This is a genomic window from Cnuella takakiae, assembly GCF_001953305.1.
GTDB lineage: Bacteria > Bacteroidota > Bacteroidia > Chitinophagales > Chitinophagaceae > Flavisolibacter > Flavisolibacter takakiae.
Genome location: NZ_MTFE01000010.1, coordinates 874,512 through 923,671 on the forward strand (window position 1 = coordinate 874,512; position 49,160 = coordinate 923,671).

52 protein-coding genes, 1 tRNA gene and 1 pseudogene are annotated in these 49,160 nt (G+C 49.1%); 26 read left to right on the forward strand and 28 right to left on the reverse strand.

The window, feature by feature from the left end; genetic code table 11:
• The coding region (locus BUE76_RS04145) for a choice-of-anchor tandem repeat GloVer-containing protein (RefSeq protein WP_216820621.1) at nt 1-2,614 on the reverse strand (2,614 nt) is incomplete at its 3' end.
• Nucleotides 2,615-2,924: 310 nt separating this feature from the next.
• Between BUE76_RS04145 and crtD the strand changes: the two genes are divergently transcribed.
• Entirely contained in the window at nt 2,925-4,391 is a 1,467-nt protein-coding gene (crtD, locus tag BUE76_RS04150) for a 1-hydroxycarotenoid 3,4-desaturase CrtD (protein ID WP_073045163.1), read from the forward strand.
• The gene (locus BUE76_RS04155) at nt 4,391-5,029 is read left to right on the forward strand and encodes a carotenoid biosynthesis protein (RefSeq protein WP_073044907.1); all 639 of its coding nucleotides are present in this window, start codon (nt 4,391-4,393) and stop codon (nt 5,027-5,029) included. Before crtD ends, BUE76_RS04155 begins: the two co-directional genes overlap by 1 nt.
• Before the next feature lie 145 nt (nt 5,030-5,174).
• On the opposite strand, the gene BUE76_RS04160 is transcribed toward BUE76_RS04155, so the two are convergent.
• Nucleotides 5,175-5,756: an NUDIX domain-containing protein gene (locus tag BUE76_RS04160; RefSeq protein ID WP_073044908.1), complete on the reverse strand. Its 582-nt coding sequence runs from the start codon at nt 5,754-5,756 to the stop codon at nt 5,175-5,177.
• Nucleotides 5,757-5,926: 170 nt separating this feature from the next.
• Entirely contained in the window at nt 5,927-6,055 is a 129-nt protein-coding gene (locus BUE76_RS25260) for a hypothetical protein (RefSeq protein WP_262485773.1), read from the reverse strand.
• A 193-nt stretch (nt 6,056-6,248) separates the two neighbouring features.
• On the opposite strand from BUE76_RS25260, the gene BUE76_RS04165 reads away from it, so the two are divergent.
• The 4 genes from BUE76_RS04165 (at nt 6,249) to BUE76_RS04180 (ending at nt 8,758) form a co-directional block, all read left to right on the forward strand.
• The gene (locus tag BUE76_RS04165; RefSeq protein ID WP_073044910.1) at nt 6,249-6,881 is read left to right on the forward strand and encodes a DUF4136 domain-containing protein; all 633 of its coding nucleotides are present in this window, start codon (nt 6,249-6,251) and stop codon (nt 6,879-6,881) included.
• 43 nt (nt 6,882-6,924) lie between these two features.
• The gene (locus tag BUE76_RS04170; RefSeq protein ID WP_073044912.1) at nt 6,925-7,623 is read left to right on the forward strand and encodes an outer membrane protein; all 699 of its coding nucleotides are present in this window, start codon (nt 6,925-6,927) and stop codon (nt 7,621-7,623) included.
• A gap of 161 nt (nt 7,624-7,784) precedes the next feature.
• Complete coding sequence (locus BUE76_RS25265) at nt 7,785-8,180, forward strand: RNA recognition motif domain-containing protein (protein WP_073044914.1); 396 nt, start codon at nt 7,785-7,787, stop codon at nt 8,178-8,180.
• Nucleotides 8,181-8,272: 92 nt separating this feature from the next.
• Nucleotides 8,273-8,758 (forward strand): GyrI-like domain-containing protein, encoded by a 486-nt coding sequence (locus BUE76_RS04180; protein WP_073045165.1) that lies wholly within the window; start codon nt 8,273-8,275, stop codon nt 8,756-8,758.
• Between the two features lie 312 nt (nt 8,759-9,070).
• Here BUE76_RS04180 and BUE76_RS04185 read toward each other — a convergent pair whose 3' ends face one another.
• Nucleotides 9,071-9,289 carry a hypothetical protein gene (locus BUE76_RS04185; protein ID WP_073044917.1) on the reverse strand — a complete coding sequence of 73 codons (219 nt, stop codon included), beginning with the start codon at nt 9,287-9,289 and terminating at the stop codon, nt 9,071-9,073.
• An 80-nt stretch (nt 9,290-9,369) separates the two neighbouring features.
• Entirely contained in the window at nt 9,370-9,564 is a 195-nt protein-coding gene (locus BUE76_RS04190) for a hypothetical protein (RefSeq protein WP_073044919.1), read from the reverse strand.
• A gap of 198 nt (nt 9,565-9,762) precedes the next feature.
• On the opposite strand from BUE76_RS04190, the gene BUE76_RS04195 reads away from it, so the two are divergent.
• The 3 genes from BUE76_RS04195 (at nt 9,763) to BUE76_RS04205 (ending at nt 11,913) form a co-directional block, all read left to right on the forward strand.
• Nucleotides 9,763-10,158, forward strand: coding sequence for an Hsp20/alpha crystallin family protein (locus BUE76_RS04195; RefSeq protein WP_073044921.1), 396 nt, complete (start codon nt 9,763-9,765; stop codon nt 10,156-10,158).
• A gap of 124 nt (nt 10,159-10,282) precedes the next feature.
• Entirely contained in the window at nt 10,283-10,945 is a 663-nt protein-coding gene (locus tag BUE76_RS04200; protein ID WP_073044923.1) for a DUF4197 domain-containing protein, read from the forward strand.
• A gap of 437 nt (nt 10,946-11,382) precedes the next feature.
• The gene (locus BUE76_RS04205) at nt 11,383-11,913 is read left to right on the forward strand and encodes a YMGG-like glycine zipper-containing protein (RefSeq protein WP_073044925.1); all 531 of its coding nucleotides are present in this window, start codon (nt 11,383-11,385) and stop codon (nt 11,911-11,913) included.
• A 72-nt stretch (nt 11,914-11,985) separates the two neighbouring features.
• Here the strand turns inward: BUE76_RS04205 and BUE76_RS04210 are convergent, their stop codons facing one another.
• On the reverse strand, nt 11,986-12,939 hold the full coding sequence (locus BUE76_RS04210; RefSeq protein ID WP_073044926.1) for a c-type cytochrome: 954 nt from the start codon (nt 12,937-12,939) through the stop codon (nt 11,986-11,988).
• Between the two features lie 348 nt (nt 12,940-13,287).
• Here BUE76_RS04210 and BUE76_RS04215 point away from each other — a divergent pair, with 348 nt between their 5' ends.
• The 4 genes from BUE76_RS04215 (at nt 13,288) to BUE76_RS04230 (ending at nt 16,138) form a co-directional block, all read left to right on the forward strand.
• On the forward strand, nt 13,288-14,028 hold the full coding sequence (locus BUE76_RS04215; protein ID WP_216820622.1) for a DUF2589 domain-containing protein: 741 nt from the start codon (nt 13,288-13,290) through the stop codon (nt 14,026-14,028).
• A gap of 106 nt (nt 14,029-14,134) precedes the next feature.
• Nucleotides 14,135-14,911 carry a ZPR1-type zinc finger protein gene (locus BUE76_RS04220; protein WP_143157360.1) on the forward strand — a complete coding sequence of 259 codons (777 nt, stop codon included), beginning with the start codon at nt 14,135-14,137 and terminating at the stop codon, nt 14,909-14,911.
• Nucleotides 14,912-14,917: 6 nt separating this feature from the next.
• A complete protein-coding gene (locus BUE76_RS04225; protein ID WP_073044930.1) occupies nt 14,918-15,502 on the forward strand; it encodes a hypothetical protein in 585 nt (194 codons plus the stop codon).
• A gap of 132 nt (nt 15,503-15,634) precedes the next feature.
• A complete protein-coding gene (locus BUE76_RS04230) occupies nt 15,635-16,138 on the forward strand; it encodes an SRPBCC family protein (protein ID WP_073044931.1) in 504 nt (167 codons plus the stop codon).
• Between the two features lie 112 nt (nt 16,139-16,250).
• On the opposite strand, the gene BUE76_RS04235 is transcribed toward BUE76_RS04230, so the two are convergent.
• On the reverse strand, nt 16,251-16,913 hold the full coding sequence (locus BUE76_RS04235) for a tetratricopeptide repeat protein (RefSeq protein ID WP_073044933.1): 663 nt from the start codon (nt 16,911-16,913) through the stop codon (nt 16,251-16,253).
• A gap of 149 nt (nt 16,914-17,062) precedes the next feature.
• Here BUE76_RS04235 and BUE76_RS04240 point away from each other — a divergent pair.
• From BUE76_RS04240 to BUE76_RS04250, 3 genes are all read left to right on the forward strand, one after another.
• Nucleotides 17,063-17,134, forward strand: a tRNA-Arg gene (locus BUE76_RS04240).
• 124 nt (nt 17,135-17,258) lie between these two features.
• The gene (locus BUE76_RS04245) at nt 17,259-18,344 is read left to right on the forward strand and encodes a nucleoid-associated protein (RefSeq protein WP_073044935.1); all 1,086 of its coding nucleotides are present in this window, start codon (nt 17,259-17,261) and stop codon (nt 18,342-18,344) included.
• Entirely contained in the window at nt 18,337-19,317 is a 981-nt protein-coding gene (locus BUE76_RS04250; protein ID WP_073044937.1) for a RelA/SpoT domain-containing protein, read from the forward strand. The genes BUE76_RS04245 and BUE76_RS04250 overlap by 8 nt, the downstream gene beginning before the upstream one ends.
• Here the strand turns inward: BUE76_RS04250 and BUE76_RS04255 are convergent.
• Together BUE76_RS04255 and BUE76_RS24115 are read right to left on the reverse strand one after the other, a co-directional pair.
• The gene (locus BUE76_RS04255) at nt 19,314-19,796 is read right to left on the reverse strand and encodes an SLATT domain-containing protein (RefSeq protein ID WP_073044939.1); all 483 of its coding nucleotides are present in this window, start codon (nt 19,794-19,796) and stop codon (nt 19,314-19,316) included. The two genes, BUE76_RS04250 and BUE76_RS04255, sit on opposite strands and share 4 nt — an antisense overlap.
• Before the next feature lie 88 nt (nt 19,797-19,884).
• Complete coding sequence (locus BUE76_RS24115) at nt 19,885-20,100, reverse strand: hypothetical protein (protein WP_143157361.1); 216 nt, start codon at nt 20,098-20,100, stop codon at nt 19,885-19,887.
• 105 nt (nt 20,101-20,205) lie between these two features.
• On the opposite strand from BUE76_RS24115, the gene BUE76_RS04260 reads away from it, so the two are divergent.
• Nucleotides 20,206-20,883 (forward strand): hypothetical protein, encoded by a 678-nt coding sequence (locus BUE76_RS04260; protein WP_073044941.1) that lies wholly within the window; start codon nt 20,206-20,208, stop codon nt 20,881-20,883.
• Between the two features lie 20 nt (nt 20,884-20,903).
• Here the strand turns inward: BUE76_RS04260 and BUE76_RS04265 are convergent, their stop codons facing one another.
• Both BUE76_RS04265 and BUE76_RS04270 read right to left on the reverse strand, forming a co-directional pair.
• The gene (locus tag BUE76_RS04265; protein WP_073044943.1) at nt 20,904-21,212 is read right to left on the reverse strand and encodes a hypothetical protein; all 309 of its coding nucleotides are present in this window, start codon (nt 21,210-21,212) and stop codon (nt 20,904-20,906) included.
• Between the two features lie 132 nt (nt 21,213-21,344).
• Nucleotides 21,345-21,869: a hypothetical protein gene (locus BUE76_RS04270; RefSeq protein ID WP_073044945.1), complete on the reverse strand. Its 525-nt coding sequence runs from the start codon at nt 21,867-21,869 to the stop codon at nt 21,345-21,347.
• A 174-nt stretch (nt 21,870-22,043) separates the two neighbouring features.
• Here BUE76_RS04270 and BUE76_RS04275 point away from each other — a divergent pair, with 174 nt between their 5' ends.
• The 4 genes from BUE76_RS04275 (at nt 22,044) to BUE76_RS04290 (ending at nt 23,668) form a co-directional block, all read left to right on the forward strand.
• A complete protein-coding gene (locus BUE76_RS04275) occupies nt 22,044-22,295 on the forward strand; it encodes a hypothetical protein (protein ID WP_073044946.1) in 252 nt (83 codons plus the stop codon).
• A gap of 18 nt (nt 22,296-22,313) precedes the next feature.
• Nucleotides 22,314-22,697: a hypothetical protein gene (locus BUE76_RS04280; protein ID WP_143157362.1), complete on the forward strand. Its 384-nt coding sequence runs from the start codon at nt 22,314-22,316 to the stop codon at nt 22,695-22,697.
• Between the two features lie 396 nt (nt 22,698-23,093).
• Entirely contained in the window at nt 23,094-23,357 is a 264-nt protein-coding gene (locus BUE76_RS04285; protein WP_073044950.1) for a hypothetical protein, read from the forward strand.
• Between the two features lie 17 nt (nt 23,358-23,374).
• Entirely contained in the window at nt 23,375-23,668 is a 294-nt protein-coding gene (locus BUE76_RS04290) for a helix-turn-helix domain-containing protein (protein ID WP_073044952.1), read from the forward strand.
• Between the two features lie 83 nt (nt 23,669-23,751).
• Here BUE76_RS04290 and BUE76_RS04295 read toward each other — a convergent pair whose 3' ends face one another.
• From BUE76_RS04295 to BUE76_RS25440, 6 genes and pseudogenes are all read right to left on the reverse strand, one after another.
• The gene (locus tag BUE76_RS04295; protein ID WP_073044954.1) at nt 23,752-25,761 is read right to left on the reverse strand and encodes a hypothetical protein; all 2,010 of its coding nucleotides are present in this window, start codon (nt 25,759-25,761) and stop codon (nt 23,752-23,754) included.
• 34 nt (nt 25,762-25,795) lie between these two features.
• Nucleotides 25,796-26,470, reverse strand: a complete 675-nt coding sequence (locus tag BUE76_RS04300) for a hypothetical protein (protein WP_143157363.1) — start codon at nt 26,468-26,470, stop codon at nt 25,796-25,798.
• 49 nt (nt 26,471-26,519) lie between these two features.
• Nucleotides 26,520-26,930: a hypothetical protein gene (locus BUE76_RS04305; RefSeq protein WP_073044957.1), complete on the reverse strand. Its 411-nt coding sequence runs from the start codon at nt 26,928-26,930 to the stop codon at nt 26,520-26,522.
• Nucleotides 26,931-27,282: 352 nt separating this feature from the next.
• The gene (locus BUE76_RS04315; RefSeq protein ID WP_073044961.1) at nt 27,283-27,963 is read right to left on the reverse strand and encodes a hypothetical protein; all 681 of its coding nucleotides are present in this window, start codon (nt 27,961-27,963) and stop codon (nt 27,283-27,285) included.
• Complete coding sequence (locus BUE76_RS04320; protein ID WP_245798384.1) at nt 27,963-28,289, reverse strand: hypothetical protein; 327 nt, start codon at nt 28,287-28,289, stop codon at nt 27,963-27,965. The genes BUE76_RS04315 and BUE76_RS04320 overlap by 1 nt, the downstream gene beginning before the upstream one ends.
• 31 nt (nt 28,290-28,320) lie before the next feature.
• Nucleotides 28,321-28,461, reverse strand: a pseudogene (locus BUE76_RS25440) (ribbon-helix-helix domain-containing protein); the annotation flags it as partial.
• A 408-nt stretch (nt 28,462-28,869) separates the two neighbouring features.
• On the opposite strand from BUE76_RS25440, the gene BUE76_RS04325 reads away from it, so the two are divergent.
• Nucleotides 28,870-29,082 carry a hypothetical protein gene (locus BUE76_RS04325; RefSeq protein ID WP_073044964.1) on the forward strand — a complete coding sequence of 71 codons (213 nt, stop codon included), beginning with the start codon at nt 28,870-28,872 and terminating at the stop codon, nt 29,080-29,082.
• A 35-nt stretch (nt 29,083-29,117) separates the two neighbouring features.
• Complete coding sequence (locus BUE76_RS04330; protein ID WP_143157364.1) at nt 29,118-29,750, forward strand: hypothetical protein; 633 nt, start codon at nt 29,118-29,120, stop codon at nt 29,748-29,750.
• A 33-nt stretch (nt 29,751-29,783) separates the two neighbouring features.
• Here BUE76_RS04330 and BUE76_RS04335 read toward each other — a convergent pair whose 3' ends face one another.
• From BUE76_RS04335 to BUE76_RS04375, 8 genes are all read right to left on the reverse strand, one after another.
• Nucleotides 29,784-30,431 carry a P-loop NTPase family protein gene (locus BUE76_RS04335; protein ID WP_073044968.1) on the reverse strand — a complete coding sequence of 216 codons (648 nt, stop codon included), beginning with the start codon at nt 30,429-30,431 and terminating at the stop codon, nt 29,784-29,786.
• On the reverse strand, nt 30,409-31,176 hold the full coding sequence (locus BUE76_RS24120; RefSeq protein ID WP_143157365.1) for a hypothetical protein: 768 nt from the start codon (nt 31,174-31,176) through the stop codon (nt 30,409-30,411). Before BUE76_RS24120 ends, BUE76_RS04335 begins: the two co-directional genes overlap by 23 nt.
• Nucleotides 31,177-31,362: 186 nt before the next feature.
• Entirely contained in the window at nt 31,363-31,563 is a 201-nt protein-coding gene (locus BUE76_RS04345) for a MerR family transcriptional regulator (RefSeq protein WP_073044972.1), read from the reverse strand.
• Between the two features lie 77 nt (nt 31,564-31,640).
• Nucleotides 31,641-31,934: a helix-turn-helix domain-containing protein gene (locus BUE76_RS04350; protein ID WP_073044974.1), complete on the reverse strand. Its 294-nt coding sequence runs from the start codon at nt 31,932-31,934 to the stop codon at nt 31,641-31,643.
• A gap of 78 nt (nt 31,935-32,012) precedes the next feature.
• Nucleotides 32,013-32,816: a hypothetical protein gene (locus BUE76_RS04355; RefSeq protein ID WP_073044975.1), complete on the reverse strand. Its 804-nt coding sequence runs from the start codon at nt 32,814-32,816 to the stop codon at nt 32,013-32,015.
• A gap of 35 nt (nt 32,817-32,851) precedes the next feature.
• A complete protein-coding gene (locus BUE76_RS04360; protein WP_073044977.1) occupies nt 32,852-34,135 on the reverse strand; it encodes a site-specific integrase in 1,284 nt (427 codons plus the stop codon).
• A gap of 565 nt (nt 34,136-34,700) precedes the next feature.
• Nucleotides 34,701-37,826 (reverse strand): PAS domain-containing sensor histidine kinase, encoded by a 3,126-nt coding sequence (locus BUE76_RS04370; protein ID WP_143157366.1) that lies wholly within the window; start codon nt 37,824-37,826, stop codon nt 34,701-34,703.
• Between the two features lie 176 nt (nt 37,827-38,002).
• The gene (locus BUE76_RS04375; protein ID WP_073044982.1) at nt 38,003-39,166 is read right to left on the reverse strand and encodes a hypothetical protein; all 1,164 of its coding nucleotides are present in this window, start codon (nt 39,164-39,166) and stop codon (nt 38,003-38,005) included.
• A gap of 302 nt (nt 39,167-39,468) precedes the next feature.
• On the opposite strand from BUE76_RS04375, the gene BUE76_RS04380 reads away from it, so the two are divergent.
• Nucleotides 39,469-40,383, forward strand: coding sequence for a pirin family protein (locus tag BUE76_RS04380; protein ID WP_073044984.1), 915 nt, complete (start codon nt 39,469-39,471; stop codon nt 40,381-40,383).
• Between the two features lie 178 nt (nt 40,384-40,561).
• On the opposite strand, the gene BUE76_RS04385 is transcribed toward BUE76_RS04380, so the two are convergent.
• The 3 genes from BUE76_RS04385 to BUE76_RS04395 all read right to left on the reverse strand — a co-directional run bounded on the left by BUE76_RS04385 (nt 40,562) and on the right by BUE76_RS04395 (nt 45,798).
• Nucleotides 40,562-43,447 carry a DEAD/DEAH box helicase gene (locus tag BUE76_RS04385; RefSeq protein ID WP_143157367.1) on the reverse strand — a complete coding sequence of 962 codons (2,886 nt, stop codon included), beginning with the start codon at nt 43,445-43,447 and terminating at the stop codon, nt 40,562-40,564.
• A gap of 174 nt (nt 43,448-43,621) precedes the next feature.
• A complete protein-coding gene (locus BUE76_RS04390) occupies nt 43,622-44,770 on the reverse strand; it encodes an MFS transporter (RefSeq protein WP_073044986.1) in 1,149 nt (382 codons plus the stop codon).
• Nucleotides 44,771-45,084: 314 nt separating this feature from the next.
• A complete protein-coding gene (locus BUE76_RS04395; protein WP_073044988.1) occupies nt 45,085-45,798 on the reverse strand; it encodes a hypothetical protein in 714 nt (237 codons plus the stop codon).
• A gap of 178 nt (nt 45,799-45,976) precedes the next feature.
• On the opposite strand from BUE76_RS04395, the gene BUE76_RS04400 reads away from it, so the two are divergent.
• Together BUE76_RS04400 and BUE76_RS04405 are read left to right on the forward strand one after the other, a co-directional pair.
• Complete coding sequence (locus BUE76_RS04400) at nt 45,977-46,495, forward strand: DUF6799 domain-containing protein (protein ID WP_073044990.1); 519 nt, start codon at nt 45,977-45,979, stop codon at nt 46,493-46,495.
• Between the two features lie 184 nt (nt 46,496-46,679).
• Nucleotides 46,680-49,130 (forward strand): S9 family peptidase, encoded by a 2,451-nt coding sequence (locus tag BUE76_RS04405; protein ID WP_073044992.1) that lies wholly within the window; start codon nt 46,680-46,682, stop codon nt 49,128-49,130.
• Nucleotides 49,131-49,160: the final 30 nt, after the last annotated feature.

Genomic DNA, 49,160 nt, shown 5'->3' on the forward strand with positions numbered 1-49,160 from the left:
GGAGGGTAAAGGTTCTGGTTTGACCTGCATCCACATCGGTGGCGGTGGCCGTGAATTTCAGCAGGGTGCCTTTTACCACCGTTTTACTGCCAATGGCTGCTAGTACGGGAGCGTCATTTACCAGTGTAACGGTGATCTTTACCCATGCCGGGGCCGAGGCCACGCAGCCCAGGTTGGCGGTAAAAGCAAAAGAATCCACCCCGTTGAAATTGGCCTTTGGCGTGTAAGTGCGGCTGGCGCCGGTACCGCTGCTGATGGTGCCGTTCCTGGGTTGGGTTATAATGGTATAGTTGAGGTTGGTAGCACCCGAGCCGGTCAGCGTAATGGCCTTGGCCACATCTTCGGGGGTTGTGAGCCCGGTCTGGCTGTTGGCGGTGGTTACCACTTTGGGGGTAATGATCAGCCCGCCCATAGGCATGCCGCCGTCTGTGGCGATATTGAAGTGGCGGAGCACAGTAAAGGTGGTGCCTTCAATGCGGAAGATGGTGCCGGCCTTATAGGTGCCGCCGGTGCTGGTGGTGCCATAAAAGGCGCCATCGCTGCCCTGTACCAGGCTGCCCTTGGGGGTGCCCCCATCGGTTGCCGGGGTCAGGTAACGAAGCCGGGTAAAGGTGCCTGCAGCCGAAATCCTGAAGATAACACCGCCGGCGCTGGGTCCTCCATCGCGCATGGTGCCGTAAAAGTTGCCATCCGTTCCCTGTACCAGTTCGCCGGCGGGTGATCCGCCATCGGTACTATAAGTCAGGGCTTTAATCACTACAAACTCCCCGGTAGGTGTAATCTTGAAAAAGCGGGTATTGCTGGACGTCATGCCATACAGGGCGCCATCGGTTCCCTTGGTAAGTCCCATCAATAGCTTGTTACCATCGGTAGTCGTTACCAGGTGGCGGAGCACGGTAAAGCCGGTGCCTCCGGCGGTAAGCCTGAAGATGGTGCCATTGCCGTTGGTGCCACCGCTGTATGCCACACCATACAGCAGGCCATCGTTGCCCTGCACCAGGCGGCCCTGCGGGTTGGTGCCATCGGTTGCCGACATGTGCCGCAACACTGTAAAGGTGCCGGTGGGTGTGATCCTGAAAATAGTACCAAACCCATTGGTGCCGCCATTTTCGGTCATGCCATAAAGGTTACCATCGGTGGCCCGAAGCAGGCCGCCAACGGGGCTTTCGCCATCGGTGGGCCGGTTGAGGGAGCGCAGCACAGTAGTAACACCGCCACAGGTTTTGTAAATAGTGCCATTGTTATAAGTGCCTCCTGCTCGGGTGATCCCAAAATAAGCACTGTCCTTTCCAATGGCTACATTGCCTGCAGGCGCATTGCCGGTATTGGACCCGTTGAGGTGTGCCAGCACGGAGTAGCTGCCGCCGGTGGTAAGCCTGAAGATGGTGCCTTTAAGGTTTTTGCCGCCGGCGTAGGTCATGCCGTACAGGGCGCCATCGGGTGCCTGTATCAGGCTGCCGCAAGCCTGCCCGCCATCAGTAGCTTCGGTAAACCGCCTGATTACCGTGAGGGTACCGCTGCTGTTCATTTTAAATGCCGTACCCGAATAGCCGGAGCCTCCGCCCAGGTAGGTAAGCCCGTAAAAATTGCCATCACTGCCCTGCTTCAAGCTGCCCAGGGGGTTGCCGCCTTCAGTTGCCGGGGCCATCTGGTGGAGCAGCACGAAGCCGGTACCATCCATTTTAATCTTAAAGATCACCCCGTTGTAGGCAATGCCTTTGGGTGCCATGCCATACAGGTAACCGTCCTTTGCCTGTATCAGGTCGCCGGTAGGATAAGCGGCATCGGTAGCAGGGGTAAGGTGTTTTAGTACCTTATAGGTGCCCGTAGTGGTGATGCGGAAGATTACGCCATACCCATAGGTGCCGCCATACTGGGTCATGCCATACAGCGCCCCGTCAGTAGCCTGCACCAGGCTGCCTTCCGACTGGGCGCCATCTGTGGCGCTGCTCAGCATCTTCAATACCGAGTACTGGCCGTCAGGTGTCATTTTGAAAATGGTGCCCCCATTAAAGGTGCCCCCATGCGTATGGATGCCGTAAAAGTTGCCATCGGTGCCCTGAACCAGGTTTCCGCGGGGGCGGCCGCCATCGGCATTGATATTGAAATGGCGGATGACGGAGAACGTGCCCGAAGGGGTCAGCCTGAAGACGGACCCACCCTGGTAGTCGCCACCAGAGCTCAGCAGTCCGTAAAAGTTGCCATCCTTTGCCTGGATAATGCCTCCCTTAGGATGCCCGCCTTCTTCTTCAATGTTGAAATGCCTGAGGATGGTGATGCCGCCGGTGGTGGCTATGCGGAACAGGGTGCCGTTGCCATAAGTGCCACCGGATTCGGTCATGCCATAAAGGAAACCATCCGTGCCCCGCACCAGGTCGCCCTCGGGGCTGGAGCCCCAGTCGGCGAAGTTGCGTGCAACCTGGAAAGCCTTTGTATCGATTTTGATGGTAAAAAGGGTACCCTTGCCCTCTACACCACCATTGGTGGTGACGCCCATCAGTACATTCTGTGCATGAAGGGCCGGCAGGGTGAAGAAGGTAATGAGGGTAAGAAAGACAAACTTCAGGAGGGGGGTGGTCGTAATGGGTTTGGTCGGGTCGAGTTGCAGGTACATACAGTTTCGGTTTGGTTAGGATGAGCGCTGGAAACCAATGGCTAACAGCTGGGCAAATGTGGCGATATCTTATTCCTGAGTAGCAGGCCTATTGTATGGATTGTAAGAAATACTGTATCAAACGTGAAAAACGGAAATCCCGGCGGTGGATGCTTTTGGCTGGTGTTGCCCATGTGTGGGGCCGCTCTGTTGTTGCAGCTTATATTTGAGTGATTTATTATTGGTTAAACAGGCAGGTTTTGAACAACGTGCAGTTGTATTTGTTGGTTTGCATTCGGATGAAAACTATATATCAGCTAAACCGGGGTTTATGAAGAGCGCCAGCGCTATTGTTATCGGTTCGGGTATTGCGGGGCTGGCGGCGGCTGTAAGGCTGCAGGTGAAAGGATACCGGGTTACGGTATTTGAAGCCAATGCCTATCCCGGCGGAAAACTCTCGCAGTTTGAACAGGATGGATTTTTGTTTGATGCCGGCCCTTCGCTGTTTACCATGCCCCGGCTGGTAGACGAACTGTTCCTGCTGGCGGGAAAGAACCCAAAGGATTATTTCCGGTACAAAAGGCTGGACACGCTTTGCCACTATTTTTTTGCCGACGGCACCCGGCTCAACGCCGCCGCCGATGAAGAGCAGTTTGCCGATGCTGCTGCCCTTGCTACCGGTGTGGATAAAACGAAAGTGCTGCGCCACCTGCGCAAGAGCCGCTACATCTACAATACCACCGCCGACCTGTTCATCAGCCGTTCCCTGCACAAGGCCTCCAGCTACCTGCGCTGGGACACTTTTGTTTCCTTCCTGAAGCTGCCTTTTCTCAACGTAATGGACACCATGAACGGGACCAACGAAAAGGGGTTGGGCAACGACAAGATGGTACAGCTGTTCAACCGCTTTGCCACCTACAACGGCTCCGATCCTTACCAGGCGCCGGGCATCCTCAACATCATTCCGCACCTGGAGCACCACCTGGGCGCCTACTATCCCGAAGGGGGTATGTACAGCATCACCGATAGCGTGTACCGGCTGGCGCAGGAACTGGGGGTGCAGTTTCGTTTCGAAACACCAGTGACGCAAATTCATATCCGCAACAACAGGGTGACCGGTGTGGAAGCCGGCGGGCAAACCCATGCCGCCGACGTGGTGGCCTGCAATATGGACGTGGTGCTGGCTTACCGCAAACTGATGCCCACGCAACCGCAGCCCGAAACCATCCTGAAGCAGGAGCGTAGCAGCAGTGCCCTGATCTTTTATTGGGGCATTGGCCACAGTTTTCCGCAGCTGGGCCTGCACAATATTTTTTTCAGCAAGGATTACCGCGCCGAGTTTGCCGCCATCTTCCAGCAAAACACGGTTTGCGATGATCCTACGGTGTACATCAACATCACATCAAAAGAAGACCCGTCGCATGCGCCGGAAGGTTGCGAAAACTGGTTTGTGATGGTGAATGTGCCTGCCGATAAAGGACAGGACTGGGATGCGCTGATTGCCCGGGTGCGGCAACAGGTGATTCAGAAATTATCGGAGCAACTGTGTGTGGACCTTGCACCACTTATCCGCACCGAAGACCTGCTGGATCCAAGGAGCATAGCGGCCAAAACACAATCCTTCCAGGGAGCACTGTATGGCACCAGCAGCAATAAAAGGATGGCTGCTTTTTTCCGGCATCCCAATTTCTCCAGCCATGCCAAAGGACTGTACTTCTGCGGAGGCAGTGTACACCCGGGTGGTGGCATTCCGTTGGCGCTTTCTTCTGCTAAAATTGTTGACAGCCTGATTGACTGATGAAGCTTACCCACTACCGTTTTTATATCGCCGCTTTTGTGCTGTTGTTGTTTTACGTGTTCGGGTTTCGCGGCATGTGCAACCCCGCAGAGCGCGACTGGTTTGTATCCAAAACGCCACTCAACCTGGTACTCACTACCGGGTTGTTTTTGTGGGCCAACAAGGATTACCGGCCCCGCTTCCTGGTGGTGTGCGCGCTTATATGGGTGCTGTGCTTTTTCGTGGAGGTGGCTGGCGTAACTACAAGGGTCATCTTTGGCAACTACGATTATGGCCGATCACTGGGTGTGCAGTGGCTACAAGTGCCTTTGCTCATTGGCGCCAACTGGCTGGTGCTGGTGCTGAGTACGGCAGGTATGGTGCAGCATTTGCGTATGCCCGTTTGGGCCAGGTGGGCATTGGCTGCGGCCCTGATGGTGGCGCTTGACTGGGTCATTGAACCCATTGCCATGCAGCTGGATTTCTGGCAGTGGGAAAACGGCATTGTTCCCTTACAAAATTATATCGCCTGGTATGTGGTGGCCTTTGCCATGCAGGCGCTCTTGCATCTTGCAAAGCCAAGGCTTGAAACTACCTTGTGTATCTTCATTTACCTGATACAATTATTGTTTTTTGCAGGGCTGCATTGGGGGCTGTAGGGGATGAGTGGTGAGTCAATCTGTTAAGGTACGAAGGGGACTTGTGATTGCAGGAGTCGTCATGCCATCAGACACAAGGTATGTTGTGCAATCAGGCTTAAGTTGCCGGCTTTTGTTGCAACACCATTTGAATGACGCAAATGTTTCAGGCCTGCAACAATCCTTTCATGGCTGCATACTGCAAGAGCAGGATCGTTTTTGCATCCTGGATTTTTCCCTGCTCCACTTGCTGCAAAGCTTCTTTAAAAGGCAGTTCCACGATCTCGATATCCTCGCCTTCCTCTTCCAGTCCGCCACCGGATTCCTTTTTTTGTTCGGGGCGGTACTCGGCCACGAAATAATGAACCAACTCGGTAAATGCGCCGGGCGAACTGTAGGCTGCAAAAAGTTTTTCTACCCCTTTTACTTCGTAACCCGTTTCTTCCAGTATCTCGCGCAGCATGGTATCGGCAGGGTCCTCGCCATCTTCCAGTAAACCTGCAGGTACTTCCAGCAGCAGGCCGCCTTCGTTGCCATTTACATGGGTAGCAATACGCACCTGTCGGGTAAATAATACCACCTGCTGCTCGGGGTTGTACAACAGGCAGGTAGCCGCATTGGGGCGCTGTACTACCTCGCGGGTCTGCTCATTGCGCTTGCCTCCTTTTTCGATAGCATAGGTTACCTTCTTCAGGGTTGTGCGCTCATCGTAAACCACTTCTGTTTTGCTGATACTTACCTTGGACATGTATTGCATTGTTTGTGCAATGCACACAAAATGCGGGCCGGGAGGAAGGAGTGGTGAGTAGTGAATTGTGATGGTAAATCGTCAATGAAAACTTATAAGGTAAGCGGTAAAGTAATTTGTATGCAAGCTTTCAGGTAACTCCTGCCGCTTCACTACTCACCATGCACCATTCAAAAGTTACATCCTCCCTGTCCCAGCAGCCAGTACAGCAGAACGAAAATCAGGATCGTACTCAGGCAGCCCCCGCCCAGTTTCTTGGCGCCGTAACCGGCGATCAGTGCTCTTAACCAATTTGGCATAGTCGTTTTTTGGGGTTATGCTTAAAATACATGTGCCAGCCTTCTTTGCCCGGGCAACAACCTTTTTCCACATGTACTTTCCTTCCGGGTTAAATCCCTGCTTCTTTCGGGTGCTATTAAACTTTTCCTAAACCGGCACGTTCATTGAAACATCTTAGGTACATCCGTAGTTATTATATCAAAAGCCTTTTCCATGAAACCCATACGTATATTATTTGCCCTTATGGCTTCTGTTTTCCTGGTGCAGGGATGTAAGAAAGATCCCATCAAAAACCTGGATACGGAAGAGCGTCGCATTTACATCACCAACCAGGATGAGACAGCCAATTTTGCCAGTTACAATACATTTAGCATTGCCGAAAATGTGGTGGTGGTAGACGGCAACAACAGCCAGCAACAGCTTACCCCCGCCGACCAGGCTTACCTGGATGCCTTCAGGGCAGCTATGGAAAGCAGGGGCTATACCCAGGTGAGTAAAACGGCATCGCCCGACCTGGGTGTGCAGGTGAGTCGCATCATCCGCACCAGTACCGGCATCATGTCGGTGCCCGACTATTTTGGTTACTGGGATCCTTTTTACTGGGGTTCGGGCTTCGGCTCCGGCTTTGGTGGGTGGGGTGCACCTCCCTTCTGGTCTACCACCACCTACCAGGTGCGTGAGGGCATGCTGGCTTTCGACATCATCGACCTGAAGAACGCCACCACAAACAATAACCTCAAGGTTATCTGGAACGGTATGATCCGTGGTGCCGGTTTGGGCAATGCCAGCTCGGCGCCGAGCCAGGTAAGCCAATTGTTCGAACAGTCGGCTTACCTGCGCAAGTAAGGAGGTCGTTTAATTGTTTACCCACAAAATATTTTCCTGCAACATGAAGACTTTAAAAGCTATAGGCGCCTTGCTGCTGCTGGCCGCAATGGTTCCGGCAGCCGCCCAGGAGCGCACCACCATGGGAGTGCAGTACCAGTACGGATTGCCCATGGGTGGTTTTAAGAATTCGCTGATCAAGGATGGCAGCCCCCGTGGCGCCAGCATCGATATCCAGTATGCCATCAATCCCCAGTGGCGGATCGGCGGCGCACTGGGCTACCAAGATTTTTACCAAAAAAATCCCCGGCAGACTTATAAAATGAGTGATGGCTCCGATATATCGGCAGTAGTGACCAACAGCGTGCAAAGCACGGCCCTGATGGCAAAAGGAAGCTTCCTGCCCCTGGGTGCCGACAGCAGCAGGCTGCAGCCCTATATTACCTTAGGTGTTGGTGCCAATATGGTACAGTATAGCCAGTTGCTGGGCGAGTTTGGCAGCAGCGATGATGTGTGGATTCGCATGGCGGCACAGGGTGGCGCCGGTATTCAGTATGCGCTAGGCGCCAAAGGCCAAACAGCCCTAACCCTGGGTGCGGTATACAATTATATGCCGTTGAACCAGGCGGGTATCAAAAACATAAATAACCTTGCGGTGCAGGCCGGTGTGCGTTTTATTTTGCGCAACAATGGCCGGGGCGGTCGCAGCAATGGTGATGTGTGGCAGCAACGCCGGCCTAATCATTATGACAGGGGGTGGTAGGGCAGGTTTTGGGTTTTTTGTTTCGGGTTATTGGTAGGTTTTATGCTTCATGGATCATGCTCCACAACTAAAAACCAAAAAAGAAAAACCCGGAATGCTTTCTCAACCTTGTTTTTTCACCGACCCGATTTGGTTTGTATTTTTGTTCCTTAACTTTCAGTATGAAACTTTTTGTAGCCGGCCTACCGTATGATCTGTTTGACGACGAGTTGGTAGAAATATTCGAAAAATTTGGTCCGATTGCGTCGGCTAAAGTAGCCATGGATAAAGAAACAGGTAAAAGCCGTGGCTTTGCCTTTGTGGAAATGGTAAACGACCAGGATGGTCGTGATGCCATCGAACACCTCAATGATATTTCCCTGGGTAAAAAGCCCCTGGTAGTAAAGCAGGCCGATGAGCGTCAGGGGCCTGGTGGCGGCAGCGGTGGTGGTGGTTACCGTGGCGGCCAGGGCGGCGGCGGTGGATACCGCGGCGGCAGTGGTGGTGGCGGTGGCTACAACGGTGGTGGCAGCGGCGGTGGTTACAACCGTGGCCCGCGTGACCGCAACCGTTATTGATTGCTACTTACGGTTATCAAAATGCATTCATTTCCAAACAGATATTCAGGGGCTCCTTTCACGGAGCCCTTTTTTGTATCTTCCACAGTTCCATGAAGTTCCGTATCGAGAACTTTCCCGGCCTGCTGCTCGCCGGCCACCATACTGTTAGCTCCTTTGCACAAGACGATACCCCAGCGCTCTGGCGGGGTTTTATGCCGCTGCGCAACAGCATTGCCGCCCGCATAGGTACCGATCTGTACAATGTGCAACTTTATCCCTGCCTGCCCAACAGCGATGCATTTGACGCCGATACGCTTTTTACCCGCTGGGCTGCCGTGGCGGTAAGCAGGGGCGGGAACCTGCCCGAAAGCATGTCGGTGCTGGAAATGCCGGCTGGGATCTATGCCGTCTTCCTGCACCGCGGCGGGCCTGCAACGGCGGCGCAAAGTTTCGCTTTTATCTACGGCCAGTGGCTGCCCTCCAGCGGCTATATTCTGGACGACCGGCCTCATTTTGAAGTGCTGGGTGCCCGTTACAATAATAGCCATCCCGACTCTGAGGAAGAAATATGGGTGCCTGTGCGCCGCAGGGGTTGAGGGCGATTCGTGGATGGGTAAAAAGACCATGGACGATGGACCATAGGCAATAAACAATTGACCACGGACCATAGACGACTGACGACAGTTTGCCAACCGTAATTGCGGCTTGGGAGTAGCCGTTGGCTGTCGTCTGTCGTCTGTCGTCGTCTATCCATTGTGCCTACCCCGCTCCATCAGGCACTTGCTTCGCCTGGTACAGTGCCCTGACACCATCGGTGTTGCTACCTGTGGTCCCTGTCTCCATGGTTCAATTCCAGGCAATAAAAAAGCAGTACTTGTGGTACTGCTTCAAAAATTTTATCAACCGCATTATTCTTCCTCAGCGGGCAGCGGATTGCGGCGGGTAGGGATGATGGTTTTTTCATCATCGCTGAGGTATACCCAAAAGTCGTAGAGTTCGTAAATATCGCCGGGAACTTTGATGCCCTGCTCGGTATTGCGTTCGTAGGAGCCCAGCAGGTTGCCGTTGTATTTCAGCTCGTCCAGCTTCTGCTCAAAGCTCAATTGTTTGAATTGATCGATATCCATATCCCAGTTTTTCGTGGCACCAAAAGTAGGGAAAACCCTTCAGGATGGCGAGCTGCAAAGCACCGGCCGCCCATTTTTCTTTACAGGGCAACGGTTTGGGAAGTTTGGCGGCGCAGCAGTTCTTTTCTGGCCTGCCGCCACCTGTACCAGAAATACAGGGTCAGTGCAGGATGTACAAATACAAAGAGTATGACATTGATCTGCTTGTAAGTTGTGCCGGTAATATCGGCCAGTAGATAGAGGAAGGCAACGCAAAGGTCAAACAGGTAGTTCATGCAGTTGGTAGTTTGGTTGCAAAAAAAACGGTCTATTGCCGGGCTTATTGTGTCTTTGCAGCAGGTGCAACTGTTTCTGTCAGCCTGTATAAGGTGTACTGTTGCGCCTGTTGCTGTCATTATGCAGGTAAAAAGAGGATGGCGTGGTTGTTCGGGAGCGATAGGGGTGAACCTATTGTTCATTTTAAAACAACAATCATGTACTACCAACAGTCATGTGCCGCAAAAGGCAAACCAGGAAACATGGGGCGTCCCATGTTGATCCGTTCCAAAGAAAGGGCAGCGGTGAACATCTACCGCACCGACAACAGTTACGAGCTGCTTGTATTTGCGCCGGGCCGCATCAAGGAGCATTTTCACATCAATGTAGCGGGCCGCGAGCTCAGGGTGTCGTACACGCCTCCGGAAGGCTTTCCACGCCCCGAGTGGGTGTTGCGTGAGTACAGCCGTGGTGGTTTTGTGCGCAGCTTCACCCTCGATGGCTCCATCCATGTAGAAGGCATCACTGCCCGCTACGAAGATGGCGTGCTGTATGTGAGCCTGCCCTTTGCTGCCGAACAGCAGGGCACCGGTCGTGCTATCGCTATCGCTTAAAACAGGGTTTTTGTCTTTGCAAGGTGCCGGCTGCTGCCGGCACCTTTTTTATTTCTTTTAACTACCAACCATATAACCCTGTGCAATTTGGTGGGTCTGAACTGCATACACAAACGAAAACCACATGAAGAAGATTACCCTGCCCATGCTTTTTGCTTTTACCATTTTGCTGGCCTGGTCCTGTGCTGGCCTAAAAGGCTTGCTGAGCCAGGGCGATGCCGCTGCTGCCCTCAGGCAAATGCTTTCCATTGGCGTGCGGGATGGGCTTACCCAGCAGTTTACCAAAGATGCGGTGATGACGGCCCTCTTTCCCGAGCCTGCGCGCAAGGCTATCCGCACCGTTGAAACCCTGGGCCTGAGCCCCGAGCTGGAGCGGGTTACCAATACGCTGGGTACCGTGGCGCAAAATGCTGAAACCACTTCCATCCCCGTGTTTGAAAATGCCATCAGCCGCATCCAGTTTACCGATGCCCTGCAGCTGGTAAAGGCCGGCGGCACTTCTGCTACCGACTACCTGCGCAGTCAGGCCGGTGATAGCCTGCGAAGAGCCCTCAAACCCATCATGCAGGCTGCCATCGACGAACATAAGCTTACCGACGACTGGGCCAAGGTTTCCAAACCCATACAATCGGTGAGCGGCAACCGCCTTAACCTGGACCTGGCCACCCTGATGGCCGGAATGGTAAGCGAATCCATGTTCCGCCAGATTGCGGAAAAAGAAACGGCTATCCGCACCAATGCCTCAGCCCGAACCACGCCCTTGTTGCGGCAGGCCTTTGGCAGATAGAGGAATTTCGGATGTGGGATTTCGGATTTCGGCGGGTTTGTGTGCAATGGTGTATTATCTATTGTAAAGGCTCCCGAAATCTGAAACCACCACAGTCAAAAGAAACACCCCACTGTTCACCTACCTAGGGTGCTGCTTTCCAAAAGAATGGTATTCCGGTAAAAGACTATTGGTATCCACATTTTCCCGTATCCTAACAAACATGTTTTGGCCAGGTAAAAGCTTACTAATCTAAGCAACTGCCGAAATCCGAAATTCCACATCCAAAATCCCGTTTCCCTTTGGCACGATCCCTGCATTTTATCACCTGTTCGTACAAAAAGATTGTTAACAAGGCGTTGGTTTCCAGCCTTTAACAACCTTTCACAAACAGTGGTACAGGGTTGGCAAAGAGGGTAGGAAATCAAAAATTAATCGCCTATTTAAAAACATCTACTATGAAAAAGATTCTGTCTGTAGTAACCATTGCCGCTTTTATGGCTTCCTGCACCAGCTCACCCAACAACAGTGCGGTGACTGCTGTTCCGCAAACCGCTCCAGTTGTTGACACCACAGGTTTGGCCCAGTTCCAGGCGTTTAAGCGCCAGCAGGAGCTGATGCGCATCAACGAGCAAAACATTCCTGAAGAAGTGGCGCCTGCTGCTGTTGCTGCTGCCCCTGCAGCCGCCGCAGTTGCCAAGGCTCCTGCCCGCCGCAGCACTTCAAGCGGTGCCAGCCGTACCCGCAGCACCAGCCCTGCCTACGAAGAGGGTAGCATGAGCTCCACTTCGGGCAATACCGCTAAAGCCAAAAAAGGCTGGAGCAAGGCCGCTAAGGGTACTGCCATCGGTGCCGGTTCGGGTGCCGTACTGGGTGCCGTGATCAATAAGAAGAACCGCGCAGTGGGCGGTGTGATCGGTGGTGTAGCCGGTGGTGCCATTGGTTATGGCATCGGCCGTAGCCAGGATAAAAAAGATGGCCGCTACTAAAAAAATGTGTGTGTTGTAAAAAGGTCTTGCCCCCGGGCAAGACCTTTTTTTATGCCTGTAATGATCTCCAGGTTATGCCTTTCCTTTCACCGCCACTTTTTCGGTAGGTGCCGGCTTGATGGATTTCAGGTAGTTGAAAATAGCTTTGAGTTCGTCATCGCTCATGTTCTTATAACTTTCCCAGGGCATGTGGCTATGCTTGATTACGCGGCCCATGCGGAACCGTTTGATAAAGTCTGCTTCCGTCCAGTGCCACAACCTGCCGCTGGGATGCTGGGTGAGGTTGGGTGTAACCAGGGTAGGGAAACCGGCTTCTTCAAACACCACACCGCCAGCCAGTGGGGCACCAACAGGTTTGCCCATATCATCGCGACGGGTATGGCAACCGCTGCAGTTGGCCACCGAGCTAACGATATACTGGCCGTAGGCGGCGCTGGTGTCTTTTTGCACCGATGCAGGCGGCTTTGCCTGCGGCCCTTCCGGCTTGAGCAGGAAAGCTTTTACAATAGTGCCCATCAGGCTGTAGCTGTGTTCCGGAACGGCATTCCGCACCGGCTGCAGCGTACGCAGGTAAGATACAATGGCCGTAAGGTCTTCATCGCTCAGGTTTTGAAAAGGCATAAAAGGAATAGCCGATTCGCCGTTTCTTTTAACGCCATAACGGAGGGTGCGGGCAATTTCGCCATCGGTAAACCTGCCCAGGCCGGTTTCGGGGTCGGGGGTGAGGTTGGGCGTATAAAACCTGCCCAGCGGGAACTCGAACTTAAAGCCGCCACTCAGGGGCGCATCGCCCGCAGCAGCGGTAAGACTTCCCTTGGATTTGGCCGTACTATGACAATCGGCGCAGTGTGCCGGGCCCTGCACCAGGTGCTTGCCCCGGGCAATTACAGCACTGTCTTTGGAGGCTTTGATGTTGGGATAAGGGGCGTTGTAGGTGCGGTGAAACATCAGCGTGGTAACCAGCGCTACCAGCACTACCAGTGTGAGTACCGTTATGCCGGTCCACTTGAAAATTTTCTTGATCATAAAGCAGTATGGTTAAGGCACACGAAGCTATATCCGCTACAAGCCTTATCCATGTGCAACCTGTATGAACCGGTTAAAACGGCGATGAATTGCAGGATTGCCGCATCGGGGCAGGAATGCAATTTTTATAGTCGTTGCTTTCACGGGTGTTCCTGTGCAATACACCTGTATATATGTTGGAAACACTATTGTGTTTGCGGTAAATAGCTTTTATTTTTCACTCTTTATTCATCCTTTCATTTGCTGATCTGCCTTTTGAAAGCTCCTGCGGAATACCAGGGTTATAGCGCCTGTTGATGTTTGGACAAGCGTACAGTCTGCATTTTTTCACCCATTAATACAATCCATATGGCAACTTCAAAAACAGCAGCTAAAGTGCGCAGCAAGTCCGCACAAACGGTCAACAATGGAAAGCCCGCAGCCGATGTAGCCGTGGCCAACATGCAGAAAGAGGCACTCAGTACAACAAATGAAATGGTATCGGCAGTGATGGAATCGGCAAGAAGGGGCATGGCGGCGGCAGGTCCCAGCCTTGTTAGTGGCGCAGCGCCCAGCTTCACCGCCGAACTAAATAATATCGACTTCCGCACCATGATTGGCGGCCCGCTGCAGGCAGCCATCGATGCACAGGTAGCATCGGCACTGGCTACCGTAAACTTTATCGATAAGGTAGGCTTCATCCAGGAAGAGGGTGATGAGAGCAGCCGCAAGCTGGCCATGGTGGACTTCTCACACAAGCGTACTGTAAAAGGAGCCGATGGCACCGACGAAGAAAAGAACATAGAGTTGAAAATTCCGCTGCTTGCCATGCTGCCCATTCCAAGCCTCCGCATCGAGCAGGTAGTGATAGATTTCAACGTAAAGCTCAACTCGGTGGAAACGGCATCTACTTCCAGCAGTCTTGGTATCAACGCCGAAGCCAAAGCCGGCTGGGGACCAGTAAGCTTCAAGGTATCGGCTTCCTACCAGCGCAAAACCGCTACCGGGCTTGAGGTGAAAAAAGAATATGCACTCAATGTAAACGTGAAGGCAGTGCAGGACGAAATGCCTCCCGGTCTGGAAAGAGTATTGAATATGCTTTCTGCATAAACAGCATATAAGTCATAAGCAACCTGCCGCAGCGTCCTGTTGCAGGTTGCCTGCTTTTCGCTGCCCGCAAGGGCATTTGATTTTATTGTACACCGAATCATTCAACATGGCAGAAGTTACTTTATCCGACTATGTAGGCTACATCTTTGCCGAGATTGTGCGGGCCCGTGAACTGGCAGACCGCGAATCGAAGCGCATCGCAGAAATTTATGAAAAGGACGAAGTGTTGCGCCGCTTTTCCGTCCCCCGGTTTAAGATCCCGGAAATGGACCTGACCATACCCGTGCTGGTATCGGGCGCCAAGTTTTCCAATACGGTAAGCTTGGTACTGGAGCGGGATGCTTTCCGGGAACTACTGCAGGCCAAGATCAACTTTGTTATCCGCACCATCCTGATCCGGAAAAGGCCCGTGGTTTTTGGCGGAATATTTAAACCCATCGATTTGAATATTCCCATCAAAAGGGTCGCTGCTGCCCGTGCCGCCGACAACGGCAAAGACCCGGTGGATGAATTTTACGATCAGCTTGTCGCCAACCCCGATCCGCTGCATCCGGAAAGCATCATCCAGGATAAATGGTACGAAGTATTTGCCCTGAGGCTACAGGATGCCAAACTGCAGGAGGACTACAACAAGCTTTTTCCAAACAACGACCTGTACAACCAAACCCTTGCTGAAATTACCGAGCAGGTAAAGGCCAGTACCGTTATTGCTGCCTCTCGTATCCAAAACTTATTGGTGAACCCCGAAACCAACGTGGTGAAGAACGGCAGTTCCGATTCCTCTGTTTTTGTGGTAAAAGCCAAGATCACCGAGGAAGGGCTTTTTGTACATACCGTAAAAGAGGGCAACGGCGAAGAGAAAAAAGTTGTTGAATTTGAATAATCCCATATGCAGCGTTTTTACCACCACGAAGTGCAGCAATACGAAGGCCTGTTGCAGTTGCTCAACGGCCTTTTTGAAAAGTACAATACCCGCGATCCGGACGTGCTGCCTGCTTTGCAGGCATGGCTCGACAAGGCTATTGCAACCTACCGCGGTATGGGCAAGTCGGGCCTGGAGAACATGGCCCTGAGTTGGAAAGCCGACCTGGTAACAGCCCTGCGCAACATAAATCCCGCCACGCTGGAAAGGGTTACACAGCACCGCTACCAAATGCAGGTAGCCATTGCCTATCGGCTATTGCAGGCTGCTGGCGCCCAGTTGCAGTCCGACCTCCAGGGCTGCCGGCAAAACCTGGATGCTGCCCGCAGCCTTGCTGCCCAACTGGTAACAGCTGCCTTGCAAAACGGTGTTGTTACCGACGAACAGCTGGAGGCTGCTGCAAGCCAGGAAGCGCTGGAGGAACTATGGAAGGACATGGCCGCCGATGCCGGCATTGCGCTGGGACAAAAAAGGTTGCTGATGCAGGTAAGCCGTTATGATGTTTGGATCTTGCTGGAAGAAATACTGGCATCCATCGCTGAGCCGGCATGATGTATTTACAAGGAAGCTTGTTGTTTAAAGCCAGCCCTGTTTTAGAACCAGGTCAAATCCCGGGTTGCGAGGTGATGTATTATTTGTAGGGGGCAGGCAACTTTTGGGCGCTGGTTTTGTTGTTTGGAGTGTATGAGTAAAGTACACGAACTGAGGACGGTACAACTGCTTCCCGTATCTCTTGAAAAAGCCTGGGATTTCTTTTCCCATCCCAAAAACCTGGCGGTGATCACGCCCAGGGAACTCAACCTGAAATTTACCAACGAACTATATGGCGAAGAGGCTTATGCCGGCCAGGTGATTACCTATACGGTAAAGCCCCTGCTGGGTATTCCCCTGTTTTGGATGACGGAGATTACCCACCTGGAAGAAGGCCGCTATTTTGTAGACGAGCAGCGCCGCGGGCCCTATGCCATGTGGCACCACCAGCACCATTTTAGTGAAATTGAAGGGGGGGTGGAAATGACCGATATCGTACACTACCAGGTGCCTTTTTACCCTTTTGGCGAGCTGGCCCTGCCGCTGGTGAAGAACAAACTCAAAGAAATATTCAATTTCCGCTACCAGAAGATCGAAGAAGTATTGGGCCGCTTTCCTGTTGCTTCCAAAGCGCCTTCGGTTCAGTTGGTGCGCTAGGTCTTTGAGATCTTCCATCTCTTCAAGAAATGGAAGATCTATTAAAAACAAAACCCGCAACAAGCAATTGTTGCGGGTATTGTTTTGCGTGCTTTGCAGCACCTGTTACTGTTTATCCGGGGATGCGGGCAATATATTTTTCGATCTGCTTGATTTGGTCCACAATCTGGGGGGTGGTGGGCTTCAGGGCCTTTGCCTTGCGGAAAAAGTCCTTGGCGGCACGCATGGAGTTCATGTCGCGCTTATTCATCATCAGGCTGCACATCTGCAGGTAGGCTGCTGCCTGGTTTTCCTTATCGGGCAGACCCTTGCGGATGGCTTCGCGGATATAACGCTCGGCCTGGCGCAGGTCGTTTTTCTGCATGCTCAGCATACCCATTTGCAATAAGGATGCGCCCTCGGCTTCCTTCATAGGGCTGCCCAGGTCGATGCCTTTTTTCATGTTGATCTCGGCGGTGTCATAATCCTGGTTCATCATGGCCATATTGCCCTTGAGGGTATAATACACCGAGCGAATGGGCTTGTACAGCAGGTTGGGGTACTTGATGGAATTGACAATGCGCTGGGCTTCTTCCATATTGCCGGCCTCCATATGCTCCTGGATGAGGCGGAGGGGGCCAAAGAAAAAGTGACCGGCAACGAGGATCACGCCAACGAGGTAGAGGGGAAACACGGGCCAGAAGCCGCTCACCGTTAAATTGAGCACCACGCCCAGCACAATGAGCAGGATACCCAGGTACAAACGGTACTTTATGAGCAGGTTGTAAAATTTCATAGCAAAAATTAAAGGTGGGCAAAGATAAGCCGCGGTATGCAGAAATCTTCCTTATTTTGCAGCCGCTTCAGGTAGTTGACAGTTCAAAGTTTAAAGTTCAGAGTCTATTTCCCGACTTTGAACCGGAACTAAAGACTATCTAACTGCAAGGCCCGGTAGTTCAATGGATAGAATAGGAGTTTCCTAAACTCTAGATACAAGTTCGATTCTTGTCCGGGCTACAAATAAACAGTAAAAGGCTTTGTAAGTCAATAACTTATCAAGCCTTTTTTTGATTGTGGTACACTCTGTGGTACAATGAGGATTGGAATAATGCAGATATCTTTAATCCATTCAAACCAAAACATGTTAGACTTCCGTAATATCATTGTTGAGCGCATGATCATGCATCAAATTAATGCAAAGGTTGACCCTCAGGACCATGCTACTGCAGTTTACGATGCATCCCTATTAGAGCACGACGATTCAGTTTTAAGTATAATTAAAGTACGTCTAATAGATGCAGCTGGGAAACGATCTAAAGCTTTTGAATTAGAAATTGAACGAACCGATGAAGGTTCTTTTGTTGCGCTTACAAGGGACCTTAAAACTAAAACCGAACCGGAGTTTATAGAGGTTAGTTGTCGAATAGCCGACTTACTTGCGGAGAGCCAAACAAGAACGAGCATTCCAGGTGGGTTCATTATTTTACTTCAATGCACTGATGAGATTGATAATACGGCCATTTACATAGTTATCAAAGCAGAGCCACATGAAGCATTACAGAGACTGGAAGGACAATCTCAAATATCATTGCTTAAAAAAGTTTTTTTGAGTCCTTCACAAAAGCTATTCAAAATTGGAGTTCTGTTTGAAAAAGTGATCGATGGTGATGAGGTTGATTTAAATGATATTAATACCCAATTCGGATGTTTTCTGTTTGATGATCAATTTAGGGCTGTCTCACAACCTGCCGAATATTTCTATAAAGACTTTTTGGGTTTCAGCACAAGTAAAAATAGTAAAATACAGTCTCAGCGGTTTTATGATAAAACAGAAGTTTTTATAAAAGAAAACGTTGATGAGTTCAATCAACAATCAGATCTGCTAAATGCTCTCAAGATAGAATTTACTACTAATCAAGAAACGCTGATTACCCCATTCGACTTTGCTAATAGATACATACCAGTTGAGCAAAACTTAAGGGGACGATATATTGCCGAGATAGTCAATGAGCTTCCTCCGTCCATTGAAAAGGATGATGCTTTGATCAAAACTAGGTTGACTAATGTAAAAGTTGATTTTCCTAATAAAATCAAGATTTCTGGGCCGAATGATAGTTTTTTAGAGAGTGTGCAGTTTTTGGATTCAAATGAGTTAGGTGAGATTGATCTGAATGAGGAGGGTTATACTTTAATCAGAATCAAAGGAAGACCTTACAGAGATGAATGAAATCGAAGACAAATTAGCAAACGAATTCAGGGAAATAGGTAGCGACTTGCAGCGTTGGGGGAGGATTGTAGATGGCCTATTAACTCAAGAACTTTTTAAAGAAATTCCCAACCAAGATTTAATTAAAATAGCTCCATCATTCCGCCTTAAATCAGAGAAGTCTTATTTATATAAGGTCTTGTATCGAAATAAAATCTATGCTGAGCCGTTATTAGAGGTTGAAGATAAGGTTGGTACGAGAGTTGTCGTTCTTAAGTCTGATCAAATAGATCTTATTGGGCAAAGAGTATTATCTTACGAAGGGTGGATTGCTAAAATAACGAAAGAGCCTTTACAACAAATTGAAGATCAACCTAAAATGTTTGATTACCAATCACTTCATATTGTTGTATACCCAGTAAGGCAGGAAGAGTGGAGCTCAACAAAAAAAGAGATTCTTACCTGTGAGATCCAAATAAGAACACTGCTCCAACATGCTTTTGCAGAGGTAAGTCACGACAGCACCTACAAAGGTGCTTATAGAAACGACTCACAACTGCATAGGCTTTTAGCCAAGTCAATGGCTTTAATGGAAAGCACTGACGATTATTTCTGTCAAGTATACAATTTAATGGCAGACGAGAGGAGAAACTATATGGTTTTAACTAACGAATTAATAAAGCTTTACAAGGAGTTCGATCCTGAATTCAGCAAGTCGTCAGTAGACTATGACCTCACGTTCAAAGTATATGAATCGTTAGGGAGTGAACCAATTAATGTAAACGAATTAGAAGCTTTTATTCATAAAGAAAATAAAGATTTAAAAAGAGCTATACGGCCTAAAAATGGGCTTTTATTCGAACAGCCTATTATTCTTCTTATAGCTTACTTTGTTTACAACAACGATCCCGCAATCAAGGAGAAGTGGCCCTTAACTCAAGATAGCCTTAAAAATGTCTACAATTCACTGAATATGTCTTTTGATCACTACTAACTTTCTGCAAGGATCTTTTTTGTTTTCTCCCATGTTTTCGCTTTTATAGATGGAGCATTTTCAGATAATTTGTCTATTCGCTCCCTTATCTTGCTGATTTCTTCCCTGGAGAGGTCATCCAGATTACCACTTGCTATTATTTCTTCTACAAGCCTCCTTATACTCCCAGCTTGAGCTGCAGTACTTCTATGAAGTTCAGCCCTTTCATTGAATCTTAAAAACGTTTGGATACTTGAAAGTACAGCAGCAGCAACACTAATTAGTCCTGTGGCAATTTTGAAGTAAATATTTACATCCTTTGATAAAGTTGCGAAAACCGATGTGCCTACAAAAGTGGTGAGAATTACAACTGGTACTCCTAACTTATAATTAAGTGAGCCAAGGGGTTTTGCTGCTTCATAATGGCTCGATTGAGTTTCCCTCAGCCTTTTGTGCCACCTTCTTAATAATTCATCCTTTGTTGCTGGAATTTCATTCATCTTGTCCTAAGGTTAAATTCAATATAGTACAGGGAAAACAGACCATTAAACACTAAAGGTGCAAATTATTTACAAAGGGTTCTTTAAATTAAAGCCTAGTTTTTATTTCTCCATTCTTTTTCTCATATCTAGCAAAGTATTCTACCAGTGCTACTTCGATCACATCTTTGATCTTCAGCCGGTCCCAGTAGGCAACATTTCTGATTTTTTCTAGAAGTTCTGTTTTCATGATGAAGGTAGCTCGCTCTTCACCTGCTTTTGTGCCCACCTGGCTGGATTTTGAAGAGAAGTTTTGGTTTAGCATAGCTGAAAATTAATCCATAACCATGTGAAAAGTAATCCTTGAAAACACATATTACTTTTCATTAACAACAATCAAGAACCATAAATTGGAGGTTAAAACCTTCTTATGAAACAAGAGCGTCCACCTAAATTTTACATCAAAGCCTTTGAGGAGTTTATTGGAAAGAAGCTGCAAAAGGGCGAGTATAAATATGAACGAATTGAAGGGCATACCGATCTGCTTTACGAAGGGGTGACGTATAGGATATCCTCCTACGAAGATCTAGTGCAGGACTTCACCCAATATTTTGAAAGAGAAAGCTATGATGAAATCACTACGCAAGTGCCTGAGCAATTGTGGGATCTGATGCTTGACCAGGTTGAAGGTTATTCGTCCGGTCAAATCATTGTTGGAATTTACAAGGCGTGGAGAGGATACTGGTACAATGAACGTGATAGATTTAAAGATCCGGAAACTTTCAAACGTTCGAAGCAGGAGTCTTTCGAAGATTTGCAGGTGTTAATAGAGGCTTATAAAGAGGACACTGATAAGCTAGTTGAATTTGCCTATGCAATCAGCGACTTTGTTATACTTCCTTGCATTGCGATGTTTATCAAATCAACTTACGATGATTTGGAAAGCTTTGTGGAAGACAGTGTAACCATATTGATGTCGGAGTGCGGGGAATACCTTACAATGGGCGAAACCTTCGAGGAAATTTATCTTCCAGAAGCTGAGAACGAAATCAGCCATTTCATTATTTATAATCCTGTCAACGATTTAGAAGAATGCGACCAAGAGTAGACTGGCAGTTGTTAGTTGGTTCATTCTTTCCTTTTACGGCCAGAATTGCTGCGCAGCTTTTCCCTCTCTTTTACTTCATCCGGCCGGCTCTTGATGATTCCATTGCTTTTTTCATATCCGTCGATAAATGAGGAAAGAGCCATCTCAATGGTTTCTTTGAGTAGCTGCCTATCCCAATAAGCTACGTCTTTAATCTTTTCCATTAAGTCTACCCTTACAATGAAAGTTTCCCTGTCATAATCTGGTGAAGACAGGCCTTTTTTAGTGGAGCTGACTTCAAATTCTGGAGTAGGTGGGGTAGCGGTTTTGCTTTTGGTAGCTTTTGCCATACAGGATAAAAGTAAGCAGCTTTGTTTATTTTGTTTACTGAAAGGGTGCTAAAATTGTAAAAGGCCCCGCCAGGAATGGCAGGGCCGTTTTGATATGCCTAATAGAAACTAATTTCTATTCCGTTTTGATTATCAGATTGCCTTCTTCATCAATTCGATTTTAGCCCACTGAGTATAAGTTTTTTTCATGTCCTCCAACTGTTCATTCGTATAATCGCAGGTGTCCCATCTTTGGAGGTCATATAGTTTCATATGTGCTCGCGGTTCGAAGCCATTGATATCTTTAAAAAAGTGAATAAGCCTGTCAATATCGATAGCCATCTGGCTCGGCTCATGTCCCATTTCCACCAGTATCTGGGAAACCTCGGGGTTTATCAACAATTTCCGGATGTCCTCCAAAAACATACCTAGCCACTCTATTTGGAAAGAATCATATACCATCCTCCCTTCTTCTGTAAGGTGTGGCTTTCTTAAAAGCACATGTAAATAGAACATTGGCGATCTGTCAAATGACAGTACATCCAAATACTTGCTTATGGCATCTTCAGCCCCCCTTTTCAAACGCGGATCCGTTTCCAGTTCTGCGGGTTGAAAGCTAGGCATGTTGTTAACTGCATTGGCGAGCTGATCCGCGCCATTTGTGGAAGTCTTTGTCATTGTAGTAATTATTAGGTACGGCTAAAATAATACTAGTAAACAAAATAAACAAAAATTACCAGGAACCTTTTTTTACTTTGTTTACTTAATTAACAGAACATTTCAGCAGCTATGCTTTTGAAAGGGGATATGTGCTTTTATTTTTATGGAACCTAATAATGATAACCAATTAGCATGCATACAATACTGCCTTACCAATTCAACTGCTTAGATATCTGCGAACAAATAGCCACTACTGAAAAACATGGTGTTTGCCTGGATGTGGCCAGGTATGAAGGATCCCATAAAATAGGCTTATTTGACCTTTGGGGTTACTATGTGGAAGTTTGGGTGGATAGTCGGAGTGAGAAAGTAGTAAAGCTGTATGCCTTTCAAAACATGGCCCGCCTAGATCGTTTTCTGATTCCTATTCCATTGGTATTTTAATCGCTTGGATATTTTAGCATGCATTTCTCACTCACTTTAACCCATGGTATCTACACCTTCCGCTTCGATGTGGAGATGGCTGGCAAGGATAAGAACTTCGAGCGCTGGCGCCTGATTGCTGGCGATCGGGTTGTAGTGCTTCAAAGTAATCGGCCTATGCTCCAGGCGAGGAGATTGAAAAAGAAGCCTGTCACCTGGAAAGTTGTAGAGGGGGAAGTAAAAGATGAAAAAGCGCTGGCTAAAGTGTGCAAGGCTATTGAGGATCACTTGGCAGGTCCACCACCACCGCCTCCAGCACCATCACCCTTCCCGGATTTGCCAGCACGATGGATATTAAACCAACCGAATGAAAGGAAGAAAGGGGGAAGTAGTGGCCCACCGATTGGCGAAAGGGGGAAATAAAGAAAGAGCCACCCAGATGGATGGCTCTTTCGTAATACAGTCCAGTGCGTTTGCCGCTCTGCCACATTCCCAATTTGAAGCGTTAGGTACATTGTGTGGGAATGGAGGGATTCGAACCCCCGTAGTCAAATGACGCTGGATTAGAGTTTGACCAACGCTTCGATACAAAAGTAGTAAACCGACCCATACATTCCAATTTTTTTGCATGTTTTTTTAAAAAAAACATTTTTCTTTCACTTTTAGTGAAAGTAGTTGCTATATTTGTAATGCTGATTGGCCATCAGAATCTAAAAATTGAAATTTAAAACAACGTAAAAATTAAAAACGGTATGTCACAGCTAAAACAATGCAGCCACCTCCCTAATTACAGGGAAGTGTTTAAAATCATTATCAACGATGGAACGAGTTCGATTAATTACCCTGCTAGAGGGAATAGCTTCTAAGGCACAAGATGAAAACTTAAAATGTGAGATTGAGGCTATAATCAAAGAGTTAAAAATTTCAAATGATGATGAGGGAGAAGGAAAGGATAATCACAGTCCGCCCTTATCTCAAAACAAAACATTAGCAAAAAGAATTGCTGATGCCGTTGGAAAGTTTTTCGGTAGGGTTGGGTCCAGTATTGCTGCTGACCAGCTTTCCGACGCTTTCTTCGAATAAGATGGAGGTTAATAATTATGCAATTAGGAGATGTAATAGCATCATTCCGTCGCAGAAAACGCATCGACCAAAAAGGGATGGCAGCCCAACTTGGCATATCTGTTAGCTATCTTTCACAAATAGAGAATAGCAACAAGATGCCAAGTGGGAAGCTCCTGAACAAAATTTCAGAAGTATTGGGAATTCCTGTTACTACGCTTTTGTTTGAGACAATGGATAAATCTAGTTTCAATGATCCTGAAATTCAAGAGCTGTTCAATCGTGCTAAACCGATTATGGACGAAATGATTAATATTTTGCTTGCGGAATAAAAGTTAGAGTTAATAATAAATTCAAAAGCCCCACATGAAGATGCAGGGCGTAAAGGATGAGAGAAACAGAAAATAAGGTTGTATTACAAGCGGCTTCTGCGGTTGATTTCCCGGATGCGTTCCTGTGCCCCGGTCACATCTTTTTCTAAAACAAATGCCTTTATAGCCCGATTTCCGAGGTCGTTTATGCTTTGGTTGTCCAGCCGGGTTTGTGCCGTTGCAAGGGTAGGCTGCAGGGGCGCCTGGGTTGGTATTGCTCCTGTCTTCAGGTTGGGAGTAGACAACCCGCCCCCAGTTCCGTTCCCTGAAGAAAGTATCTGCTTTGCCTTAGCAATGTTGGCCAGGATCCGCACCAATCCGGTAGCAAACTGGAGTGCACCGGCGCCGCCGAATGTTACCGCGTTCGTTGGATTGGATTCAGAGTTTTTCACCAGGGCAGATACTGCCAGTGCGGTATCCGTTGCGATCTGCGCAAGGGCAAGGGCTTTGCCTATTTTGGTTTGCTGGCCAATTATGTTGGACAACTGCCCCAACAGGTCGCCGGTTGCCGCTACAAGGGCCGCTTTGGTGTCATATTCGGTCTTGTCGATATTGCTACGGGCTTTGGACGATGCAGCCAGCAGGGCCGTCTTTTGGGCCTCGTTGAGGCTTGTATCAGCCAGTATCTGCTTTTCTACAGTATCAAGGAACTGGCGCTTACTCTGGGCGCTCATTCCTTCCATATTGGCAAAGTCGTCAAAGGCTGCCAGGCGCTTCTGGTAGTTGTCGTTGATCAGTGCCGCGGTGTTTTCATTGTCGGACCTTTCGCGCTCCATGCGGGCATTGTTAGCCTCGATATCCTTTGCTTCCTGTTCCTGCCGGTACTTATCAGCAATGGCACCTTTTGCGTTAAAATACCATTGGTCCAACTCAATCAAGGATTGCCCGCCGTCTTTTAGCAGCTGGGCCTGTTTGTCATAGTCCTGCTGGAGCTTTACCAGGTCGGAGGCCATACCCCCGCCGGCTGCATCCACCGCGTTGCCATCTGCTAGCTGCCGGTTAAGTTGCTGTGCCTGCTTGCGCTGGTTAGCCATTTCCTCATCCCGGCGCTTCTGGTCGGCAATGGCTCTATCATTTATCTCCCGTTGCTTTTGCTGGGCTTTTTCCCGCTGCGTTGTTTCGTACTGCAGGCGGGCTACTTCCTTGTTGGTGCGCTCTTCCTGGATGCTATTCAGCAAAGCCTCATTATCTGCGGTCTTGCCTACTGACTTTTCCATCATTCGGATGCGCTCATCATAGTTGCGCTGCTCCAAGTTGAACAGTTCCTTATCTGATGCGCCCCGAGCTTTTGCCCGGGCAACATCCAGCTTTTGCAGTTGATTATTGAAAGCAAGGCCAGCCTGCAGGGCTTGCGATTCCGATTCCTGCATGGCCTGTTTTAGCTGTTTCTGGGCCTCCGCTGCCTCTTTACTGCGGTTGGTAAAGGCCATCAGCTTTTCGACCGCAAAACCGATGGCAACAACCAGTAAACCGATACCAGTTGCAGCAATGGCTCCCTTCAAAACCTTGAAGGATGTTGATGTGGCCACCACTTCTATACCGAACAGCCTTTGCGCCTTTGACGCCAGCCCGGTGGCCAGAGTGTCGGCCTTGCGGTAGGCGGTGGTGGATTGGATAACGGCTGACAGGTTCTTAAATCCCTGCATGGCATCAAGTACCTGGTCAATGCCTTGGGAAATAGCCATGGCAGCCTGTACTTTCAGCAAGGCCTTGTTGAGTTCTTCGGATTCTACACCAGTTAAGGCAATAGCACCCTGTAGGGCAGAAAAGCCGCCGGCAACCCCGGAAATGGCCTGCCCAAAGGCTACAAACTTTTTATCTGGATTGAAGGCATCCACCAGGCTGCTGCTATCTCCAAGTGCATCATTAAGGGATGCTACTTTTTTGGCAGCGGCTACGGCTTCTTTGGAAAATTCACCGTATTGGTCCTGCAGGCGCAGTAGATCCTCGCGGGCCTCGCGCAGCTGGGTGCGGTAACTTTTAACCGATTCCTGGGCGGCCGCGCCATCCGTTTTGATGGTGGCGCCTATTACTATCTTTTGCTGATCTGACATTTCCTTACTGTTTTAGATTCTGGGTTGGTAAGTGTCAGAGGGATTGTATGCGGTTAATCGAATCCTGCACCTCTTCAGGGGAGTAGCCTAATTCGTGGCCGCGCTGGATCATTTCTTCCTGGTGCTGCTTTACTATTTCGGCGGCATGGCGCACCGAACCTTTGAGGTAGTACTGCCAAATGGCTATAACATCAATGAAGCGGGCCTGCTTTAAGTCTTCGCTGTATTTCTCAACATCCTTAAGATTGTGCTTACCTCGGAAAAAAATGCCGCAGATACGCCTTGAGGGGCGCACCATCAGTGCAACCAGGTAGTGCATCCTTGTAAAGAAGTCGCCTGCCTGTTCGGGCCTGAATGCATGCAGGGCTCTAAAGGAGGCCACGGTGGGCAGGTTGCTGGGCAGCAGCTCCAGATAGTACCAATTACCATTTGCCTTTATGTAGCGCCTGGTGTTGGCTTCTGGATAAAGTAGGGTGAATTGCGCCAGATTCCTTTGCATAACATAGTATTCACCTACAGGGAGTGAGTTTAGCTGTTCATCACTGATGTTGTAGGCGATCTTCACCATTTCGGAGTTGATCCACTCGGCGGCAGCATTGATCTGCCCTTCTGTTTTATCCTTTATCGCAGCGGTGTGGAACAAGTAAAGGCGCTGGTATTGCTCCAGCGTCATGGTTTCTTTCAGGTAATTTATTTCTGTGTGTCTCATGCCCTTAAATAGAAAAAGGCCCGCAGCGTTGCGGACCTTCAGCACCATATCAGGCGTTTAAAAACTTCCATATGATAAAGTTTATGATCGACCCCTCATGAGGCGGGCCAACGGAAATAGAGGTTGAAGGCAGAATGTTTTTAACCTTGGTCTTCCCGTCTCCTGCGTAAATACCTGTTCCGTCAAGATCCACGAACACTTCATTTTCACCCAGTACATGATCTGGGCTCATTTCCTTGTCTTCCGTTGGCATCATCAGCTTTCTAACCCTTCTGGGTCTGTCCGGGGATGCAAATAATTTGTTTATAGGCGGGAGGGTTTTCAACTGGGTTATGCCATCACCTACATAAGCCCACCCGTTGTCTTCACAGATCACTACTTCGTTAAGTGCTAGAATGGTAGTATCTGGGATGTCTACATTCACATATTCGGCATCAGCCGGGATTTTTATACTTCTCATTTATTCCTGTTTTATTCCTGTTCTTCACAAAGCAAAAGGCAACAGCTTGGGGGTGATTTTGCTGCTGTTGTGCCCGGGCCAAGAGGTATCGATTTAGGATTTCAATATTGCGCATGGAGTGGGCGCCAGCAGGTTTGCCTTTATTCTTTTTGGCTTGCATGTATAGAGGAGCTTTGAAAAATAAAGAGGGCCACCCTAGAAAGAGTAGCCCGTTACCTAATAATTACTACGTCTCCGCAGTAACCAAAACAAAGGTATGTACTTCTTAACTGGGGCTTAATTAGTACCGGTGCTGACTGCCATGGTGACTAGCGCTCCGGCAATAGAATTTTAACCATCCACTTTCAACCCATTACGCTACAGCATTGCGGTTAAAATGCAAACTACCCGTGCCAGGGTTCATAATGGCGCTATAGATGGCAGGATTGATAACACCCCTGCCTACTGAGTCTTTATAAAGCAGTACTTGGGCAGGGAAAGCATTCAAGCCGCCAGCTGTTCTGCTTTTTGTTTTCAGCAGGGCATCAAAATCATTATAGGCCTGCAGGAAGGCATTGTACTTTTCCAACACCTCTATTTCTTCCGGAGTGATGGCATAAGTCCGCGATCCATCCAAGTAGGTTTCCAAGGTGGCTTCCTTCACCCTCACCTCTTTACCTTCCAGTTCATACATCGTAAGGAACAATGATAGCCGGTTGCCGCCAATCTTTATCACGCGGGCAGCTGCTGCCTTTAATTCGGAGATGTCGGGGAGTTCTAGCTGGTTGATGATGCTTTCCTTTTTCATCCTGAAGCCGGCAACAATTGGAGCTTCAATAGTGCTGGCTACTTTATCCCTTACTACGGTTTCCGGGTCTTCAGCCAGGCTTTTCAACTCCGATATATCAAGACTACCCACGCCAAGGGCATGAAATGCGCCTACCATAGCAGACAGGGCGCCGTGCAGGTCTTGTGTTACGATGCACTTAATACTGTCGATATTCTGACGATCCTCAAAGGCCAGCACAGGTCTGGCTTTAGTTGTTTTATTCATTATTTGCGGTTTTTATTGCGGTCATATTCTTTTAGTACTTCGATAATTTGGCGCCGGGCTTCTTCATTTGTAATCCTTCCACCAGGGGACGGCATGGGCCTGTTTTGTGATATCATCTGCACTGGCTTGGCCTGTTGGGGCGTCTTCCCTACTGAAGGCTGTTTCGGGGCTGCTATGGCCTTCTTTGTCGGGATGGGTGCTAGTGTCTGCTGAATGTGCAGCTTCAGATTCCTGAGCTTTTGGCGGAGGGGGAGTGCTTCCTGCCGCCGTCGCTCCTGTTCCCGTTCCACCTGCTCCACATACCGCTGGAGTAGATTCTTCTTCATCTTGTTTCTTTTTGGTGAGGTAATGCTCCAACAGCAGGCTGATACCTTGCTCGATTAGCCTGGACCGGCTCAGCCCTGTTTCCCTGGATAAGTCATTAAGTGCCATTTTCACAGCAGGGGGCGTATATGCTGGGATCATTACGCGCTTATTTAGGGTTGCGGTTCGAGCCATTTAGTAAGTTGTTTTCAGGGGTATATATAGAAATTCGCATCTTGGAACAATAAAACAAGTTGTTTTATTAAAAAACTTTAAGGGCCACACGTGCACGCGTCAGATAGCGAGATATGATTTCCTAAACGCGCGAACAGATAGTGGCATATGACTACACCCGCATGTAAGTGACCCACCAAAAACCTTCGCGCACGCGTCAGATACGGAGATATAATTTCTGACACGCGCGTATAGACCGGAAAAAAACCTTCAGAAGCACCGGTTTTCACAGTAACCTCACTGTTTCCCCACTGTTTTTTCAGAAAGCTGGCCATATACACGCGCGTAATGACCCCTGAGAACTCTTCGTTGATGTGAAAGTTGGATCAGGAGATATCGAAGCCAAACCAATAATGGTAACTTCATTGCATGCCCAATGTGGACGAATACCTCAAAGATTATCTGCAGCAAAAGCATATCATCCTAAACATTGGATACACCATTTCCCACGCGCAATTAAAGGATATGCTGCTCGACTGGGCAGCCATAAGCGCAACGCAGACCAATGCCCACCAATACAAATACGGGAGCCGTTTACCGCTACAGGGAGGCGATAAAGACAAGCCAGCCCCGGATCAGTAGCCGCAATGCCTCGGGTGTTTTTCTATTTACCCTTGATGGCACAGAGTATCCGAAAAAATCAACGTAACCTTTTAGATTCTGGTTGGCTGGATAGCGCAGGATCTACCCGATCCACCGAGCCTATACAGTTTGATGCTACAGAAAAGAAGATGGTTGAATTGGCCATCACTTTTAAGAAGGTGGCAGAATCCGAACTTTCCAGGATAAACGCAGTCAACAGCGGCCAGCTGGCGGATAGCATTCAGCTTACGGATGTAACCGAGAAGGGCGGGGTTTACTCGATTGATATGAAGGTGTTGTTTTATTATGCTTTCGTAAATAAGGGCGTTCAGGGCCTTCAAAACAAATCTTACAACACACCCTTTACTTTCCGGCATTACCATGTAAGCAGGGCCTTTATGCTTAGTATCCGTAAATGGATGGAGCGGGAAGGGTTGAAAGCAACAACTAAAGAAGCCAGGAGAAATCCATTAGGCCAGGAGCGAAATGGGGTGAATTTTGAAACACGCACAAATGCCATGGCGTATGCTATTGCTTTATCCATTAAAAAGAAAGGTCTGAAGCCTACGGGGTTTTGGGATAAGGCCGCCGATGAGACACGCAAGGAGGCTGCGGCCACACTTGGCGATGCCGTGGCCATTGACATCGTAAATGCTATAATGCGGTAATCCGAATGTTTACGCAAATCTTGAAAGTTCCCGTCATTCCCTGCGATCTTCTCCTCCAAATTCAAAAAAGTTCACCATCTCCCTCAAACGGGACCTTACTCGCGTTCCATAAAGCTTTTCAATTTGGACAGCATCCAAGTTGGATGTGAAATGCGTTAAGTTGTGCTGGCCTTGTTCATACCTGTTCAAGATTACTTGCTCCATGACATTGATATCATTTCCCATGTGCTTTACACCAATTCTTTCGGCTCCTAGATCATCAAAGCATATATTCGAGTGGCTGTAATTGGTTGGCCCAGAACAGTATTTATTTCGTAAATACTCAATTCCATGTTCTTGATAGGTATCAGCTACAATGTTGGTAGATAGGACCCGTAAAGGCCTAACGGCATTTTGGCAAAAAAGCTTCATTAACAAAGTTTTGCCAACCCCTACATTACCAGTGATAAAGAGTCCTTTGTTTAGTAATCCATAACCTTTGTTTTCGAAATCATCCAAGCGCCAAAAGTAAAGGCTCAAAGGTGTAAGTATCTTTTTAAAATGCTCATCAACTTCAAATTTTGGTTCAATCTCCTTTGCCCTGGTTAAAAGAAATTCTTTGTATTCACCAAAGGTTAATGTGATGCGTCCGCCTTCTGGAATCCAAACTTGCCTTGTTTTAGAATCTTGCTCGATTGCCATATGTTATTGGTTGAAGTATTGAAGAGTGATTTTTACTTGAACTGGACAAAGGAATTATTACGTCGTGGTATGCCTTTTCTTCAAGGTATTTACAAGGATCCTTTCTCCACCTTGCTTCACTTGTTGATTGTACATAAGAAAGGGTATGAGAGTATGCAAGGCGCCTTTCTTCTTCACTTAAGTGCTCCCATGCAATTACCGCCTTTGTTAAGCCTACTTTTTTATCATAGGCATTCCACCACTTCTCAAATTCTTCTGATAGTGTTTTAGGTTTATCTTCTTTGTTTCCTGTTTTATAATGTGTGCGTCTAGCTGTCCTTTTTTGAACAGGTGTTTTTGATGTTGATGTATCTGTACTTGTATCCGTACCTGTATATCTACCTGTCCATATATGAACAGCTGGACCAAGGCTGAAAATGGCCATTTGATTGGCATTTTTCCCTGGAATGATTGATAACATTCCATTTTTCTCCAACCAAATACGAGAATCAGTGTAAGCCTTTCGACAGAAGCCTATTTTGTTTATTATATAATCTAGGGGAAGGGCGACGGAGTGCCACCTATTACGATTGATGCTATCAACAATTGCAAAGAATACAGCGGCATGGGTACCCTTATATCCATCGAGGAAAGGCATTTCTTGCCAAACACTGTTTATTAAGGAGATATAATTAACCGTTTGACTTTTCGATTTCTCTCCCCAAGTGTTGTTAGGAGAAGGAGGTAGGTTGTTTTCTGGGAACATTGGATTGATTATTATTTTGGAGTTTTTAGGTCATATGTAACCAGTTTTTCTACCTCAGCTTTAGAGTACCGAGGTGTTTTGTTGATTTTGCAAACCGGTTTCAACATTTGGGTGTTGATCCACCTTCGAAGGATCCGCGGCGTAGTGGTACTATACCTGCTGTAGATTTCACTTACAGATAGTACTTCAGGCTTTTGTTCCATCGAGTGATAATTTGTCGAGGTTTGCTAATCGGCGCACGTCTTCCTGCAGGTATTTGGGCCTGCCGTTAATGCGCACGTTTGGTTTGATTAAATTTTTCTTTTCCCAGTTCTTAACTGTGCCCGGAGTGACACTAAAGAGGCATGCGATTTCTTTCCGGGTAAGAAGTGTGATTTGTGTGTTCATGCCCTTATATATTAAAAGGGCAGAATTGGAACAAAAAAGAGTGAAAAGGGGATAGTGAAGAATAAGTTAGTTGAATATCAACGTTTTAAGCTTGTTCTGATCTTGTTCATACAGCCAGAAACTTCAGTGCTTTTATACCTGACGAATTTGCCCACACGATAGGCCGGTATTGTTCCATTTTTGGTCCACTCGTGCAAAGTTGGTAAGGAGATAGAAAGAAGTTTAGCAGCATCTTTTCTGGAAATAAAATCGTCCTTAGACTTTGTACGAGCATTGACTTCAAGTGCTGCCTCTACTTCTTTTTTTACACATGCTGCGATTGAAGATTGTAGGGCATCAAGAGAGATAGGGGATAAAATGAAATTGTCCATTTGCGTTCTTTTACACAAATGGACAAAATCAAATAAAGCAAGTCAATTCCCCCGTACTGTTTGGGGGGACAGTTTTTTCTATTCTGGATCTAAATCAATTCTTTTTCCCTTTTTCGGTAAATCACCTCGTTTAAGTTCTTTTTCAACAGTTTCCTTTTTGGTATTGTGGAATCCTACTACATTTTGAATGAGGAAATCGGCTAACTCGTTATAGCTGTTGCCAATTAAGCCATCTTGCTTAAGCTTTCGAAGGACTTGGTAAATTTGATTTTTTTGGCCCAGCCAGTTTAGTTTAATGAATTGGTTGCTACTTTGAACGCTACTTAATATGTGATTAGCCTCCACCACTGGATCTACCTTCAGTTTCAAATCCATGCTTTTTGTAAATATTTCATCCGTTAACCTACGAATACGCTTGATTGTATGTTCTATCGAATCCAAGCTTGCGTTCAAGTGGGCTGCAGGGGTTTGGCCATCTTCATCCTCTCCTGCACTTGCCCACCTCATTGTTCTATTGTTTCCATTCCTTGTTGAGACAACATGTTTGTCAAGGTTTAAGTGATCAAAGCTCCTTTCCCATTCAATACCTTTAGGTTTGAAGGCAGAAAACATTGCAGATAATTTCTCAAGCTTCTCTTGTACATAGGAATGGTAAGCCTCTATATGCTTAGGTTCAGTTATCCCAATAAGATTCTGCCTAATTTCCTCAATTGCTGGGAGGGAACCCGCATCTACAATAGCGTAAATGGTTTCAAGTAATCTTTCATAGGTATCCTTGCAGGTGCCTGGGTTAGTATCAAATGGAAAGGATAGGGAAAGTTGATAAACTTCCTTCACTCTTTTTATATAGAAATTGAAAAGGTCAGTTTTGAAAGTAAACATTATACAAGATGTTTATTGTAGTTGAAAGAATCAAATCATATAGCCTTTAAATTGGCCCGCTTTTCCCAATGTAGATTTAGCAGTTGTGCATGCTCAGTAGGCGCCAACTTGATGTATCCTAAAAAGGTTTTTTCCGATTTATGGCCCGTAATGGCCATGATAGTTACAACAGGAGTGCCTGCCAGGTATTCATTAGTTGCGAAGCTTCTGCGGGCTGTATGGGTTGTAAGAGCTTCCCATTTCTGGAGGTTGGTCAATACTTTGGTGCCACCCTTCGTAATGGACCTAGAAAAGGATTTTTGCAGACACTCCAGCTTTTTACCAATATCTTTCAAATAATCATTGGTTTTCTGGTTGCTGATTGCTGCCGGCAGTTGACCATCATACTTGGCAATAATGCGTTTTACAGTGGGGTGAACTGGAATAGCAACCCTGTTGCCCGTTTTAGTCTGATTGATGTCTATTACCCCGTTATTGATGTTCTCTGGCTTTAGGACAGAGAAATCAGAATACCTAAGGCCAGTATAGCACCCAATAATAAACAGATCTCGGACCCTGTCCAGCTTTGAATCAGCTTGCAGGTCCAGGCTTTCTAACTCCCTTATTTCTGCTTCGGTTAGGTAAATGCTATCAGATTTCTCTTTTACCACCGTGAACCTTCGGCTCTTATAAGCAAGATTTATTTGGATACCACGCTCAGCAGCTTCACCCACAACAGTTTTAATTATTTGGAAATGCTTTCCAATTGTATTTGTTGCAAGCTTTTTGGTTTTCGCCAGGTACTCCATATAGTCCTGGTAAAATTCAATATCGATTGTTGGAAAGTCAATTGGTCGGTGGTAGGATCTTTGAAAATCCTCCAGGTGGTTGAATACCGTTTTGTACGTTTTGTAAGTATGATAGCTGATAGGCTTTCCCGTTTTAATGTTCAGGCGGGCGCCACTTTCAGATTTATCACGCAGGTCCTTAAACACGCGGAAAAAAGACGTTTTCCCAGCATCTTGCTCCTTATTGTGCCTGATAGCAGCATCGAGGAGAGGTTTGATGGCCTCAGGCACTGGAGTCGAATTGTGGTCGTTGAGGTATTTCCGGTAAACGGTTTTGATGTCGCTCTCAATTCTGTCGATTCTTGTATTAAACTCTGGGTATTCCCTGAATTTCTGTGTCTCCCTGGCACGCTGGGTGTCCTTGTTCCAAAATTTTGGATTGATGGCCTCGGGAATGATGTACTTGATCTTATATCCGGAATAGCAAAGACGGGCAAAGATGGCTGCCTCCCCCTTTGCTTTTGGACGGGTCAGGTAAAATGAAACCTTCATTGGTAATGGTTGAAACTAAAGCTATGAAAAAATACCCAATGTGGTACACTTTGTAGTACACTTTATCTTTATTGGCTTTTGCTGTTTATGCTCATAATTTCCGGCAAATGCCACATTGAAAGCGAGAAAGGGTAAAAAAGGAAAAAGGATGAGAAAAGGTGATTAAGAAAGTTCGATTCTTGTCCGGGCTACGACAAAATGCTTGAGTACTTGTACTCAAGCATTTTTATTTACTCTGGTTTTATAAAGAAAGGTATCAATTAACTCCTCTGACTTTGTTTTTGGCTATTTGATTCAGGTCTTCTTGGTTTTCTATCCAAGAAGATGCTATGCTTCAAATTCACTTGTTTGGCAACTGGTGCTTCGCCCGCCAGCCTGCTTTTTCTCCAGTATTTCCTTGTTGATTAAGTCCTGTATATCACGTGTGGCAATATCCTGGGAACACCTGGTCATCTTGGCCCATTTTGATGAAGTTAGTTTTTCTGCTAAGCACCAGCAGTATACTTTATCAAACCTGCGGAACAAGCAACCTTTTGCTATTATAAAAATGCTGCCTTTTAAAACCTTAAACCGGTAAAAATATTTTAAACGTTGACCCTACCCCAACTTCACTTGCTACCTCGATAAAGCCATCATGGTTTTCTACCACTTTTTTTACAATGGATAGTCCAACCCCGGTTCCGCTGTATTCGGCTTTGCCATGCAGCCGTGCAAACATTTGGAATATTTTGTCGGCATAGGCCGGGTCAAAACCAATCCCATTGTCTTTTACCGAAAGTAGGTGGTAGGACTTTCCAGCTTGTTCTATTATAGCAGCCGTTATTTCAATCCGTGGCGGCTCATCTGCCTTGCTATACTTCAGGGCGTTGCTGATTAAGTTTTGAAACAGTTGCTGCAACTGCCTCCGGTAACCCTGCACTACAGGAAGCTTTCCGGCTATGATGGTGGCATCTTTTTCTTCAATATCCAGGTCCAGATCTTCCAATACCCGCTGCACTTTTTCATTCAGGTCGACGGCTTCTGTTTCGTGCGGTCGTTGGCTTACATGTGAATAAAGCAGTAAATCATCAATGAGGTTTCCCATACGCTTGGTGGCATTCTCAATCCGACTGAAGGAGCGGACTTCACTATCTGTTAGCCTGTCGCCCAGTTGCGCTCTTAACTGGTGGGTGAAAAAGTGAATCTTACGGATCGGCTCTTTCAGGTCGTGCGATGCTGCGTGGGCAAACTCTTCCAGGTTTTGGTTGGAGCGGTGCAACTCTTTGTTTGTTTGTAACAGCTTTTCATTTGCTTGCGCTACTTCCCGGGTGCGTTCCTCCACCAGGTGTTCAATGCGTTGAATATCCATTACTTTCTCCGAGATGTCGAGTACGGACCCGATAAAACGAACCGGCTTATCCTGCGTATCAAAATAGACCTTGCCTTTTGCTCTTACCCACCTGATCACACCATCCTCGGCACCCACGGTGCGGTACTCAACATCGTATTCGCCGTTGGAGATGGATTTGATAAACAACTGTTCGATGACCTTTAGAATTCTTTCCCGGTCGTCGGGGTGAAGCCCGCAAGCAAAATCCTTTTCGTAGGTAACCGGTCCGTGGTGGCTAATACCAAAAAGGGTGCGGCAGCGGTCATCCCAGTGCAAGGTGCCTCTTTCCAGGTCCATATCGAAAGTGCCCAGTTCGGCGGCGTCTTTAGACAGCCTTGCCTGCTCAAGTGCAGTGATCAATTCCTGCCGGTTGTTTTTATTTTCCGTTATGTCGATGCTGGAACCAACATAGGCGAAGACATTACCGTTTGCATCATACACTGGAATTGCCTGCGACAACATCCACCGGTATGTGCCATCATGGTAGCGCAGCCGGTGTTCCATCTGGTAAGGCTCTTGGTTTTGTATCGCTTTTTGCAAAGCCTTGGTGGTGGGCTCCAGTTCCTTGGGGTGTTGAAAGGGTTGCCAACCCACAGCTGCAATCTGTTCCTGCGTTACGCCTAAAAAATGCAGCGTTGTTTTGTTTACATACCCATACGATCCATCCGGGTTCAGCATCCAGATCAGGTTAGGGGAGGCGTCTGCCAATAACCGAAAACGTCCTTCGCTTTCTTCCAGCTTTCTTCTCACCAGCACTTGCTCGGTTACATCCACGCTTACATCTAAAACGGCATATACGGCTCCGTTTTCGTCGAATAAAGGAATAAAGCTGATGTTGAAGTACCGGTTCTTGTTGCTGGCTTTGAAGAATACAGGCACCTCTTGTGCCTCAAATGGCTCACCGGTACTTCTAACTGTATCAATCAGGTCCAGAAACTTCTGCTCTTCTTCCACCAGACCCGAAAGAAGCTTGCGGAACGATTTACCTTCCACATCGGGCCCTGCTGCCATTACCTCGATCATGAGTTGGTTCGGGTTTTCGAGGATGAGATCGGGGCCAACAAAATCACCAATGGCAGTAGGAGCGGAGTTTAAAATGGAGCGGAGTTTGGCCTCGCTTTCTTCCGTTTTTCTACCCGTTAGTACCTGGTCGGTAACATCGATAGCCGACTGTATCACACCGGTGATGCGGCCGTCCTCCTTCAAGGGACGGTATGCAACGTTGTAATAATAATCTTTCATTACACCGGTTCGCTGGTGTGGCACCAACACTTCGTTTAAATCGAAATGGATTCCTTTCCGGTACACCTGCTGCATCTGTTGCCAGGTGTACTGGCCTTCCAGTTCGGGCATTACAGCAAGAAGTGGCTGACCAACAACTTCTGTTCCCCGGCCAATCATTTCGAGCATGGGACCATTGATATTTTCAATAATAAAGTCGTCGCCCTGAAGCACCAGCGTGGGTGCCGGTGTTTGCTCCACAACGGCCTTTAACTTTGTTTCACTTTCGGCCACTTTTTTGCGCGCCACCACCTGCTCCGTTACATTATGCCCTACGGTAAATATACCGGCGGGCACAGCCGAACCATCTTCGTAAAAAGGTTTGTAAACAAAGTCGAAATACCGGAGCTCCTCTTTACCATTCCGCATCAACCGAACAGGATGCTCGTAAACAAAATGCGGTTTGCCCGACCTGAAGACCTGATCCAGTAATTGCCTGAACGCTGATTTATCCGGATCGGGGACCACCTCATAGAATGGTTTTCCCAAAACATCTGCTGCTGAAAGGGCCCATGATTCCAACAAATTGTCATTTGCCAGTTCAATGATATATTCACTGCCCCTGGCAATGCCGATTGCCACTGGTGCTTGTATAAAAAGATCGTAGGACTGTTCCAGGCTCTTGATGCGGGAAGCACTTTGTTCTGCTTTCAACTGGGAGGTCATTTCCTCTACTGTATGAATGATGTACAACACCTCCTCGTTTCCGCCGAGCACCGGTTTTGTAACCACCAGCCAATACCGTTCGTCGAAGCTGCCGTCGGCATTTACAATGTCATAGCGTATCATCGGCATCCGGTCTGGGATCTTTTGCCGAATAACATTGTTTAAGGAGGTGTGCAGTTGTTGCATCCCGGCATGGCCAGGATCCTGTGGCGGTGCCGGAAAGGCTTCAAAAACGCCTTTGCCGATCAATTCTTCGGCTGTGCGTCCGGATGTTTTATAGTAATCGTTTGTTGCAGCGACAATAGTAAAGACAGGCGCATCCGGCAGCAATACGATGCAGTTGCCCGGCATTTCCTGTAAAACGCGTAAATCCATGAATGTGGGTGCTATGGTTAAGGGAGCTTTATATGAGGTAAGGAACGAAAGTAAGGAAATGCTGAAGCCAAGGCCCTTACAACCAATTCCAAAAGGATTCAACGCGGCTCAACAGCGGCAATGTTGCATGCTTTTACTTGAAATCCTTTGTGTGTTAACAGGAGGGTTACCTGTGTTTACATCGCCAGCCTGTTGAGTTGCAGCACCGTTGCCGATGGTGTATAACCCCTTACTTTAAACACCTGCCTGCCGGCGGGCAGATAGCTTGCCTCGCCACCCCTGCGGGTATACACGGCAATGGCACCGCCACCACCGGTAGCACCAAAGAAAGGCGGGGGAAATGCTTTTACGATGGCAATGTCCGGCATGGGTATGTTGGCAACCTGCGAGGCGGCAACCCTCATTTCATCGAGGAAAAATACAACGGGGCCACCCCGCCATCTTGCCGATCCGCCGCCGGGTCCATTGGGTGTTACCTGTAGGCCGGCAACCCTGCCTTGCAGGTAGGTGAGGATATTGGGAAAACCAAACGCTGCCGGGTCTTCCATGATGCTCACCAGCCGCTCGTCGCCCGAGCGGAACAAGCTGCTCACGTGTTCTTCGTCGAACTGCTGGGCCGGTGTTTTGGCCACCGCCCTTACCACCACTGCGGGCAGTACGCTACCGCGGTCTGCAAAAGCAGCTTCAGGTGCTGCAACGGCTTGGTTGAGGTTCGTGCCCACGGCAGCCGGAGGGTTGCCCACATAAAACACTCGGCCAGCCACAGCCAGGGGCGTGTTGCTCGAATCGAGCTGCGTGCTGATGGTAATGTCAAGCGGGTATTTACTGTTTCGGGTGGCAGAGAAAGCCATCAAGGCATTGTCTTCAAAAAGCCAGTTGCGGATAGCAAAGGTGCCGTCCTGCGCTACTGCCACTTCCTGCTGGTCCCATGCACCGTCTTTGGTGAACAGCATGGCCTGTATGGTACCGGTCTTGCTCCCTTCCCGTACTTTACCCACTACTTCAAAAAAGCGTTGCTGCAAACCTGCAAACAAGGTGTATTTGCCGCGTGGCAGCGAGTCGGGTAAATACAGCGCACCGGAAGCCTGTCCATCAATCACCGGCCAGCGAAGGCGGGTACGCTGCCCCTGTTCATTTTCAACAATGAGCTCCATTGTTGCCAGCGATTGCTTTGTGTTTTTGTTATTGCCGGCTTCGTAATTCACAGCTACGAACAGCGAATCTCCAGGTTGTACAATGTTTTTATTGAGTTGTATATCCAGCCGGCCTTTTGCCTCTTGCGCCTTTGTAGCAGGCGCCAGCAGCAGGCTGGCAAAGAAGAATAGCAGCATATTTTTCATACCTATCTATTCATCAATATTGAAGCCAGCAGGCTTTGGTAAACTGGAAAAGAAAGATAAAGTTGAAGGCGGCCATTTGGGTGTTGTAGATGGGCACAACGCACGGCTTCTGTACTTTATTTTTTAAAAGCAGCACACCGTCGATGACTGCAATTGTTTGCTTCACATATAGTGCGGATGTCGTGTTGCGCAGCCAAGGCTCCTTGGAGTTTCCTGTATTTTTCTTACAGGGCGCATTATGAAAGCACATGATTATATTGAATGGTGAAAGGTTATTAATTGTCAAGCCAAAAAACAAACCTATGCTCGACATTGTCATTGACGCAAGAGAAGCCGCCATCAGCGAGGCGGTACGGGTAAAACGCATCCTGCCCTTCCGCCAGCGCCGGATGGTAGGGCCGTTCATCTTCATGGACCACGCCGGGCCCATATCGGAAGCGCCACCCCAGCTGGGTTCGCTTGATGTGTTGCCCCACCCGCATATCGGGCTGTCTACCGTCAGCTACCTGTTTGGCGGGCAGGTTACCCACCGCGACAGCCTGGGTGTGGAGCAGATCATCCGGCCGGGAGAGGTGAACTGGATGACAGCGGGCAGCGGTATTGCCCATTCCGAAAGGTTTGAAGACCCGGCAGCATTGGCCGGCGGACTGGAGATGATACAAACCTGGGTGGCCCTCCCCGAAAAGGACGAGGAGTCCAATCCATCTTTCAACAACTATAAGCCGGAGCAGCTGCCCATTTTTACGGATACCGGTGTGTGGATGCGCCTCATTGCCGGCAACGCCTATGGGCTGCGCAACGAGGTGCCCACCGCATCGCCACTGTTTTATATGCATGTTGTACTTCAAAGCGGTGCGCACTTTGGTTTGCCAAAAGAACATTCGGAGCGGGGTTTTTACATCGTAAAGGGAAGCGTTGATGTAGCAGGGGTCACTTACCGGCCGGGACAGATGCTGGTATTCAACAGGGGCGTTGACCCACTGATCAAGGCAAAGGAAGATACCACCCTGATGATGCTGGGCGGCGAACCCGTAGGCGAGCGGTTTATCTGGTGGAATTTTGTTTCTTCCCGCAGGGAGCGCATCGAGCAGGCCAAGGAAGACTGGAAGCAGGGCCGCATCATCCTGCCGCCCAACGATAACCATGATTTCATCCCATTACCTAAAGACAATTCAAAACCTGCCGGAGGACCTCCAAGACCGGAGCCGCTTTCATAAGTTATTGTGCGGGCGTTGTTTTGTACCCTAATAGCTGGGTACTTTTTAATAGGAACACGGATGAAACGGATAGAACGGATTGGAACGGATATCCGTTTCATCCGTTCCATCCGTGTTCCTATTTTAAGCTCCATAGCGCCATTACCCAACCGGAGGCAACTTGCAGGATACATCCATTTTATTTTCCACCCAGCACTTCCTGCCAGTCCTCCTTGGTCATACTGCCAAAAAAGTCTGCTCCTGTCTGCACCAGTTCGGCGGACAGGGCTTTTTTGTCTTCCTGCAGCAGCATCATTTTTTCCTCCACGGTGCCGGGGCAAATCAGGCGGATGGCCTGTACGTTTTTGTGCTGCCCGAGGCGGTAGGCACGGTCGATGGCCTGTGCTTCCACGGCGGGGTTCCACCAGGGATCAACCAGGTATACATAGCTGGCAGCGGTGAGGTTAAGCCCCGTGCCGCCCGCTTTGAGGCTGAGGAGGAATACCCTTGTTTTCGGGTCATTTTGAAACTGGTCAACAGCAGCTTCGCGGTTGCGGGTGGCGCCGGTGAGATAGGCATAGCCAATGCCGCTCCGTTCCAGCTCTGCACGCAGCAGGTCGAGCATGGACACAAACTGCGAGAATACCAGGATCTTGTGTTGCCCGGCCTTGCTGTCGATCTGCTCCATGAGGGCTTCTATCTTGGCGGAGCCCTGTCCCTGCAGCTGGTCGGCTTTCAGCAGGCGCGGGTCGTTGCAGATCTGGCGCAGCTGCGTGAGGCCACGCAGCACGTGGATGGAGTTGCGCAGGATCTCGTCCTGCATCTTGCCTTCGAGGTAATCGCGCAGCTCGGCTTCGTATGCTTCGTACACGGCACGCTGCGCTTCGCCCATGGGGCAGTACAGTACCTGTTCGGTTTTGTCGGGCAGCTCCTGTGCCACGGCTTCCTTGGTGCGGCGCAAAATAAAGGGCGTTACTTTCTGTTGCAGTTCGGCGGCACGGCGGCTTTCGCCAAAACGGTCGATGGGCGTGGAGTACACATCGCGGAAATACTGCTTGTTACCCAGCAACCCGGGATTTACAAAAGAAATCTGTGCGTACAAATCAAGGGTATTGTTCTCGATAGGCGTGCCTGTAATGGCCAGCCTGTTGCGCGACTGCAGCAGCCTTGCGGCATGATAGCGCTGCGAGCCGATGTTCTTGATCTGTTGCGACTCGTCGAGGAACACATAACCAAAAGGGTACCTGCGCAGGTAGCTGATATCGGAAAGCAGGGTACCGTAGGAAGTGAGTACCACATCATAGTTGTCAAACAACTTGATGTCTTTATTGCGATCCGCACCATGGTGGGTAAGCACTTGTAGGGTCGGTGCAAAACGGGCCAGTTCGGCCTTCCAGTTAAAGAGCAGGGAAGTGGGCACCACCACTAAGTGCGTTTCCTTTTTACCCCCTTCCTGCAACAGCAACATAAAGGCAATTACCTGCAGGGTTTTACCCAAACCCATATCATCGGCCAGCACGCCACCAAAGCCCTGCTCGTTGAGAAAGTGTAGCCAGCTCAATCCCTGCAACTGGTAGTTGCGCAGGTGGGCTTTTAGCGCCTTGGGTACCGTTACCGGTTCAATGGCTTCCAGGTTGTCCAGTTTTTCACGGTAGGTTTTGATGGCGGTTTTTACTTCGTCGTCCAGCTCTTCTTCCTGGTACAGCTGGCTAAGGGTATCAAACTGCGAACGGGGTGTTACGAGGTCGTCGCCCACGATTTCGGCGGCAAAGAAAAACTGCGACATCCGCTCCACCCAGGCATCCGGAAGAATCCCCAATGTGCCATCATCGAGTTGCACAAAGCGGCTCTTGTTGCGCACCGATTGCTGCAGTTGCTTTAGCGATGCATTTTGTTTGCCAAAACGCACGCCCAGCTTGGTGTTGAACCAGTTGAGCCCGCTCAGTACATGTACCGAAATACTGGCTTTGTTGGCATTGAGTTTATTGCCTTTGAGTTGGTTGAACCCGAATATGGAAATACCCGCAGTGCGCCATGCTTCAAACGCATCGAGGAACCAGGCTTCATCCAGGAACCGGTCGCGGTGGAGGTAGAAACAGGTAAGGCCATCTTCCATCTGCTCGTAGAACAGGGAATGCTGCCGGATCATAAAACCGAGGAAATTGTCTTCGGCTTTTTCATCCCTTTGCATGGCCATCATACGGCCACGTGCATCGGGCAGGTACACTGCTTTTTTGCTGCGGATGGGTACTTCAATACTGCCATAACGCATCACGGGATTGATGATCACATACTGGCCCAGGTCGGACAGGTAAATGATACGTTCCTGTGCACCATTGAGGCCTGCTTCGGCTATCTGTTTTTCCGTTGCCGCTTCTATGTAGGTATGCACTACCTCCACCCGCGCTTCCAATTTTGCAAGCACCTGGTTATTGAACGCATCAAACTGCTTTTCGTGCACCTCCAGTTTCTGGCGGGTGCTGAAGTACTGCAGCAATTTTACAACAGATAAATCGGGCGCCAGGTGCAGCAGCCCTTTATGCAATACAAAGAAGTCAAATTTCACCTGCACTTGCTGCGGGTGCAGGGCTTCCTCCCCTATGTGCAACTGGGGCAGGGCCTGGTAAAAAGCACCCTGTTTGTTGACCAGCAAAACCACCTTGTGCAGGATGGCGCCTGCCTGTACCTCGGTGAGCGATGCGGCGGAAATATTTTCCGAAACTTCGGGATCGTGCACAAAAAAGCGAAGACCGAGCGGGTTCTTGATGATGGTTTTGAGCGCCCTGATGTCGGCGGCGGTTTTGCCTGCCGTAGGCTGGTTTTGAAAACGGCTGATGCTGGTGTAAAAAAGCAGCGCATCGGGATCTGTGGTAAAGAGTGCCGCATCGGAAGCGCTTACCAGCGAAAGCGGGTTTTTGATCTTGCCTGCATGCGTAGTGCCGGCATCATACAACTCGATGCAAAGAGACCGGTGAAAACGAAACTGGCGCAGCACCACGATGCGCAGCCCCTTGCCGCCATCGGCAAACGGGGGCTGCTCTTCGGCGGGCAGCAATAAGTTTTCCAGTTCCCTGATCGATTGCATTGTTGCTATTGGGTTTTTTGAACCACTAAGACACAAAGGACACGAAGGTGCACAAAGAAGTGTTTTACTTTAAAGTCCATCGCTCTGTAATTGCTTTTCTAAACGGTTGATCTCTTACTTTATTCCTTCGTGCTTCTTTGTGTCCTTCCTGTCTTTGTGGTTCAAACTCTTTGTTCAAAAAAACTTTCGCTGCAGGCGCAAAGCCAGGCCGCAGATGCCAAGGCCGCTCAATGCAAGAATGCCAAAGGCCCATTGCATATTCAATACTTCTGAGATAAAACCGGTGAGCAAAGGCCCCAGCAGGAAACCGCAGTAGCCGACCAAAGTAACTGCCGCAAGGGCATAAGCAGGCTGCATCTTTTTGCTTTTTGCAGCCAGCACATATACCACGGGTACAATCACCGAAGCGCCCAGTCCTATGAATGCAAAGGCAACAATGGCCGGTGCAATGGAAGGGGCAAGGCCCGCCAACAGGAAGCCCGCAGCCATCAGTCCGCCGTTGATCACCAGCATGCGGATGGGCCCGAAACGGCCTACGAGGCGGTCGCCCAGCAGGCGGCCGGTGGTCATGGCCAGGGTAAAGGCGGTATAACCCACGGTGGCCAGTGCCTTGGGTGCGTCCAGTACTTTATCAAAAAAGTTGACGCTCCAGTCGAAGAGCACGCTTTCGCAGAGCATACCGCAAAAAGTGATGAGCCCCAGCAGCACGAGGTAATTGTCGGGTTTTACAAAAAGCGGCCTTTTGTCGGGTGCCACATGTGGGTTGTGATCGCGGCGCCATTCGTAGAGCAGGGCGAGGCCAATGGCTGTTGCAGCAATCAGGATAAAATGTTGTAAGGGCAACCATCCATTTACCAACATTATAGAACCTATACCTGCTGCGCCAAAACAGGCCAGGCTCCACAGCCCGTGAAAAGTAACCATGATGGGTTTGGGGTAAAAGCGCTGTACTTCGGTGGCGCGGGTGTTGACCGAGATGTTGAGCAGGGTGCGGCCAAAACCCAGTCCGAACAGCGCGGCCATCAGCTGGATGCGGCTTTGGCTGGCGCCGGCGCCCACCAGTACAAGTGCAAGCAGGATGGTAGCCGCGGTGAGGGCCCGCCTTACGCCAAAGCGTGCCAGCAGCCATCCGGTGCCCATCAGCCCGGCCACCTGGCCCACGGGCATGGCAAACAGCACGGTGCCCCAGGCGGCATTCGACAGCTTCAGGTAGCGCTGCATATCGGGTATGCGGCTGCTCCAGGAAGCCGTCAGTAAACCGGAAAGGATAAAGAACATCGTGGTGGTCCAGCGGGCTGTTGAACCTTCCCCCTTTTTGATCATGGGCGCAAAGGTAAGCGGATGGGGTTGGGAGTTTGGGGTTTGGAGTTAGGAGTTTTTGGTTTTTGGTTTTTGGTTTTTGGTTTTTGGTTTTTGGTTTTTGGTTTTTGGTTTTTGGTCAAACTTCTTAAGGTAAGATGAAAAGGTCAACTACGGAGTGGTGTCATGCCGAACTTGTTTCGGCATCCCCTGCTGCTTTAGTAAACTCCGGGTTAAAGAAGGAGATGCAGCAACGTCGGTGTAACACATGTTAATAGCCCCCGTTACACCAAATTGCACGATCATGCCATCCTGCTTTTATCATAAGCCGGCTTGGTTCATGCCGCTTGCAGCAAAGCCTGCAGCTCTTTCACACCTGCAAACAGTTCGGGCCTGTCGCAGGTGATTTTGCTGATGGTAAAGCGGGCAAACAATTCTTCTTTATACCATGCTTCCTTGTGCCGCAGCTTGATGGCTTGCAGGTGTGCAGGTGCCGTTACAAAGGCCATCATCTTGTCCGCGTTTTCCCAAACACTGAAAGTGGCCTGTTCGATATAGGGCACCTCGCCAATGCCCAGGGATAGCTGCAGCCCATCGGCCTGCGGCATATCGGCTGTGGCAGTGCGGGCATTGCGCCAAAAGGAGGGCAGCCGGTGCCAGTGGAGCGATGCCCGGGTGAGCACGGCTACCGGGGTATGCTGTGGCGGTTTGGCATTGGAGTGATCGAAAGGCTGTATGCCGTTCCAGCTGCCTTTTGCCGACAGGGGCTCCAACTGGAATTGCACGGTGCCTGCAGCCAGCGCCTGGTATTGCAGCCAGTGGGTATTGCTGCTGAAAAAAGCAGCAGCTTCCGCTTGGCTTTGCCATACCGCCAGCAGGCAATAGCGCGAAAAATCGGGTCGCAGGCTGAATGCCTGTCCGCGGCCGCTGCCCATCATCTTAAAAAAGCGCAAGCCAGGTACGCCTTTGAGCTTGCGGGGCAGCAGGCCCATGGCAGCAAAAGCGCGGGCTTTGTTTTCGGAAAATGAAAGCAAGGTTACGGTAGTCAGCATCTTTGGAAAAGTAAGGAAATACCCATTAGCAAGGATTGAAGCGCTAAAAAGTTCATTCCAGGGGCAAACTGCCGGGGCCAACCTTGTGCGGTCATGGCACATAATTGGCATAGATGCGGCAATAAGGTGCAGGAAAGCTTCGGCTTTTCCTAAAACATGTACCCAAAAACATATGGTTATGAAAAAAAACATCCTGGTTGCTTTTGCAGCCCTTACGCTTGCTGCCTGTGGCAATGATGCTGCCAACAATGACAACAACAATCTTGGTGCTACCGATACCATGAACACGACCGGTGACGTAGGCACTGTGACAACCGACACTTCTACCACCCTTACTACCACCGGTGGCAACAACGCCTATGCCCCTGGCGAAGGCGATGTGCGTTATACCAATAACGAAGTGATGGTATACCGCAATGGCCAGTGGGTGAAAGCAGACAACGACGTAACCCTGGGCGATGGTACCCTGGTGCGCCGCAACGGCCGTGTTACCCGCGATGGCAATGAAATAGAACTGGAAGAAGGCGAGGCCGTGGATAAAACCGGGCGCTTCTTTGACCGTACGGGTAATGCCATTGAAAATGCCTGGGACGATACCAAGCGCGGTGTAAAGAAGGCCGGTAAGGCTGTAGGCAATGCCGCTGAGAAGGCTGGCGACAAGGTAGAAGATGCCGTGGATGGCAGGGACCGGAACTAAATATTTCCGTGCTGGTTTTCTTTTGAACCGCGTTGCCTGCAAGGCAGCGCGGTTCTATTTTCAGGCCTTTCTCCTACCGCTTGGCGTGGCCCGTCAACTGTTGTATTTGTATGAATTACAAGAGTGGTAATATTGTATGTATCAAGTCTTTGTATTTTTCCGCTTCATAATAAAGTTCTCATTGATGCACCTTTTGAAAAGTTTGCGTTTGTTGGCTGCCAGCCTGCTGGTAGCCGGGGCGCTCCAGGCACAGAATGCCACCTCGTACCATACACCACCCAAAGACATTGCCGACCTGTTGCTCGCCAAACCCACACCTGCCGTATCGGTAAGTGGCAAGGGTGAATGGATGCTGTTGAGCGAACGCGAGTCGTACCCCGATGTTGAAGAGTTGGGCCAGCCCGAACTGAAGATCGCTGGCCTGCGGCTCAACCCCAACAACTTTGCACCCAGCCGCCAGAACTTCATCAATAATTTCCGCATCCGCAATATCCGCACAGGTAAGGAAGTTGCTGTTGCCGGCTTGCCGCAGGGACTGCTGGCTACCAGCGTAAGCTATAGCCCTTCGGAACAAAAGATCGCTTTTGTACACAATGGCGACAACCGCCTCGACCTGTACGTGATAGATGTGGCTACGCAAAAAGCTACCCGCATCAGCAAGCAGCCACTCAACGCCACGCTGGGCAGTCCGTACCAGTGGGTAGACGACCAGACCATTTTGTACAAGGCTGCAACCCAGCCGGCTGCAGCTGCCCCTAAAAAGCGCATTACGCCACAGGGCCCCACCGTGCAGGAAAACATTGGTAAGGCGGCACCCATGCCCACCTACCAGGATATGATCCGCAGTCCTTACGATGAAGAGCTGTTCCAGTTTTATGCTACGGCGCAGCTGGTGCAAAACAAGGCAGGTGTGGAAACAAAAATCGGCGCACCGGCCATTTATAATTCGATTGCCCTTTCGCCCGATAACCAATACCTGCTCGCCCGTACCCTTGGCCGCCCGTTTTCTTATCTGGTACCAGCTTATGGCTTTGCCTCCACGGTAAGCATCATGGACCGCCAGGGCAAGACCATAAAGAAATTATTTGACCTGCCCTCCACCGAAGGCACGCCCAGCGGCTACGACAATACGCAGGATGTGCCCCGTGGTTTTGAGTGGCGCGATGATGAAGCTGCCACCCTGGTATGGGCCAAACCCCTGGACAGCGGCCTGATCAAAAAACAGGTGCCGCATCACGACGCCGTGTATGCGCTGTCAGCACCTTTCATTGGACAGCCCAAAGAGTTGTTCCGCACCGGCATGCGTTTCCGTGGGGTGCAGTGGGGCAACAGCACGCTGGCGTTGGTGAGCGAAGGTTTGCGCAGCAAACAAACCACCCGCACCAGTTTGTACAATCCAGCTACCGGCAAAATGGAAGTGCTGTACGACCTGAGCCAGAACGATGCCTATAATAGTCCAGGTGCACCTGTAACCCGTAAGAACAACTATGGCCGCAACGTGGTATTTACGGTGGACAATGGCACCAAACTGCTGATGAACAATACCACGGGTGCATCGCCCAAGGGGGACCTGCCCTTCTTTGCTAAGTTTGACCTGGCAACTAAGAAAAATGAGATACTCTGGCGCAGTGGCGAAAACAGCTACGAGTATGTAGCCGAGGTGCTGGATGCCGATAAACTGGTGCTGCTCACCCGCCGCGAGTCGCAGCAGGATGTGCCCAACTACTACATTAAAAACCTGGTACTGCGCGTTGCCGACCGGCCCATTACGCAGTTTGCCAACCCTTACCCTGCTATGGAAGGAGTAACCATGCAAAAAGTGTTTTACAAACGCGCCGACGGCGTTGACCTCACCGGCAATTTGTATTTGCCAAAAGGCTACAACAAGGAAAAAGACGGCCCCCTGCCCGTGATCATGTGGGCTTACCCCCGCGAGTTCAACTCGGCCGATGATGCGGCACAGGTGCGGGGTTCGCAGCATCGTTTTACCACCATCTCTTCGGGCTCGCCCATCTTTTATGTTACACAGGGTTATGCCGTGCTGGATGCCGCTGAAATGCCCATTGTAGCCAAAGCAGGTCAAAAGCCCAACGACAGCTTTGTGGAGCAACTGGAGCTCAATGCCCGTGCCGCCATCAATAAACTATCGGAAATGGGAGTGGGCGACAGTACCCGCATGGCCGTTGGCGGCCATAGCTATGGCGCCTTTATGACGGCCAACCTGCTGGCCCATACCAACCTGTTCAAGGCCGGTATTGCCCGCAGCGGCGCTTACAACCGTACGCTTACGCCTTTTGGTTTCCAGAACGAAGACCGTACCTATTGGGAAGCGCCCCAGCTGTATTACGAGATGAGTCCCTTCAGCTACGCCAACAAAATTAAAACGCCCCTGCTGCTGATCCACGGGGAGGCCGATGATAATACCGGTACCTATCCCATCAACAGCGAGCGGCTGTTCAATGCCGTAAAAGGTCATGGCGGCACCGTGCGCCTGGTAATGCTGCCCTACGAAGCCCATGGCTACCGGGGTAAGGAAAACCTGCTGCACGTGTTGTGGGAACAATACAATTGGGTAGAGAAATATGTAAAGGGTGCAAAAGCAAACAGTAGCCAGCCTGCAACAAGATCATTCTGATAACGGTACTGCACAAAACAAAAGCCCCGG

Excerpts from the sequence above, each read along its gene's own strand:
- crtD (WP_073045163.1), top strand. The coding sequence starts at position 2,925 with ATGAAGAGCGCCAGCGCTATTGTTATCGGTTCGGGTATTGCGGGGCTG.
- BUE76_RS04155 (WP_073044907.1), top strand. The coding sequence starts at position 4,391 with ATGAAGCTTACCCACTACCGTTTTTATATCGCCGCTTTTGTGCTGTTG.
- BUE76_RS04160 (WP_073044908.1), bottom strand. The coding sequence starts at position 5,756 with ATGTCCAAGGTAAGTATCAGCAAAACAGAAGTGGTTTACGATGAGCGC.
- BUE76_RS25260 (WP_262485773.1), bottom strand. The coding sequence starts at position 6,055 with ATGCCAAATTGGTTAAGAGCACTGATCGCCGGTTACGGCGCCAAGAAA.
- BUE76_RS04165 (WP_073044910.1), top strand. The coding sequence starts at position 6,249 with ATGAAACCCATACGTATATTATTTGCCCTTATGGCTTCTGTTTTCCTG.
- BUE76_RS04170 (WP_073044912.1), top strand. The coding sequence starts at position 6,925 with ATGAAGACTTTAAAAGCTATAGGCGCCTTGCTGCTGCTGGCCGCAATG.
- BUE76_RS25265 (WP_073044914.1), top strand. The coding sequence starts at position 7,785 with ATGAAACTTTTTGTAGCCGGCCTACCGTATGATCTGTTTGACGACGAG.
- BUE76_RS04180 (WP_073045165.1), top strand. The coding sequence starts at position 8,273 with ATGAAGTTCCGTATCGAGAACTTTCCCGGCCTGCTGCTCGCCGGCCAC.
- BUE76_RS04185 (WP_073044917.1), bottom strand. The coding sequence starts at position 9,289 with ATGGATATCGATCAATTCAAACAATTGAGCTTTGAGCAGAAGCTGGAC.
- BUE76_RS04190 (WP_073044919.1), bottom strand. The coding sequence starts at position 9,564 with ATGAACTACCTGTTTGACCTTTGCGTTGCCTTCCTCTATCTACTGGCC.
- BUE76_RS04195 (WP_073044921.1), top strand. The coding sequence starts at position 9,763 with ATGTACTACCAACAGTCATGTGCCGCAAAAGGCAAACCAGGAAACATG.
- BUE76_RS04200 (WP_073044923.1), top strand. The coding sequence starts at position 10,283 with ATGAAGAAGATTACCCTGCCCATGCTTTTTGCTTTTACCATTTTGCTG.
- BUE76_RS04205 (WP_073044925.1), top strand. The coding sequence starts at position 11,383 with ATGAAAAAGATTCTGTCTGTAGTAACCATTGCCGCTTTTATGGCTTCC.
- BUE76_RS04210 (WP_073044926.1), bottom strand. The coding sequence starts at position 12,939 with ATGATCAAGAAAATTTTCAAGTGGACCGGCATAACGGTACTCACACTG.
- BUE76_RS04215 (WP_216820622.1), top strand. The coding sequence starts at position 13,288 with ATGGCAACTTCAAAAACAGCAGCTAAAGTGCGCAGCAAGTCCGCACAA.
- BUE76_RS04220 (WP_143157360.1), top strand. The coding sequence starts at position 14,135 with ATGGCAGAAGTTACTTTATCCGACTATGTAGGCTACATCTTTGCCGAG.
- BUE76_RS04225 (WP_073044930.1), top strand. The coding sequence starts at position 14,918 with ATGCAGCGTTTTTACCACCACGAAGTGCAGCAATACGAAGGCCTGTTG.
- BUE76_RS04230 (WP_073044931.1), top strand. The coding sequence starts at position 15,635 with ATGAGTAAAGTACACGAACTGAGGACGGTACAACTGCTTCCCGTATCT.
- BUE76_RS04235 (WP_073044933.1), bottom strand. The coding sequence starts at position 16,913 with ATGAAATTTTACAACCTGCTCATAAAGTACCGTTTGTACCTGGGTATC.
- BUE76_RS04245 (WP_073044935.1), top strand. The coding sequence starts at position 17,259 with ATGTTAGACTTCCGTAATATCATTGTTGAGCGCATGATCATGCATCAA.
- BUE76_RS04250 (WP_073044937.1), top strand. The coding sequence starts at position 18,337 with ATGAATGAAATCGAAGACAAATTAGCAAACGAATTCAGGGAAATAGGT.
- BUE76_RS04255 (WP_073044939.1), bottom strand. The coding sequence starts at position 19,796 with ATGAATGAAATTCCAGCAACAAAGGATGAATTATTAAGAAGGTGGCAC.
- BUE76_RS24115 (WP_143157361.1), bottom strand. The coding sequence starts at position 20,100 with ATGCTAAACCAAAACTTCTCTTCAAAATCCAGCCAGGTGGGCACAAAA.
- BUE76_RS04260 (WP_073044941.1), top strand. The coding sequence starts at position 20,206 with ATGAAACAAGAGCGTCCACCTAAATTTTACATCAAAGCCTTTGAGGAG.
- BUE76_RS04265 (WP_073044943.1), bottom strand. The coding sequence starts at position 21,212 with ATGGCAAAAGCTACCAAAAGCAAAACCGCTACCCCACCTACTCCAGAA.
- BUE76_RS04270 (WP_073044945.1), bottom strand. The coding sequence starts at position 21,869 with ATGACAAAGACTTCCACAAATGGCGCGGATCAGCTCGCCAATGCAGTT.
- BUE76_RS04275 (WP_073044946.1), top strand. The coding sequence starts at position 22,044 with ATGCATACAATACTGCCTTACCAATTCAACTGCTTAGATATCTGCGAA.
- BUE76_RS04280 (WP_143157362.1), top strand. The coding sequence starts at position 22,314 with ATGCATTTCTCACTCACTTTAACCCATGGTATCTACACCTTCCGCTTC.
- BUE76_RS04285 (WP_073044950.1), top strand. The coding sequence starts at position 23,094 with ATGGAACGAGTTCGATTAATTACCCTGCTAGAGGGAATAGCTTCTAAG.
- BUE76_RS04290 (WP_073044952.1), top strand. The coding sequence starts at position 23,375 with ATGCAATTAGGAGATGTAATAGCATCATTCCGTCGCAGAAAACGCATC.
- BUE76_RS04295 (WP_073044954.1), bottom strand. The coding sequence starts at position 25,761 with ATGTCAGATCAGCAAAAGATAGTAATAGGCGCCACCATCAAAACGGAT.
- BUE76_RS04300 (WP_143157363.1), bottom strand. The coding sequence starts at position 26,470 with ATGAGACACACAGAAATAAATTACCTGAAAGAAACCATGACGCTGGAG.
- BUE76_RS04305 (WP_073044957.1), bottom strand. The coding sequence starts at position 26,930 with ATGAGAAGTATAAAAATCCCGGCTGATGCCGAATATGTGAATGTAGAC.
- BUE76_RS04315 (WP_073044961.1), bottom strand. The coding sequence starts at position 27,963 with ATGAATAAAACAACTAAAGCCAGACCTGTGCTGGCCTTTGAGGATCGT.
- BUE76_RS04320 (WP_245798384.1), bottom strand. The coding sequence starts at position 28,289 with ATGAAGAAGAATCTACTCCAGCGGTATGTGGAGCAGGTGGAACGGGAA.
- BUE76_RS04325 (WP_073044964.1), top strand. The coding sequence starts at position 28,870 with ATGCCCAATGTGGACGAATACCTCAAAGATTATCTGCAGCAAAAGCAT.
- BUE76_RS04330 (WP_143157364.1), top strand. The coding sequence starts at position 29,118 with ATGGCACAGAGTATCCGAAAAAATCAACGTAACCTTTTAGATTCTGGT.
- BUE76_RS04335 (WP_073044968.1), bottom strand. The coding sequence starts at position 30,431 with ATGGCAATCGAGCAAGATTCTAAAACAAGGCAAGTTTGGATTCCAGAA.
- BUE76_RS24120 (WP_143157365.1), bottom strand. The coding sequence starts at position 31,176 with ATGTTCCCAGAAAACAACCTACCTCCTTCTCCTAACAACACTTGGGGA.
- BUE76_RS04345 (WP_073044972.1), bottom strand. The coding sequence starts at position 31,563 with ATGAACACACAAATCACACTTCTTACCCGGAAAGAAATCGCATGCCTC.
- BUE76_RS04350 (WP_073044974.1), bottom strand. The coding sequence starts at position 31,934 with ATGGACAATTTCATTTTATCCCCTATCTCTCTTGATGCCCTACAATCT.
- BUE76_RS04355 (WP_073044975.1), bottom strand. The coding sequence starts at position 32,816 with ATGTTTACTTTCAAAACTGACCTTTTCAATTTCTATATAAAAAGAGTG.
- BUE76_RS04360 (WP_073044977.1), bottom strand. The coding sequence starts at position 34,135 with ATGAAGGTTTCATTTTACCTGACCCGTCCAAAAGCAAAGGGGGAGGCA.
- BUE76_RS04370 (WP_143157366.1), bottom strand. The coding sequence starts at position 37,826 with ATGGATTTACGCGTTTTACAGGAAATGCCGGGCAACTGCATCGTATTG.
- BUE76_RS04375 (WP_073044982.1), bottom strand. The coding sequence starts at position 39,166 with ATGAAAAATATGCTGCTATTCTTCTTTGCCAGCCTGCTGCTGGCGCCT.
- BUE76_RS04380 (WP_073044984.1), top strand. The coding sequence starts at position 39,469 with ATGCTCGACATTGTCATTGACGCAAGAGAAGCCGCCATCAGCGAGGCG.
- BUE76_RS04385 (WP_143157367.1), bottom strand. The coding sequence starts at position 43,447 with ATGCAATCGATCAGGGAACTGGAAAACTTATTGCTGCCCGCCGAAGAG.
- BUE76_RS04390 (WP_073044986.1), bottom strand. The coding sequence starts at position 44,770 with ATGATCAAAAAGGGGGAAGGTTCAACAGCCCGCTGGACCACCACGATG.
- BUE76_RS04395 (WP_073044988.1), bottom strand. The coding sequence starts at position 45,798 with ATGCTGACTACCGTAACCTTGCTTTCATTTTCCGAAAACAAAGCCCGC.
- BUE76_RS04400 (WP_073044990.1), top strand. The coding sequence starts at position 45,977 with ATGAAAAAAAACATCCTGGTTGCTTTTGCAGCCCTTACGCTTGCTGCC.
- BUE76_RS04405 (WP_073044992.1), top strand. The coding sequence starts at position 46,680 with ATGCACCTTTTGAAAAGTTTGCGTTTGTTGGCTGCCAGCCTGCTGGTA.